Genomic DNA, 57671 nt, shown 5'->3' on the forward strand with positions numbered 1-57671 from the left:
GGCGGGGAGGGGCGTTGTGCCACACGGATCCCGGGAAACTGACGCAGGACGCTAGGTAGCGACGGTCACCTCCTTCCACAGGCCCTGCGGGTGCGTCCGCACCCCCTCGAACGCCGCCTCGTCGAGCGACGAGACCACCGTCCGCGGCGCCTTCAGCAGGGAGTCGACCAGTTCCTTCTTGGGAATGTGCGCCCAGCGCTCGATCAGCCGCACCGACAGCAGCGACGTGACCCCGCGGAACACGTCGCTCGCCACCTCGACCGGCGTGCCGTTGTGGCTGCCGTGGTGGCTGATCTTGTAGAGGGTGGTGCGCCCGAGCAGCGACCGCACGTCGGCGTCGTCGAGCAGTGGGCGCCAGGCGCCCCACTGGGCGTCACCCGGAAACAGCAGCAGCGCCTCACCGACCTGCAGCAGGAACATCACGCTGGTGTTGTTCACCGCGCGGTCGAGCAGCGACGCGGCGGTCAACGTGTCGACCGGCTCCTCGCGGAACGACTCCAGCAGCTTGTCGTCGACCGCGAGGTGCGGGTGCCGGCGCGCGAAGTCGGTCGCCGGAACGGCGAAGCCGGGAAAAAGGTCGGTTGGCGCGGACACCCCGGCGACGGCCGCGTTCAACCATCGCTGGCCCTTCGGCGGGTCCATCACGGCGAGGTGACGCGGGTCGCGCGGCGGCCCGAGAAAGTAGACGCACCCGCCCCGCACCCCCGGAAGCGGGTGCGCCTTGGCGCCCTGCGCCGACACGTACCGCCGGCGGGGCTGGCCGGCGAAGCCGTTCTGCAGCACCCACATCGCGTCGTCGTTGCTGAGCGAGTTCATCACGAACGCGGCCCGCTCGTCGTCGCCGCCGGCCGCGAAGTGCCCGTGCAGCGTGAGCGCCGCCGCCTGCTGGCGGTTGCGCAGGGCCACCGCGTCGGCGTCCTCCGGATCCTCGACCCAGGGCAGCCACACCTCGCCGACCTCGACGTCGTGCCAGCGCTCGTTGTCGAAGCCGGCGATGTGGTCGCGGTGGCGGTGGGTGGCGACCACGACGTCGAGGCGCGGCCGGTCGTCGGAGTCGGCGGCCACGGTCGCGATGATGTCCTCGACGACCGTGTCGAGGGCATGCACGCTCGCGCCGTGCATGTGCACACCGCAGTCGATCAGCATCCGCCACGGCCGGCCGCGCCGCGGCACGGTCACCAGAAAGGCGTCACCGAAACCGACGTTGTACATCCGCACGGTCGCGACCACGACGGCCCTCCCTCAGAACGCGCTGTCGATACGGGCGAAGTTCAACGACTGCGTGACCCGCGACCCGGCCTCGACCCACGGCACGAGCAGGTCGTGGCCGTCGAACTGGGCGACCCACTGCCGCACCGCGGCCATCCGTGCCACCCCACCGTCGGTGGCACCGGTCGCGTTCGGGTCGGTCGGCACGGGCTTGGTGATGACGTGCCGCACGCGCCCGGTCGCGTCGGCGACGACGGTCGCGCCGCCCCGCAGCGGCACCCCGCCCAGCGCGGCACCGAACTTGCGCTGCACCTCGGCCGGAACCGAGTGCAGGTACCGCACGGCGACGTCGACCCGCAGCTGCCCGTTGGCACCGTGCCGGAACGCCGCGTGGAACCCGTCGACCTTGATGCGCCCCGGCCCGGTGAGCCCCAGCTTTGCCGCGTTCGCCTGCGCGTACTGGTGCAGCTTCGCCGCCGCCCACGCCGGGTCGAACACCGGCTTGGTGGCCTGCGCCTCCCCGCGCCGCTCGCGGAACCCGACGGCCGTGTCGAGCACCAGCGCGTTGATCACGTCGCGGTCGATCGGTGGGAGACCGAGGTCGGCCGCGTCGGGCCACGACAGGGCCTCGTCGGCCAGCGACGACACCGCCGACGGGTAGATGCCGCGGCGCCGGAAGCCCTCGATGAGCGCGGCGCGCAGGCCGTCTTCGTCGCTCGGGTACAGGTCACGGTCGGCGGTGACGATCGACCGCAGGAAGTCGCTGAACGTGACGTCGACCGGCGGCAGGTACTGGAACGACCGGATGCACATCGTGAGGATCCGCTGCGCCGCCCGGCGCGCCTCGGTGGAGACCCGACGCACCAGATCCGGATGCAGAGCGCCCTCGGGCAGCACCCCGGACCCCGCGGTCGCGATGCGCAGCAGGTCGGCGATGCCGGTCTGGTAGGCGGTGAAGAAGCCGTCGAAGATCGCCGCCACCAGGATCGACCCGCGTCGGTGGGGCTCGAACGTCCGGTTGATCAGCGCCGGGTCGGGCGGTTCGCCGATGGCACTGCGCAACGCGCGTCCCATGCCACTGCCCTCACCGAACTGCTCGGCCAGGTCGACCAGCGGGGTGCGGGTGGTGAGGTCGGTGCGGTTCTGCTGGATGTACCGGTCGACGATGTCGGGCAGCGTGAAGTGCTGGAACAGCGCGACCGCGTCGGCGAACCCCTCGTGGAACGCGTACACGTCGAGGTTCGTCGGGTCCTTGTACCGCTCGCGCAACCGGTGCACCAGCGCGTGCGTCGCCTCGTGCACGATGATGTCGTGCGACAGGCAGGTGAACACGGTCTGCCCGGGTAGGTTGCGGCCCGGGTTCTTCTCGTCGGCGCGGAAGTACCCGAACTGCAGCGTGCCGTCCATGTCGGGGTCGAACATCGCGTTGCGGCCGCGGAACGCGTGCGGGAACGCCCGCAGCCGCTTGTCGCCGCGCCACCGGAACCGGCGACCCAGCGCCCGCTCGAAGTTCTCCAGCAGCGCGCTGATCACCGCGTAGACCATCTGCTGGTGGAACCGCGGGTCGCGCTCGCTCGGCGGCAGCCCGTCGAGGAGCAGCACGCGCGGATCGTCGAGGTTGACCGGCTCGTAGTAGCAGCCGGCGACGCTGTCGTAGTCGATGACCTGGATCAGCTCGCCGCTGGGACCGGGACGCAGCGGCTCGTACGGCACCGAGATCGTCGTCGTCTCCTGGCCCGACAGCCGCGCCACCATCGGGTCGAACGCGTACACCTGCAGCGGACGCCGGTCGGGCTCCGGGTAGCGGGCGAGAGCGTCCTCCGCGACCGGGCTCACTTGAGCCCGCTCACCGCACTCTTGATCAGCTCGGTGAGCTTCTCGGAGTTCGGGTTCTCCAGACGCGTCGAGCCGTCCTTGTCGATGAACAGCACGGTGCCGCGTCCCAACGTCTTGTCTTTGGTGATCTTGATCTGCTCCTCGCGGGCGTCGATCACCATGCCCGGCTTCATGTCGTCCAGGAAGCTCTTGACGGCCTTGGCCAGCGCGACCACCGCGACGGCGCCGAGGATGATCGGCACCACCGCGATGCCGTGCGCCGGACCCGCGGGAATGGCCGCGTCGGCACCTTCCTGCTTCAGGCGGTACAGGGCCTCGTCGGCGTCGGGGTCGCTGGGCTCGAAGCCGTCCCAGCGGAATTCAACGGTGGGCTCGTCGACCATGGCCGACAGAGTAGCGACAGGGTGCCGGTCCGTAGGGTCCCGGAACCGACACTCCCGGGCGCTCCTTAGGGTGCTTCCGACGCGACGACCACCGAATCGGGTGGTGCCTCCTTGCGTTTCAGGACCAGGAAGCGCACGGCCGTGTTCAGCACCGCGATGATCGGGACGGCCACCAGCGCGCCCATGATGCCGGCGAGCACGACCCCCGCCGCTATGCCCACGATCACCGCCAGCGGGTGGATCGCCACCGCCCGGCCCATGATCAGCGGCTGCAGCACGTGGCCTTCGAGCTGCTGCACCGCGATCACGATGATCAACGCGATCAGCGCCTGCCACGGTCCGCGCTCCACCAGCGTGACCAGCACCGCGACCGCTCCCGACAGCGTGGCACCGACGATCGGCACGAACGCGAACAGGAACACCAGCGCGGCGAGCGGGAACCACAGGGTCACCTTGAGGAAGTACAGACCGATGCCGATGCCGAGCGCGTCGATGAACGCGACCAGCACCGTCGCCCGCACGTAGGCGCCGAGCGTCGCCCACGCGGCGACGCCCGCGTCGTGCACCTGCTCCTCGGCCCTCCGCGGGAAGATCCGCACCAGGAACCGCCAGATGCGGTCGCCGTCGCGCATGAAGAAGAACGTCGCGAAGAGCACGAGGAAGAACGCGGCCAGCGCCTCGATGGTGGCGGTGGCGGTGGACTGCGCGGTGCTGACGAACCGGCCCTGGTTCTCGGTGAGCCAGTTCTGCGCGGTCTCGATCGCGTTGTCGATCTGCCTGGTCTCGAGCTTCAGGGGACCGTCCTGCAGCCAGTCGCGCACCCGCGTGGCACCGACGGTGGCGTTGCGGGAGAGCACGTCGAACTTGTCGACGATCTGCGTGACCACCAGCGTCAACGTGCCGATCACCGCGGCCAGCCCGGCGACCAGCACCAGCCCGGCCGCCAGCGACGGCGGGAACTTCGCCTTGACCCGCAGGAACCGCACCAGCGGCCCGAGCAGCGCCGACAGCAGCAGCGCGATCGCCAGCGGGATGACGACGTGCGACAGCCGGCCGACCAGGTAAAGCACCCCGGCCAGCGCCACGGCCAGGATGATCAGCCGCCACGCGTAGGCGGCGGCGATGCGCAGCTCCTTGGAGACCTCGGAGTCGTCGCGGCTCGACACCGACGGTGCCGTGGCGATGGGCGGATCGGCACGCACGCCGTTGCCCGACTGCGGACTCTCCACCGCCTGCTTCGCGATGATCTCGGGACCACCGAGGGCCTCGACGCTCGCCTCGCGCTCACGTTCCCGCATGGTGGCCCGGGTCGCCGAGTAGAAGCGCCGGAAGCCCGAACCGACCCGTTGCAACCGGCCCACTTGTCCCCCTTAACCAGCGGCTTCTCGCCGCGTTCACCGTAGCGTGCCCAGGAAAGGCGGCGGTGTACCGTCACTGCCGTGAGTCACCCTGACGATTCCTCCGAGAACGGACTGCCCATCCGTCTCCTCCACGATCGAATCCTGGTCCGCCTCGAAGGTGCCGAGGGTGAGCGCCGCTCCTCGGCGGGAATCGTCATTCCGGCGACGGCGTCGGTGGGCAAGCGGCTGTCGTGGGCCACCGCGGTCGGCGTCGGCCCCAATGTGCGCATGGTCGTCTCGGGCGACCGCGTGCTGTTCGACCCCGACGAGCGCTCGGAGGTCGAACTGCACGGCCGCGACTACATCCTGCTCCGCGAACGCGACGTCCACGCCGTGGCGGCGAGGCGCGTCGAGAACGACGCGACCGGCCTCTACCTGTAGGTTCCGGCCTCTATGGGACCGGCGTGAGCGCCGCACATAGCTGGTTTGTCGCCGGGGGAGGCGACTAGCGGTAGGTCGGGTAGCCGTAGCCGGGCGCCTGTGGCGCCAGCCGCACCGGTACGGGCACCACGGGCTGCTCGGGTGCCGGAACCGCCCGGATGACCCCGTCGGGGAACGCGACCTGGTACTGCCGCCCGTCCCAGAGAGCCTGTGGAGCGGCCGGGTCGCGGCCGGTGAACACCCGCCGGTACGCGCTGATCGAGTCGAGCAGGCGGCGCTCCTCGGCGAGCGTCGACTCGAGGTCGTTCGGCCCGACGTTGAGACCCCGCCACATGCCGTCACGCAGGAGCGCGAGCCGGGTGAGGTCGAACTGGTAGGCGCTCATCGCCTTGGCGCCCTCCGGTCCGGCCACCCGCTTCGCCCACTGCCGGGCCGACAGCCGCCGCCCGATCGTGCCGAGCGCGGCGACCTCCGGCGGCGACAGCCAGCCCGCACGCACGTACTCGGGCAGCACCCGCTCGGCCAGGCGACCCTCGCCGGCCCGCAGCCACAACGAGTAGCCGACCATCCCGAGGAAGATCGGGATCATCACCGCGAAGTAGCCGTACAGGAAGACCAGCGGCTCCTCGGTGACCTGCACCAGCACCGACATGCCGTTCCACGCCCCGTGCAGGATCATCGCCGCCAGCAGTCCGGCGAGCGGCGCCAGGATCCGGATCCCCTTCGACGGAGACCGCACGGCGATGCCGAGCCCGATCGCCGACATCGAGGTGAACAGCGGATGGGCGAACCCGCTCATCAGGATGCGGGCGAAGAACAGCACGACCACGCCCTGCGCACCGGCGACGACCCCGCCCTCCTCGGCCGCGCGGGCGTAGCCGAGCCCACCCAGGTACAGGATGTTCTCGACGAACGCGAAGCCGGTGGCCGACAGGCCGCAGTAGACGATCGAGTCGATGGTTCCGGAGAAGACCCGCGGGCGGCGCAGGAACAGCAGCAGCGGACCGAGGAACTTCATGATCTCCTCGATGACCGGCGCGCACACCACCGTGACGAAGTGCTCCGAGATGTCGTTGCGCTCGAGCAGCCAACCGACCCCGGTGTTCACCAGCAGCGCGACGAACGTGGCGACGCAGGCACCCCACGCGAAGCAGAACGCCAGGTACTTGACCGGCTCGGGCTCGTACCGGTCGAGCCAGAGAAACGCGTAGACCAGCAGCGGCACCGGAATCACCGCGCTGACGATGCCGACCGCGAGCGCCGCCGGTCCGATGTTCACGCCCACGAAGATCAGCAGCGCCAGACCGCACAGCCCGATGAACGCACACAGGCTGATGAGCTGGAGCAGCCGCTTCCACTGCATGGTCTTCGGCGGCTTGGGCGCCGCCGCCCAGGCCTGCGCGGCGGTGTCGAACTCGACGTGCGCGCCGGCGGGCATCAGCCCGGTGCCCTGCGGCGCACCGCCCGGATATGCGGCGGCGGCCGGTGCACCGGGATAAGGCTGAACCGGCGGCGGGGGCGCCGGGTACGGCTGCCCGGAGGCCGGCGCGCCCGGATACGACTGGCCCGAGGCCGGCGCGCCCGGATACGGCTGGCCGGAGGCCGGCGCTCCCGGATAGGCCGGGGTCGGCGCGCCGGAATAGGGCTGGCCTGAAGCCGGCGCACCCGGAGGCGCGGAATCTGGTGACCCGGGTGGTGGCCCAGCGGCCGGCCGCCCCCAGGGGGACTCGGGCGAGGGCGGCTCACTCATGCGGCCAGCCTACCGACGCTCCCCCGCCGCCGCCGTCTCAGCTGCCCACGGTGCCGCGGGCGACCCAGATCGTCAGGACCGCGAGGAACTCGTCGCGGACGCCGGCGTTCTCGATCGCGGCGAACCAGGTGTCGCGGATGGACTCGGGCACCAGGCCGGCCTCGGGCGGAACGGCCGCGTTGAACATCGGCAGCACGAACCCGATCTGTGACGGGTGGGTGAAGTAGCAGACCACCGGGATCGCCGTGACGTCGCGCAGGCCCGCCCGGACCAGCCGGCGGCGCAGGGTGCGGCCCATCCCGGTGTGGTGCGGCTGGCCCTGGTTGGCGAAGTGGGCCCGGACGGCGTCCATGAGGTCGGCGGGCAGCCCGTCGACGGCCAGCGACTCCCAGTCGGTGTCGACCAGGCACATCCGCCCGCCCGGCCGGGTGACCCGGGCCAGCTCGGCGATGGCCCGGTCGGGCTCGGCCAGGTGCTGCAGCACCCGCTCGCAGCGCACGCCGTCGAACGTCGCGTCGGGGAAGTCGAGCCGGGTGACGTCGCCGGTCAGGTACCGGACGGTGCCGCCGTCGTGCCGGTCGGCGGCAGCGGCCACGGTGGCGGCCGAGTAATCCAGTGCCACCACGTCGGCGCCAGCCGCGGCCAGTTCGCGGGCCACCTCGCCGGCGCCGCATCCCGCGTCGAGCAGGTGCCGGCCCGGTGCCGGGCTCAACGCGTCCCACGCGACCCGCCGGACCCGCTGGATCTCGGGGTTCGCGGCCATCGACTCCAACGCGCCGATCAACAGGGACGCCATCGGCGCCGACAGGTCGTCGAGCCGGGAGAACGAGGGCGTGCGGGCAAGAGGCTCGGGAATCACCCGGCCATTCTCAGCCGGTGGGACCCGTACCGGTCCAGTGCTGAGCGTGGTCGTTCTTCCGACAACCGGCTACGTGATCTGTATCCCGTTGCGGATGGGCGTCTCGCGGTTGGATGCTTGTGTCAAGCAAGTAATGACGGTGAGGGAGATCCGAGATGACCGGCGACGAGCTCGACGAGTACGCGGCGATCAGCCGCGAGCTCGGTCAGTTCATGCGCCGCATGACGCGGATGCAGAGCCGGCGGGCCGATCCCGACGGTCCCGCGCTCGACCGGGCCGCCTTCCAGCTCCTCCACCGGCTCGTGGCCGACGGCCCGGCCCGGCTGTCCACCCTGGCTGGCGACATGGTGGTCGACCTGTCCGTGGTGAGCCGGCAGGTCGCCGCACTGGAGGCCGAGGGCCTGGTGGTTCGCACGCCGGATCCGGCCGATCGCCGGGCGAGCCTCATCGCCGCGTCGGATGCTGGAACTGACCTCTTCAACCGTAAGCGTGCGCGCTTCCAGCAGTGGTTACGCACGATGCTGTCCGACTGGACCGAGCGGGAGCGGGCCGACTTCGCCCTGCTGATGCGGCGGTTCAACGCGGCCATGGCAGCCCACGACGAGGGGAAGTAGAAACATGGTGACCACGACGTTGAGCCGTCGGCAGCTCTGGCTGCTGATGGCGGGCCTGATGACGGGCATGCTGCTCGCGGCGCTCGATCAGACCATCGTGGGAACGGCTCTCCCGACGATCGTCGGTGAGCTCGGCGGCATCGAGCACTACTCGTGGGTCGTCACCGCCTACCTGCTCGCGTCGACCGCGTCGACGCCGCTGTACGGCAAGATCAGCGACCTCTACGGCCGGCGACCGGTGCAGCTGTTCGCGCTCGCCATGTTCCTCATCGGCTCGGCGCTCGCCGGGTTCTCGCAGGACATGACCCAGCTGATCATCTTCCGCGGCATCCAGGGTCTCGGCGCCGGCGGCCTGATGACGATGGCGTTCACGATCATCTCCGACGCCGTGCCACCCCGGGAGCGGGGCCGCTACCAGGGGCTCTTCGGTGCCGTGTTCGGCCTCTCCTCGGTGGTCGGCCCGCTGGCCGGCGGTTACTTCGCCGAGCACGACTGGCGCTGGATCTTCTTCATCAACCTGCCGCTCGGCGTCGTAGCGATCGCGCTGTGCGCGGTGGTGCTGAAGGCGCTGCCGGTCCACCGCCGCGAGCACAGGATCGACTGGTGGGGCGCGCTGCTGCTGGTGAGCGGCGTGAGCTCGCTGCTGCTGGCGCTGTCGTGGGGTGGCACCGAGTACGCCTGGGGCTCGGCGACGATCATCGCGTTGTTCGCGGCCGCCGCCGTGCTGCTGGCCGGTTTCCTGGCGGTCGAGACGCGGGCGAGCGAGCCGATCCTGCCGCTGCGGCTGTTCAAGGGGAGGTCGTTCTCGCTGGCCACCGCCGCCACGATGGTGCTCGGGTTCGCGATGTTCGGCTCGATCATCTTCGTGCCGCTGTACCTGCAGATCGTCAAGGGCGCGACGCCGACCGAGTCGGGGCTGCTGATGCTGCCGATGATGATGGGCATCATCGGTGCGTCGATCGTCGCCGGACGGGTCATCAGCGCGATCGGCCGGTACAAGTGGTTCCCGGTCGCCGGCACGGCACTTATGGCGTCGGGACTGGCGCTGTTCGTCGGGCTGCATGTCGACACGCCGCTCTGGCGGGCGTTCATCTACATGGCCGTGATGGGCGCGGGGCTGGGCATGGCCATGCAGCCGCTGGTCCTGGCGGTGCAGAGCGGATTGGACCCGCGTGACATGGGCGCCGGCACGTCGACCGCGACGTTCGCCCGGTCACTGGGCGGTGCCCTCGGCGTGGCCGTGCTCGGCGCGCTGATGAACAACCGGCTGTCGGCCGAGCTGCCTTCGGGCGGAAGCGGCGGCCCGATCTCGATCAACGAGCCGTCGAAGATCCTCGCGCTGCCCGACCAGGTGCGGGAGCTGATCCAGGAGGGCTTCGTCGCCGCGCTGCACCCGGTGTTCCTCACCGCCGCGGTGGTCACCGTGCTGGCGGTGGTCCTGAGCCTGCTCCTGCCCAACCACGAGCTGGCGGGCGGTCGTCCGGCCGCGCCGGGCAGCGACGACGACGCGGACGCCGAGGCCGAACGGGCGGCGGCGAAGGCCGAGGCCTCGGCGGTCGTTTAGGGGGTTTGCCGGGCGTCGAACGAGATCGCCTATTGTCGTTGGGGTGTCCGGCGCGCTCTTCCCACCCGGCTCCGCCCGCCGAACGAAGCGGGCGGTGCTGCTGACCGTCGCCGTCCTGCTGCTGGCGACGGTCATCTGCGGTGGTGGCGCCGTACTCGCGGCGAACATGCTCGGCCTCACCGGCTGCGAGCCGAAGCCCCCGTACGTCAGCGCCGTCCAAAACGACGCGCGCCGGGTCGCGTCGCTGCTACCGGCGCTCGCGAGCGGTAACCCGACCGGCACGCCCGCCGGAAGCGCGGCGCCGTCCGGTAGCGCGGCGCCGTCGGGAAGCGCGGGACCGTCGGGCAGCGGCGGCCCGTCCGGGAGCGCGGGCAACGGCAGCGCCGACGCTGGGCCGGGCGGCATCGCCACGGTCCACTACCACTTCCGTGACTCGGCGCCGCACACCTGCCCGCAGATCGGCGTGATCGGCACCGTCCACGAGGGCTTCGCCCAGCTCACGCCGGAGCGTGCCGAGGCCCTCCGCGGGCTGCGGTGGACGCCGGCCGACGCTCCCGCGGTCCCGACCGATCTTCAGCAGTTCGCCCCGGCGAACGCGGCCTGGCAGACGAACGCCGACCTCGACAAGGCGACCGGCGCCACGATCCTGTACGACCCGGCCTCCCGCACGGTCTACTTCCGCATCCGCACCGACTAGCAGCCCCTTGCCGAGCCCGCCCGCCGGGCCCGCCCGCCGATCTTGCAGTTGTGGCCGCACCTATGTGGTGACATGTCGTGCTTTAGATGGGGCCACAACTGCAAGTATCGGCGCCGCGTCGGCGATCACCGCGGCGCGGCGGAGCTCATCCCGCGGCCGAACGAGGCTAAGTGACCGATTCGTCCGGGGTGCGTTCGTGACGGCGGTCGAGGCGCTGCATGACCGGGGTCGCCGACACGCCGTGGACCACCACCGACACGATCACCACGAAACCCACCAGCGACCACAGCGCCTCGGCCTCCGTGAACGTGGCCGCCGCGGTGGCGTACGCCAGGTAGTAGAACGAGCCGATCCCGCGGATGCCGAAGAACGCGATCACCGCATGCTCGCCCTTCGAACCCGGTGACCCGCGCAGCGACAACCAGGCCGCCAGCGGCCGGAGCACGAACAGCAGCACCAACCCCACCGCCACCAGCTGCCAGGTGAGCGCCGACAACAGGCCGTTGACCACCGCGCCACCGAACAGGAGCAGCAGCAGGACGGTGAGCAGCCGCTCGACCTGCTCGGCGAAGTCGTGCAGCACCTGGTGGTAGTGGTGGGTCCGCTCCGACGAACGGATCATCACCGCGCAGATGAACACGGCCAGGAACCCGTACCCGCCGGCCAGTTCCGTGACCCCGTACGCCAGGAACGTCACCGCCAGCGCGACGAAACCCTCCGCGTGCTTGGCCAGCCGCACGGCGTCCTGCGAGGCGCGGAAGAACAGCCGACCGAGCAGCCACCCGATGCCCAGCCCGACGAGCAAGCCGACGGCCAGCTTGTAGAAGACGTCGACCGCCACCCACTTGACCAGGCTCTCGTTCAGCGCGAGCGTGATCGCGGCGTACACGAACGGGAACGCGAGCGCGTCGTTCAGCCCCGCCTCCGACGTCAGGGCGAACCTGACCTCGTCTTCGGAGTCCTCGTCCTCGGTGGGCTCGCCGACCTGCACGTCGGAGGCGAGCACCGGGTCGGTCGGAGCCAGCGCCGAGCCGAGGAGCAGCGCCGCCGCCGGGGTCAGGCCCGCCCACCACCAGCCGAAGACCGCCGTACCTGCGATCGTGACCGGCATCGCGATCGCGAGCAGCCGCCAGGTCGACGACCAGCGATGCCAACCCAGTGGACGGTCGAGCTTGAGCCCGGCGCCCATCAGCGCGACGATCACGCACACCTCGGTCAGGTGCTCGGCGACCACCTTGTGCTCGAGCGGATCGGGCACGGGCAGGTCGAGCGGCAGCGCGAAGATGAGCATGCCCAGCCCGAGAAACGCCACCGGCAGCGACAGCGGTCGCCCTTCCACCAGGCGCGGCAGCAGCCCGGCGAGCAACGCCGCTATGCCCGCGATCGCAAAGGCGAGATCCACGGGTAACTAGGTCCCCATTCAACCGTCGACGAAACGGCCGATCGCCTCGATGTACTGCTGCGGGCTCGGGGTGGAGTAGATGTGGGTCGCGCCGACCGGCACCATCTTCGGACATTTCATGATCTCGCCCGAGATATGCGCCTCGTGGATGAGCCGGCCGGTGCGCGCCTCGTACAGGCGCACGGCGAACTCGCCCCGGTACATCGGCAGGTTCGTCGGCTCGGGCCGCGACCGGTCGTTGTACGGGCACTCCTTGATCGCGCCCTCCGGCTCGCCTTCGAGGTCGACACAGGCCACCGCCTGGATCTCGCCCGGGTTGGCCGACGTCCAGGCGCCCGAGAACCCGTTCCTCGCGTCGTAGATCTCCGGGACCGTGCTCCACTTGCCGCTGAGCTGCACGTTGTAGTCGGTGTCGAACACGACCGTCGGGTGCGGCCCACTGCCCTTGTACGCCGGCGCGTCGGGAAAGACCGTGCCCTCGCAGGCGGGCGCGAACCCGGCGGCGCTGAACGGCAGGTCACTGCTTTCGGGACCGAGCGAGCGGACCACGAGCCAGGCGACGAGCGCCACGGCCACCGCGCCGGCACCCGCGACCAGGATCAGCCGGCGCGGACTCCGCCCGGCCGGCGCACCCTCGTGGGCGCTGACCCGGGCGAAGACCTGTGCGGCCAGCGGGTCGAGCCGGTCGGGCCCGACGCCCTCCGCCACCGGCTCCAGGTCGGGCGGCAGCGGGCGGCCTTCGATGAGCGCCTGGTCGATCGCCTCGGCCCAGCCGACGGCGGCGGTGACCAGGTTCTCGCGCAGCCGGTTTCCGCTGAGGATCGTCCGCCGGGTGGCGGCGAGCTGGGCCGGGTCGAGCTGGGTGAAGACAGCGACGCCCTCGGCGAGACGGTTGTCGGCGCTGCCGTCGCCCGGCACCGCGCCCCGCGCGAGTGCTTCGACGAGCCGGCAGGCGATCGTTGCGGATCGTGCCAACCGTACTGCCGGCTCCATTTCATGACTCCTGAGGCGTGCTGGGATCAACGCCCCAAACATATCCGCGATCTTGGACCGTTCGGCAGCCGTCAGCCGCGAACTTCCCGTGAGTTCACGCAGACTTCCGTGCCCTGGTCGTTTTCTTCGCCGGCTTGGCCTCGTCTGCCTTGGCGGTGGTGGCCTTCTTCGCCGGGGCCGCCTTCTTCGCGGGAGCGGCCTTCTTGGCCGGTGCCGCCTTCTGCGCCGATTTCTGGGCGGACTTCGCGGCGCTGATCGGCGTCGTGCCGTCGTCACCCCCGCTCTCACCGCGCGCGGTGCGCGCGCGTTCGACGGACGCCCGCAGCGCGGCCATCAGATCGACCGCGGCCGACGGCGGCGCCTCGGCCTCCTCCGGCTGCACGACCTCGCGCCCGGCCGCCTTGGCGTCGATGACCTCCTGCAACGCCTCACGGTAGTTGTCGGAGTACGAGTCGGGCTCGAAGTCGGCCGCCATCGACTCGATCAGCGAACCCGCCATCGCCAGCTCGGCCGGCCGGGCCTCGATGTCGTCGCCGAGGAACTCGAAGGTGGGTTTGCGCACCTCGTCGGGCCACAGCATGGTGTTGAGGACCATCACGCCGTCGCGCACGCGCAGCGTCGCCAGCTGCTCACGCTGACGCAGGGCGACCTTGACCACCGCCACCCGGTCAGTGCGCTCCAGCGCGTCGCGGAGCAGCACGTACGGCTTCGCCGCCGACTTGTCGGGCTCCAGGAAGTACGACTTGTTGTAGTAGATCGGGTCGACCTGCTCGGCCGGCACGAACTCCAGCACGTCGATCGCGCGGCTCGTGGTGAGCGGCAGGTCGGCGAAGTCCTCGTCGGTGAGCACGATGATCTCGCCGCCACCCAGGTCGTAGCCCTTGGCAATGTCGTCGTACGACACCTCCTCGCCGCAGACCTGGCAGGTGCGCTTGTACCGGATGCGGCCGCCGTCGGTGCGGTGCACCTGATGGAAGCGGATGTCCTTCTCCTCCGTGGCCGAGTACAGCTTGACGGAGATCGACACGAGCCCGAAGGAGACCGCGCCCTTCCAGATCGCCCGCACCCCGAACTCCCCTCACCAGCCGGTTCCCCGACCCAGAATCCCATCCGTTTCCCCAGGATGCGAGGCCTATGGGCGATCTATCGTGAACAGCGTGCCCGGCACGCCGTACCCACCGATGCTCGCCACGGCCGGTCAGTTGCCGGTCGGCGGCGCCTGGGCGTATGAGTTCAAATGGGACGGCGTGCGCGCGATCGCGCAGGTGTCGGGCGGCTCGGTGCGGCTGTTCGCCCGCAAGGGCCCGGAGATCACCGTCGCCTACCCGGAACTGGCCGGGCTCGGGGCTGCCCTCGGACACGACGCCGTCCTCGACGGCGAGGTCGCGGTGCTCGACGAGAACGGCCGGCCCTCGTTCCGGGCGCTCGCCGAACGCTTCCACGTGCGTGACGCGGCCCGCGCGGCGCGATTGTCGCGCTCACTCCCGGTCACCTACATGATCTTCGATCTCCTGGAGCTCGACGGCGTCGAGCTCTGCGGCGAGCCCTACACCCGACGGCGCGCACGCCTCGACGACCTCGGCCTCGCCTCCGAGCGGTGGCTCGTGCCGCCGTCGTTCGACGACGGCGAGGCCATGTACGCCGCCGCCCAGGAGAACCGGCTGGAGGGCGTGGTCGCGAAGCGGCGCACGTCGGTCTACCGGCCCGGGCTGCGCAGCCCCGACTGGATCAAGGTGAAGGTCGAACGCACCGGCGAGTTCGTGGTCGGCGGGTACCGGCCCGGCGCGCGGGCGCTGGGCGCGCTGCTCGTGGGCGTCCCCGGCGCCGACGGCCTGGAGTTCCGCGGCCGGGTGGGCGGCGGCATCTCGGCGGCGTCCGAGCGGGAGCTGCTGTCGGTGCTCGGGCCGCTGATCGCGCCGTCGCCGCCGTTCGCCACCGCGATCCCCCGCGAGGATTCGCGCGGTGCGGTGTGGGTACGGCCGGAGGTCGTGGTGGAGCTGAAGTTCGCCGAGCGCACGGCCGACCGGCGGTTGCGCTTTCCGCGCTTCCTGCGGCTGCGTTCGGACAAGGACCCCGGCGAGGTGATCGATGAATGACCGGATGCGGGTGCGGGTCGGCGACGTCGAGCTGGTGCTGTCGAACCTCCAGAAAGTGCTGTACCCGGCGGCCGGGTTCACCAAGGGCGAGGTGATCGACTACTACACCCGGATCTCGCCGTACCTGCTGCCGCACCTGAGCGACCGCGCGCTGACCCGCATCCGGTTCCCCAACGGCGTCGACGGCGTGAACTTCTTCGAGAAGAACCGCCCCCAGGGCACCCCCGACTGGGTGCGGCTGTCGACGTTGCCGGTGCCCGGCTCGACGAAGGTCGACCGGGAGACCATCGACTTCGTCGTCTGCGACGACCTGCCGACGCTGGTGTGGCTGGCCAACCTCGCCTCGCTGGAGCTGCACACTCCACAGTGGAAGGTCGGGGCCACCGGTCCGGACCTGCTGGTCGTCGACCTCGACCCCGGGCCGCCGGCCGGCCTGGCCGAGTGCTGCGAGGTCGCCTGCCTGATGCGCGACCGCCTGGCGCTCGACGGCATCGACGCCTACCCGAAGACGTCGGGGAAGAAGGGCATGCAGCTGTGCTGCCCGGTGGCCGGCACGCAGACGTCGGAGGAGGTCTCCGGCTACGCGAAGCGGGTGGCCGAGGAGCTGGCGCGATCCCACCCTCGACTGATCACCGCCCGCATGACGAAGAGCCTGCGCCCGGGCAAGGTCTTCATCGACTGGAGCCAGAACGCGGCCGCCAAGACCACGGTGACGCCCTATTCGCTGAGAGCCCAACCGAGCCCGACGGTGAGTGCGCCGCTGACCTGGGACGAGGTCGAGGCCGGTCAGGTGGCGGCCACCGAACTGACGGCGCCGGTGGTGCTGGAACGGGCCGAAGAGTGGGGCGACCTGCTGGAACCGCTCCTGGAGCCCGGCACCGAGGTGCCCGCGTAGCCGCGGCGCCGAGACTCAGCGGTTGACCACGGCCGGGTCGACGCCGCGCGGGAGCCTGCGCAGCGGGTTTCCCTTCAGCCCCAGGTACCGCAGCTTCCGGAGCCGGGACACCGAGTTCGGAAGGTACGTCAGCCGGTTGTTCATCAGGTCCAGCATGGTGAGGTCGGTCAGCCGCCCGACCGACTGCGGCACGGCCGTCAGACGGTTCTCCGCCACCTTGAGATACGTCAGGTGCGACAGGCGGCCGATCGTCTCGGGTAGGTCACCGAGGCGGTTGAACGCCAGGATCAGGTCCACGAGGCCGGTCAGGCTGTCGATCGCGTCGGGCACGGCGGTGAGCCGGTTGAAAGCGAGGTTGATCGTCTCCAGCGACGTCAGCCGCAGGACGACGTCGGGCACGGCGACCAGGTTGTTCTCACTCAGGTCAAGGTGCGTCAGGCGGTCGAGGTCGCCGATCCGGTCGGGAACCACGCTCAGACCCATCCCGGACAGGTCGAGCGACGTGCCACCGGTGGCCAACGCCTCCGCGATCCGACCATCGACGTTGGCGGGCCTCATGTGGGCCTCGTGTATACGAGCCTCCTGACGGAATCGAACCGTCGACCTACGCATTACGAGTGCGTCGCTCTGACCGACTGAGCTAAGGAGGCAACGGCTACACAGTCTACGCGACCCCTCCAGCGGTCGGTCGAGGGGTTTACCGCATCGGTGGCGGTAGGTTCTCAAGCGTGACTTCCCCGGTCCCGGACGATCCTGATAGCACCGACGACGCGGAACCGCTACGAACGGGCCCGCTCACGGCGGGCGCCGACCAGAGCCTCGGCGGAGCCGCGACCGGGGGCGGCCACGCGCCGGCGCCCGACGCCGGTGACCGGCCCGGCCGGCCGAAGAACCTGACCTCCGACGAGCTCGGCTACACCCGCCACGGACCGGTGCCCTGGCTCAGCCCCGGCCTGCTCGCCGGCACGGCGGTGCGCGTGGTGCTGGCCGAACTGTTCGGCGCGTACCTCGACAAGCGCGAACTGCAGAGTGGACTGCCGGCGAAGCTGTACGAGGAAGGCGACGGCGACCTGTGGTTCGACTACGTGGCCGACCTCGGCGACGGGTTCGACGCCACCTACACGATCGCCTACCTGCTCGGGCAGCCCGAGCTGACGGTCGACGGGGAGACACTGCCGCGCGCGGACGTGCTGGTGATGGGCGGCGACCAGGTGTACCCGACCGCGAGCGGGCGCCAGTACCAGGACCGGTTCGAGGGGCCGTACCGGTCGGCGTCCCCGGAGGTGCCGCCCGGGCGGGCCGAGCCGTCCCTGTACGCGCTGCCCGGCAACCACGACTGGTACGACGGGCTCACCGCGTTCCTGCGGCTGTTCGCCCGCGCCGAGGCCAGCCACGTCGGCGCCTGGCACACCCGGCAGCAGCGGTCGTACTTCGCGCTGCGACTGCCGCAGCGGTGGTGGCTGATCGCGATCGACGTGCAGTTCGGGGCGTACCTCGACGAGCCGCAGCTGACCTACTTCCGCACCGTGGCCGAGCAGATCCAGCCCGGCGACCGGGTGATCCTGTGCCCACCGAAGCCCGACTGGGTCGAGGGCGGGCACGCGCCGACGGCGTACGACACCATCGACTACTTCGTCCGCAAGATCCTGACGCCGCGCGGGGCCGACATCCGGATGATGATCGCCGGCGACATGCACCACTACGCGCGCTACTCGTCCGGCGACCGGGAACTGATCACCTGCGGAGGTGGCGGGGCCTACCTCTACCCGACCCACCGCCTGCCGGACACGCTGACCGTGCCACCGGCCCGAAGCCGGGTGCGCAACGCCAGTCCCAAAAAGATCTTCGACCGGAAGGAGACGTTTCCGTCGGCGGCCACGTCGCGACGGTTCGCGTGGGGGATCTTCGGCCGGCTGCAGCGGCGCAACTTCGGGTTCGTCACGATGATCGGCCTCGTGCACCTGCTGCTGATGCTGGCGTACAGCAACGCGATGCAGCGGGTCGACAGCGGCGTGACGCGCAGCCTCGTGACGATCCCGCTGGTCGTGATGATCGTGGTGGTGCTCGGAGCGACCGTCGCGTTCGCCATGCCGTCCAACGGTGAGGAACGCGGGCTGAAACACTGGCTGCTCGGCAGCGGACACGGCCTCGCCCACCTGGCCCTCGGCTACGGCGGCGCGCGGCTGTGGCTCGCACTACCGCTGCACGACTGGACGTTTCCGCTGCCGCTGCTGGGCGCGCTGGTGACCTACCTGCCACCGGCGATGCTGGCGTCGAGCCTGCTCGTCGGCCTCTACCTGCTGGTGGCGAGCAGCGCCGACGTCAACGTCAACGAGCTGTTCGCGGCGCAGGGGATCGTCGACGCCAAGTCGTTCCTCCGGATGCACATCGCCCGCGACGGGACCCTGACGATCTACCCGATCGGGATCGACCGCGTCGGCCGGAAGTGGCGCGCCAACCCGGACGCGGCACCGCACGAGCCGTGGATCGAGCCCGCGTCGCCGATCGGATACCGCCTGATGGACGGTCCGATCCGGATCGGCTAGTTGTACTTCTCGTCGTGGGCCTTGCGCGGGCCGCACACCGACGCGCGGCTGCAGGCGCAGCGGGAACCGTCGGCGTCCATGCGGACGATCACGGCGTCACGCGGAACCGAGTGACCGACGACGCGCCCGTCGCCCTCCGGCGTGGACACGCGGGTGCCGACCGCCGGCGCGGCCGCCTGGAAGCTCTGGTACAGCGGGTGCTCGTACTTCAGGCAGCACATGAGCCGCCCGCACGCGCCCGAGATGCGCAGCGGGTTCAGCGGCAGGTCCTGGTCCTTCGCCATGCGGATCGTCACCGGCTCGAAGTCGGTGAGGAACGTGGCGCAGCACAGGTCGCGGCCGCACGAGCCGATGCCGCCCTGCACGCGGGCGGAGTCGCGGGCGCTGAGCTGGCGCAGCTCCACGCGGCAGTGCAGGGTCGCGCCGAGGTCGCGCACCAGCGACCGGAAGTCGACCCGGTGCGGCGCGGTGAAGTAGATCGTGGTGCGTGGACCCTGGCCGGCGCCGGTGTCGAGCACGTGGTCGATCGCGACGACCTTCATCGGCAGGTCGTGCTCGCGGATCAGCTTCTTCGCCGCGACCTTCGCCTCGGCCTTGCGCTTGCGCAGCAGCTCGTCGCGCTTGAGGTCCTCGTCGGCGGCGATGCCGAGCAGGCGCGGCGGGTCACCCGCGTCGTCGACCCACTGCGGTGCCCACACGCACTCGGCGACCTCGGGACCGTCGTCGGTCGGCACCAGCACCTTGTCGCCGACGTTGGGGCGGAACTCGCCCGGATCGAAGTAGTACAGGCGGCCGTACCGGTTGAAGCTCACCGCGCAGAGCATCGCCATCGGCACACTGTAGCTCCGCTTTGATCGGCGCCCAAGAGGGGCGAAATCGGGCGTATCCGTTTTTTTAGGTGGATCGTTGTTCATGCGGGGACCTCTGCGTAACTCCCCTCCGCCACTCGTCGTTGGTGCCCTCGAACCGCTGCCGTCAACGGACGAGGAGCTTCTGCATGAGCAACGCGCTGTCCCGAAGGATTCGATCGGCCTCCGTCGCGGTCGCGGCGCTGGCGGCGGCGGTCGCGCCCGGCCTGGCCGTCGCGCCCGCGGCGGCCGCGCCAGCCGCGCCGCAGAGTGGCTGTGCCGGCTTCAGCGCCGCGGCCGCCGGTGACCTCGTGACGCTGCGCCTGCTCGACCTGCGCCCGCTCGGCCTCGCCCTCCCCCCGACGGTGGACCTCACGCTGGCCAGCAGCCGGGCCGGGTTCTCCGGCAGCGCCGGCCAGGCCGCCGCGCAGGGCCGCTACGCGGAGGGCAGGGTGCTCGGGTTCGCCCCGCCGCTCGGTCCGCTCGACGCGACCGCCCACCGCATAGCGCCGCCCGCCGCCGAGCCGCTCGCGGTCAACCCGGGCCGCCTCGCCCTGGGTCCGGCCCGGGCCGGCACCGGCAACCTCACCGCGCGGTCGGCGTACGGCACGCCCGGTCGGTGCGACACCGCCGCCGGCGTCGACTCCGAGTCGACCGCGGCGCTGACCGATGCGGCGGTGCTGCCCGGCCGCCGTCCGCTGGTCCAGGCCGCGGACAACTTCACCACCGGGACCCGCACCGGCTTCGTCCGCCACCGCGGTGGAACCGGCGCCGAGGCGGTCAGCAGCGGCGGCCTCACCAACCTGGCGATCTTCGAGGCGCTCCGGGTGCGCGTGTTCAACCCGGTCTCGCTGCGGGTGGTGGCGAGCGGGTCGGCCGCGTCGTCGGTGGTCGACTACCAGTCCCCGATCATCGCGCTCGACCTGCCCGACGGCCGCGAGGTGAAGCTCGACCAGGCCAACCGCTCCTTCGACATCGCCCTTCCGGGACCGGCGGGCACGCAGCCGATGCCGGGCATGCCGATGCTGCCGAACAACACCCTTCCCGACCTGCTGAACGCCGTGCCCGGGGGCGCCGCGGCGGTGCCGGTGCTGGGCAAGGTACTGGAGAGCATCCAGAGCGGCGGGCAGACCGGTGTGCCGGAGAGTGCCGGGTCGGCCAAGGCGCCCAACGTGCCCGGGTTGCCGGAGATGGCCGGCGTGCCGGCGGTCGGCGGCCTGCTCGGCGGCACCGGCCGGCTGGCCACCACGCCGACGCAGACCTCGCTCGTCCTGCGCCTGACCGGCGGAGAGCTCGCCAAGGAGGTCACCGACTCGGGGGTGCACGCGAAGGCGATCTCCCTGCGGGTGAAGCTGCTCGTGGTGCGCGGCGAGGGCATCACCACGCTGGTCGACCTGGCGATCGGCGTCCTGGAGGCGGCCGCGACCGCTCCGTCGGCCGCGCCCGTCGAGGGCCGCGACAACGGCAACGGCAACGGCAACGGACCGACCCGCGGCAACGCCGGCTACGGCGGCGGCGAGGAGCCCGACGCACCGCCGAGCGCGTCGGCCAGTGCCCCCGCGCCGGGTGGCGACGCGCCGAGCGGAGGCGGCAGCCGCCTCCCGGTGACCGGCACCGCGCTGAGCGCCGCCGTCGGCGCCGGGGTGGTGCTGCTCCTGGCGGGCCGGTTCCTGCTGCTGCTCACCCGTCGCCGGACCGACCCGCCGCTCGCCTGACGGTCTCCCCCGACGGTCTCCCCCGACGATCTCGCCTGAGCATGACGGCACACGGCGCCGCTGTGCCCGCCGCCACGGTGAGCCAGCCGTGAGCCGGCGGCGGGCCGGCGGTGCATGCGGCGCTCCCCCGCGCCGCGAACGTTCCCAGTCGCCCGTAGCCGCTGTGGTCAGACGGCGGCGCGGGTGGCGGTGCCGGTGCGGCCGATGGGGTCGGTGGCAGGACGGAACGGCAGGTCGGTCAGGCGACCCGCCCACCGTTCCAGCACCTCCTCGGCTGCGCCGGCCTGCCGGTCGGCGACCGCCAGGACGACCGCGCCGATCGTGGCGGCGGCCGGCCCGGCCCGGCCGGGCTGGTCCGGGCCGCCCGGCGAAGGCGTGAGGACCCGCACGGCCTCCATCGACCCGAGCGCCGTGGCCACCTCGTGCGCGAGATCGCGCCGGGCCGACCGCATCCAGCCGGCGACGTCGTCGAGGTAGGACGCCGTGGCTGCCAACCGGCCGGCGAGCCCCGGCGCGTCGGCCGCCACCTCGCCGCCGAGGTGCCCGCCGAGTGCCGCCCATCGCTGGCCGAACGCGGCGGCCGCGTCGCCCTCCCAGGTGGTCGCCGCAACCGCGGCGCCCAGATCGGCCCGCTCCTCCACGTAGGCCTCGGCCCTCCCCCGCACCGCGGCACCCGCGGCCACGACCCGCTCGGGTGCCAGCGCGCAGAACGCGTCGAGCACGTCGCCGGGCAGCGCGCCCACCCGCCGCAGGAGCGGCCAGACCGGGTGGTCGGCCGGCGCGCCGCCGGCGGACAGCACCGTGTCGACCCGGCTCAGCAGGTCGCGCCCGGGTCCGGCCACGCGATCGAGGACGTCCATCACGGTCCCTCGATCTCGTTCCGGGACCGGGCCGCGGCGTCGGCTTGCCCGTACCGGGCGGCCGCCGTGCGCAGCAGGTCGGCCGCGTCGACCAGGCGGGCGCCGTGTGCGGCGGCCTCGCGCTCGCGCCCGCCGAGGGCCGCGCTGCAGCCCTGGTGCAGCATCCGCCCCACCGCGCCGAGCCGGCCGGGCTGGTCGGCGCCGAAGGCCGCGGCGCCCGGATCGGTGTCGGCCAGCGCTCCGGCCCCGGCCGCGAGCCGGTTGCCAGCGCCTTCCAGCCTGTCTGCCAACTGACCGATGCGCACGCCACCCTCCCCTACGCCAGCGGCTGATACTCGCCGAACGTCTCCGCCTGCAGCTTCTTCCGGGCCCACGCCGCCGCGTCGGCGGCGGCCGTGACCGCCTCCCGCACCGACCGCGACACGTCGGAGCTCGTGCGACCCGCCAGCGAGCCGACCCGGACGTCCCTGATCGTGCCGTCGGCGGTCACCACGACCTCGACCAGACCATCGGGCGAGTGCACGGTGACGTCGATCGACCGGGCCGCCCGCTCGAACTCGTCCGCCCGTTCCTCGATGCGGCGGTACCGCTCGATCGCCTCCTCGATCCACGCTTCGTCGATCTCGCGACCCATGCGTTCGCCTCCAGAAGGTCCCGGTGCGAAACCGTACGGCACCGGAGGGTGACCGCGAAACCCCGAGTTCGAACCTGTGGACAACGCCGGCGACGCTTGTGGACAAACTCCGGTCAGCCGCGCCAGAGAGTGAGCATCATCGATTCAACGGCGATCCTGGGCTTGACGTTCTCGTCGATCGCCGTGCGGCACGCCAGCACCGCTTCCAGCCGCTTCAACGCCGAGTCGGGCGTCCACGCCTTCGCTGCCGCGGCGCTCTGTTCGGCGAGGTCGACGTGCACCGCCGACACCGGGGAATCCATCGTGCGGACGAGCACGTCGCGGTAGAAGCCGGCCAGGTCGACCAGGGCCCGGTCGAGCGCGTCGCGCTGGGCCCGGGTGGCGCGCGTCTTCTGGCGGCGTTCGAGGTCGTTCAACTGGCCCTTGGAGCCGCGGGCCGCGCCGGCCGCGCCCTTCCCGGTCCCGCCGGCGCCCAACGCCGTCTCGAGCGCGGCCTTCTCGCGGGCATCGAGCTCGACGGTGGCGTTCGCGGCCTCGGCCTCGGCGGCCGCGATCAGCGCCGACGCGGCGTCGAAGCAGGCGCCGATGCCGGTGAGCTTGCGCGGGATCGCGAGCACCGCGTCGCGTCGCTGCCGCGCCTGCGGGTCGTTCGCGAGCCGCCGCGCGCGCCCGACGTGACCCTGCGCGGCCGACGCCGCCCACGTCGCGCGGTCGGCGGGGATCCCGTCGCGCGACCGCAGCACCGACGCGACCGCCTCCGCCGGCGGCTGCCGCAGCGTGACCACCCGGCACCGCGACCGGATGGTCACCGAGATGTCGTCGGGATGGGTCGACGGCGTGCACAGCAGGAACACCGTGCGGGCCGGCGGCTCCTCGACGGCCTTGAGCAGCGCGTTGCCGGCCTGCTCGGTGAGCCGGTCGGCGTCCTCCACCAGCAGCACCTGCCAGCGGCCCTGCGTGGGCGCGCTGGCCGCCCGCAGCACCAGCGCCCGCATCTCGTTGACGCCGATCGACAGCCCTTCGGGTACGACGAACCGCACGTCGGCGTGGGTGCCGCCCAGGGTCGTGTGGCAGGCGGCGCACTCGCCGCATCCGCCGCGGGGGCACTGCAGGGCCGCGGCGAACGCCCGCGCCGCCACCGACCGGCCCGACCCGGGCGGACCGGTGAACAGCCAGGCATGGGTCATCGCGCCGGACTCGACGGGCTCGCCGGCGACGACCGCGGCGGCCGCCGCCGCGGCCCGGCTGAGAATGGCGACGGCGGGCTCCTGCCCGACCAGATCGGCGAACACCGGCGCACTCATGCGATCGCTCCGCTGCGCTCCGCGATGCATTCGCGAGCACTGAGTTGATGATTCGCTTGCTGACGCTCGCTCATACCCTGTTCTCCTCGGGTACGGGGAGCAGGGACCTGATGCGGTCGAGCACCACGTCGGCGACCCGCTCCGGATCGCGTTCGGCGTCGACCACCAGGTACCGCGCCGAGTCGGCCGCCGCCAGGTCGAGGAACGCGAAGCGCACGCGTTCGTGGAACGCCAGCGACTCGCTTTCGAGCCGGTCGGCGCCGCGCCCGCGCGACTCGGCCCGCACGAGGCCCACCGACGGGTCGAGGTCGAGCAGCACGGTGAGGTCGGGCTTGAGCCCGCCGGTCGCCCAGGCCGACAGCCAGGCCACCTCGCCGACCGGCAGGGTGCGCCCGGCGCCCTGGTAGGCCAGCGACGAGTCGACGTACCGGTCGCTCACCACGATGGCGCCCCTGGCCAGTGCCGGCCGCACGACCGTGGCGACGTGGTGCGCCCGGTCGGCCGCGTACAGCAGCGCCTCCGCCCGCGGGGCCAGCGCGTCGCCGTCGAGCAGCATCCGCCGGATCTGGGCGCCGGCCTCGGTGGCGCCGGGTTCGCGGGTCACCACCACGTCGCGCCCGGACCCGCGCAGAGCCTCGGCGAGCAGGCGCACCTGCGTCGACTTGCCGGCGCCCTCGCCGCCCTCGAACACTACGAACAGTCCGCGTGTCGCGTGCGGTTCGCCGGCGCTGAGCGGCCGGCCGCGCAGTGACCCCCAGAGGTCGGCGAGCACCGGAACACCCGGCTTGTCGTCCATCTGGCGCAGCGCCGCGATGCCGGCGATCACCCCGAGGACACCCGCGACCAGCAGCAGGATCCGGGTGGTCGACAGGTGCAGCGTGACGAACCCGAGGTCGATCGTCGGCCGTCCACCGGCGCCGACGAGCGTGCTCGACAGCGCGATGGTGAGCATGAGCACCACCCGCACGCCGGTCTGCACCACCGCGATGGCCCGGCCGCGCATCTCGTCGTCGACCTCCCCGCCGAGCAGCGTGGTGCCGCTCAGGAACGCCATCCCGGCACCGACGCCCACGAACAGCGTGAAGACGACCGCGAGCACCAGGTGCCAGGCGAGTCCGAGGAACACGACCGCGCCGGCGGCGAGCACGATCGACATCCCGAACCAGCGCCGGCGCGACAGGGCGCCGATCAGGCGCGGCCCGCCGACGATGCCCGACGCGAGACCGATGAACAGCATCGCGAACAGGATGAAGAACGTGGAGTCGCCGCCGTACAGCTCGCGCGCGTAGAACTGCGCGGTGCCGATGACGACGCCGCCGCCGGCGAACGCGCCGAAGATGCCGAGCACGAGACCGCGCACGAGCGGGGTGCGCCCGATGAAGCGCCAGCCGTCGACGAACTCCTTCAGCAGGCCGGGCCGGCGTTCGCGGTGCTGCGCCGACGGGCCGCCGCTGATCTCCTTGATGCCGAAGTACACGGTGCAGGCGGTGGCGAGGAACGTCAGGGCGTTGAAGTACAGGGCGATGTTCGTGGGCGCGGCCCACCCGGGGGTGTCGACCCGGCCGAGGGCCGTGGTGAGCAGCGCGAGCAGCAGGGCCGCGGCCACGGGGGTCAGGCCGTACGTGGTGGCCAGGCTGATCTGGTTCGCCGTCTCCAGGCGGGCCCGCGGGATCAGGTTGGGTACGGCGGCCTCCTTGGCCGGCGTCCACATCATCGAGACCGACTCGATCGCGAACGTCGCGATCGCCGCCCAGCCGACGATCAGCGCCGAGTTGTCGGTGACCAGCGTCGACAGCGGGATGGTGAGGAAGAACGCGAAGCGCAGGAGGTCGCAGACGGCCATCGTGAGGCGGCGGTCGAACCGGTCGGCGAACACGCCGGCGATCGCGCCGAACACGAGGGCCGGCAGCAGCCGCACCGCGATCACCGAGCCGAACGCGGCGCCCTTGGCGAGCGAGTCGTCGACCTGGTCGGCGGCGAACGTGGCGGTGGCGAGCAGGCCCAACCAGTCACCGAGGGCGGAAAGCCCCAGCACCACCCAGAGCCGGCGGAAGGCGCGGATGCGCAGGATCGTCTTGAGCTCGGCGATGCCGTTCAGGTGGTCCTGGTCGTCGGCCTGGCGGATCCGGCGGGTGGTCGCCTCGCTGTCGGGATCGTCCCGGATCTCAGGCTGGATCTCGGGCTGGATCTCGGGCGGCTCACCGGGCGCGAGGTGCGGCCAGTCACGACCGGTGCCTTCACCGGCCGGCTCGTCGTCGGTCCGTCCGGCGATGGCGGAACCTCCCCCCGGGGCTCGTCGCTGCATACTAGCGCCGGCGCCGGATACGGTGCTCGCATGCCGTCCCCCGCCCTGACGCGCGACCGGTTCGACCGGGCGACCGCCGACCTGCCCGGTCCGGTCGCGATCGTCGATCTCGAGGCGTTCGACGCGAACGCCGACGCGCTGGCGGCGCTGGCCGCTCCCGCCGGAAAGCCGCTGCGCCTGGCGAGCAAGTCGGTCCGCTGCCGCGCGGCGCTGGAGCGGGTGCTGTCCCGCCCCGGCTGGGAGGGCGTCCTCGCCTTCACCCTTCCGGAGGCGTTGTGGCTGGTCAGCGACGGCGTCACCGATGACGCGGTGGTCGGCTACCCCACGGTCGACCGCGTCGCGCTCGAGGCGCTCGCGGCCGATGAGGCCGCCTGCGCCAAGGTCACGATCATGGTGGACCACGAGGAGCAGCTCGATCTCGTCGACTCCGTCGTGCCGCCGGGTGCCCGTCCCCCGATCCGGGTGTGCCTGGACCTCGACGCCTCCTGGAAGCCGGCCGGCCTGCACATCGGGGTGCGCCGGTCGCCCGTGCACGCCGCCACCGCCGCCGGCGACCTGGCTGCCGCCGTCGCCAAGCGGGAGGGTTTCACGCTCGTCGGCCTGATGTCCTACGAGGCGCAGATCGCCGGTCTGGGTGACCGGCCGGCCGGGCAGCCGCTACGCGCGGTGGCGATCCGGGCGGTCCAGCGCCGGTCGTGGGCCGAGCTGGTCGAGCGCCGGGGCGCCGCCGTGGCCGCGGTCCGCGCGCATGCGGACCTCGAGTTCGTCAACGGCGGCGGGACCGGCAGCGTCGCGGCCTCCGCGGCCGACCCGGCGCTGACGGAGGTGGCCGCCGGGTCCGGTCTCTACGGTCCGACCCTGTTCGACGCCTACCGCGCGTGGCGGCCGCGACCGGCGGCCTTCTTCGGGCTCGACGTGGTGCGCAAGCCCACGCCCGACCTCGCGACCGTGCTCGGCGGCGGCTGGGTCGCCTCCGGACAGGCCGGTCCGACCCGGCTGCCCCGGCCGGTGCTGCCGCCCGGGTTGCGGCTGATCGGCCAGGAGGGTGCGGGCGAGGTGCAGACCCCGCTGGTCGGGCCGGGTGCCCGCTCGTTGAGGGTCGGTGACCGGGTCTGGTTCCGGCACGCGAAGGCCGGCGAACTTTGCGAACACGTAAATGCTCTTCACGCGGTCTCCGGCGCCGACGTGGTGGACCGGTGGCCCACGTACCGCGGCGAGGGCCGGGCGTTTCTGTGAGGAGTGGTTGCCGGTGCGCTGGGGTGCGGCCATGGAGAAGGCCCTGTACGGGGAGGACGGCTTCTTCACCCGTCCGGGTCCGGGTCCGGCGGGGCACTTCCGCACGAGCGTGCACGCGTCGCCGTTGTTCGCGGGCGCGCTCGCGCGGCTGATCGTCCGGCTCGACGAGGCGTTGGGCCGCCCCGCGACGTTCGACGTGGTCGACGTGGGTGCGGGCCGGGCGGAGCTCCTCACCGCCCTGCCCGCGCTCCTACCGTCGGACCTGCGGGAGCGGCTGCGGCGGACGGCCGTGGAGGTCGGGCCGCGCCCGGTGGGTCTCGACCCGGAGATCTCGTGGGTCGCGTCCGCCCCGTCCGGCGCCGTCGGGCTGCTGGTCGCCACCGAGTGGCTCGACAACGTGCCGGTCGACGTCGCGGTCGGCGAGGCTCCGCGGTACCTGCACGTCAGCGGCCGGCCCGGCATGCCGGTGTCGCGCGCCGACGAGCGCTGGTTGCGGGAGTGGTGGCCGCATCCGGGGGTGGCCGGCGCCCGCGCCGAGATCGGGCGGCTGCGCGACGAGGCGTGGGCGGGTGCGGTCGGGTCCGTCTCCCGTGGGCTCGCCGTGGCCGTCGACTACGGGCATCTGCGCGATGCGCGTCCCGTATTCGGTTCGCTCGCCGGATACCGCGACGGGCGCCGGGTCGACCCGGTGCCCGACGGCTCCTGCGACGTCAGCGCCTACGTGGCGATGGACGCGGTCGCCGCCGCGGGCGCGGTGGTCGCGGGAGTCACGCCCGCGGTCGTCTCTCAGCGGACCGCGTTGCGCGCGCTCGGCGTCCATGGGCGGCGACCGCCGCACAGCCAGGCCCACGACGACCCGGTGGGGTACGTGCACGCGCTCGCCCTGTCCTCGGCGGCGGCCGAGCTGACCGATCCGGAGGGGTTGGGCGGGCACTGGTGGGTCCTTCAGCCACGCGATCTGGATCCGTTGGTATGCCAGTCGGTCATACCTGCGGTATTCTCATCGACATGACCGCCAAGGTGACCATCTCGTTCACCGACCAGACCATCACCGATGCCCGCACGCTGGCCGAGCGCGACGGCGTTTCGCTGTCGGCATGGATCGACCGCGCCGCCCGTGAGCGCGCGCTGCGTGAGATCTTCGCCGCCCACGCCGCGGCGGTGCGACGCGCCGGGCTCGACGACGAGGCGTTGGCGCTGGCCGACGAGGAGGAGTACGCCCGGGTCGGCGTGGAGCTGGGTAGGTGAGGCGGGGCGAGGTCTGGGTCATCCGGGGCGCCCGCGAACGGCTGGGGCTGGTCATCAGCTCCGACATCTTCAACGAGACCGAGGTGCCGGTCGTCATCGTCGCCGAGGTCACCGACCGGGCCGAGCTGCGCGACTCGCCGCTGTCGGTGGGCCTGGGCGACTTCGTGGTGATGCCCGACCGGTTGTCGTCGCCGTTGAAGCGCTGGTTCGTCGAGCGGGTCGAGGTCGCCGACACCGACACGATGCACCGGGTGTCGCGCGCGCTACGCATCCTGCAGGATCTGTGACGTGGAATCTCCCGTCGCCTCGGTCGGCGACAAATCAACGGTCGTCGTCGGCACGGGTGCCGGCCTGGAAACGGCCGACATGGTGCTCAACATCGGTCCGCAGCACCCGTCCACCCACGGGGTCCTCCGCCTGAAGCTGGTGCTCGACGGCGAGCGGGTGAAGAGTTGCGAGCCGGTGGTCGGCTACATGCACCGTGGCGCCGAGAAGCTCTTCGAGGCGCGCGACTACCGCCAGATCATCGTGCTGGCCAACCGCCACGACTGGCTCTCGGCGTTCAACAACGAGCTCGGCGTGGTGCTGGCCGTCGAACGGCTGATGGGCATGGAGGTCCCGGAGCGGGCGGTCTGGTTGCGGACCGCGCTGGCCGAGCTGAACCGGGTGCTCAACCACCTCATGTTCCTGGGCTCGTACCCCCTGGAGATCGGCGCGATCACGCCGGTCTTCTACGCGTTCCGCGAGCGCGAGACCATCCAGGCGGTGCTGGAGGAGGCCTCCGGCGGCCGCATGCACTACATGTACAACCGGGTCGGTGGCCTGAAGGAGGAGGTGCCCGCCGGCTGGACCGGGCGGGCCCGCGCCGCGATCGCCGACGTCCAGCGCAGGCTGCCCGACCTCGACAAGCTGATCCGCCGCAACGAGATCTTCCTCGCCCGCACCGTGGGCGTGGGCGTCCTGTCGGCCGAGGACGCGGCCGCGTTCGGTGCGTCGGGTCCGGTGGGACGCGCGTCCGGTCTCGATCTGGACCTTCGCCGCGACGAGCCTTACCTGGCGTACGGGGAGCTGGACGTGCCCGTGGTGACCCGCACCACCGGCGACTGCCATGCCCGGTTCGAGGTGCTGCTCGACCAGGTCTACGTGTCGCTGGACCTGGCCCTGCAGTGCCTGAACCGGGTCGATCAGCTGACCGGCCCGGTGAACGTGCGGCTGCCGAAGGTGGTGAAGGCCCCCGAGGGCCACACCTACGCCTGGACCGAGAACCCGCTGGGCATCAACGGCTACTACCTGGTCTCCCACGGCGACCGGACGCCGTGGCGGCTGAAGCTGCGCACGGCGTCCTACTCCAACGTGCAGGCCCTGACGAAGCTGATCCCCGGATGCCTGGTGCCCGACCTGATAGCGATCCTCGGCTCGATGTTCTTCGTGGTCGGCGACATCGACAAGTAGGTCACCGCCCGGCGCGGCGCCCGGTGGGCTCCTCGTCGTCGTACCGCTGGTAGCGGTTGGGGTCGAAGCCGCCGTCGTACCGTTCGCGGGTGGGCAGGCGTCCTGTTCCGCTTCCGTTGGCCTGGTCGTACTCCTGGCCGCCGTTGGCCTGGCCGTACTCGGTGCCTTGGCCGTACTCGGTGCCAGCCGCGTTCACCGGACGGCCGTACTCCGCACCGCTGGTGGGCCGGTTGTTCTCCGGTCCCGCCGGACGCCCGTACTCCCCGCCCCGGGGCCGGCCGTACTCGCCACCACCCGCCGGACGCCCGTACTCGGTACCGCCCGCTGGCCTGCCGTACTCGACACCGGGCCGCTCCACGTCGGCGGGCCGCCCGTACTCGACCCCGGCAGCCGGCCGCTCGACCTCCGCCGGCCGCCCGTACTCGGCACCCCCGGGCCGCTCCACCTCGGGAGGCCGCCCGTACTCGGCCCCACCGACCGGACGGCCGTACTCGACGCCGCCCACGGGCCGCCCGTATTCGCCGCCGGCATAATCGCCCCCGGCGGCCGGACGCCCGTACTCGCCACCCGCCGGCCGGCCATACTCCCCGCCCCCAGCGGGCCGCCCATACTCCTCGCCCCCGGCCTGGCGGCCGTACTCCTCGCCACCGGCGGGACGGCCGTACTCCTCGCCACCGGCGGGACGGCCGTACTCGTTGCCCCCGGCCGCCGCCCGGCCGTACTGCGTGCCGCGGTACTCGCCCGGCTGACCCCGCACAACCTGCTCGTCGTCGCCGTGTACCGGCTCGCCCCCGTGCACCGGCTCGGCCACGCGACCGGTGTCAGCCTCGTACCCCGCCTCCGGCCCCGGGGCAGGGTCGTTGCCCCAGCCGTCGTTGCTCGCCCGCGCCTGCTCCGTCTCGGCCCGCAGATCGGACCAGTACTGCGCATCGTCGTCATCGAAGTCGTCACGCCGCCGGCGGCCACTGGGTGAGTCCCCGCCGCCCCGCCTCCCGACGGGCTGCTCCGCGTCGAACCGCCCCCCGGGCCCACCCGGTGCGCCGGGAACGCCGGGCTGCTCGTCGCGGGTCTGCCAGCCGCCCGAGGGCTCCTCCCGCCGCGGGTCGCCGGCCTGCCACGCACCCGCCGGCTCCTCCCGGCGCGGGTCGCCGGCCTGCCAGCCGCCCGTCGGCTCGTCCCGGCGCGGGTCGCCGGCCTGCCAGCCGCCCGTCGGCTCCTCGCGGGGGCCACGGCCGGGCGGGCGCATGTCCGGGCCGGGCTGTCCATGCCTGCCCGTCGGCGCGTCGTCGCCACGGCGCTGGCCGGGAACCGCCGGACCACCCATCGGCGGCGGCCCGCCGTACACCGAGCCGGTGGGCTCGGTGTCCACGTTCGCGTTGCGTCGGTTCGGGGCCGCCGCCGGCTCCCCCCGCCGGTAGACGCCGCCCGCACCGCCCGCCATGCCGGGGCCGCCGGGTACCGGAACTCCTCCGCCCATGCTGGGGCCGCCCGAGACGGGAGCGCCTCCGGCCACGCCAGGTGCGGCAGGGCCGCCCGCCATACCGGGCCCCCCGGGGCCGCCCATGCCAGGCCCACCCATGCCAGGCCCACCCATGCCAGGCCCACCGGGGCCGCCGGGGCCGGCCATGCCGGGACCACCGGGGCCCACCATGCCGGGACCACCCATACCGGGCCCGCCAGGGCCACCCATGCCAGGGCCACCCATGCCGGGGCGAGCCACGTCAGGCCCACCCGCCATGCCAGGACCGCCGGCCATGCCAGGACCGCCGGCCATGCCAGGACCGCCGGCCATGCCGGGACCGCCCGTGCCGGCCATGCCGGGACCGCCCGGTCCGGGTACACCGCCCGCCATGCCGGGTCCACCGGGAACTGGCACTCCGCCCGTCATCCCGGGGGCGCCGGAGACCGGGGCACTCCCGGCCATGCCCGGCCCACCGGGCACCGGCACGCCACCCACCATCCCGGGACCGCCGCCCGGCCCGGCGGGGCCACCCGCCATACCCGGCACCGGAACGGCACCCGTGGCACCGGGGCCACCCGCCATATGGGGACCGGCGCCAGCCGGCACCGACGCGCTGCCGGCCATCCCGCGCCCCGGGCCGCCCGGCCCCCCGGCACCGCCCGCAAGACCAGGGCCGCCCGCGAGACCAGGGCCACCCGCGAGACCAGGGCCACCAGCAAGACCGGGGCCGCCCGCCAGAGCAGGACCGCCCGCAACGCCAGGACCGCCACCCATGCCAGGACCGCCCGCGAGACCAGGGCCAAGACCAGGGCCAGAGCCACCCGCCGCGGCACCCACGCCCGCGGGAGCGGCGAGATGGTTGCGCTCGACGTGGCTGCGCAGCACCTCGATCTGACCCCGTAGCGCCTCGACCGTGTCGGCCAGGCCCCCGATCTGCTCGGCGAGCACCCGGTGGGTCTGCTTCGCCGCGTGGGTGATGTCGCCGCGCACGTCTGAGCGCAGCGCCTCGATCTCGTCGCCGACGTAGGCCTCGACGTTGCCACCGGCGCGGCCGCCGCCACCCGTTCGGGTGAGGGCCTGCGAGACCCCGAAGAGTGCGGCCGCGATCACCACCAGCAGACCACCGACCCGCAGCAGCAGACCACCGCCGCCCGCGAGAATCAGCAGGCCGGCCAGGGCGGCAAGCCCAATGGCCACGAACTGCAGGATCGTTGGTGCCTGCGACGTGCGCCTATACGGATCCTCGGCCGACATAGCCGCATACCCTACCCACCGGGGTCTAGGGCTGCCACGCCCGGCGTGTGGGCGTAACGAACATCTAACGAACGGCGATCGGCCGGGGCGAATGCCCCGGCCGATCGGTCGTGAAGGAGAGTCGTGAAGGAGAATCTCAGCCGGCGGCGAGAGCGCCGTCGGACGAGAACACCAGGCCGATCGTGATGGTCCCGGTGGTCAGCGCGTTCTTCGTCTGCGGGCCACCCGCGTCGAGCGAGGAGAACTTGCCGGCGGTCAGGTTGTACGTGGACTTGAGACCGGGCTCGCAGAACGGACGCTGCGGGCACTCCGGCGGTCCACCGAGAATGGTCGCGGTGCCGGAGCACTTCTCGGCGAACTCGGTGAGAGTCTTCACACCGTTCTTGTCGGCGAACGCCTTGGTGACCGCGAACGCGTTCTGGTCGGCCGCCTTCGACGCCTTGCCGAGCACCAGGCCCGCCTTGTCGGCCAGCGGCTTCAACCCGGTGACGGTCTTCTCGATGTCACCCGACGCGACCGGCGAGGCCGACCCGCCGTTGAACTTCTTGTTGAGGAACTCGGTGAACGTGCCGGCGTACTCGGGGACGACGTTGATCTCGCCCTTCTCGAGCGACGGCTCGTACAGCTCGCGGTTGCCGATCTGCTGGACCGAGGCGTCGTAGCCGGCCGCGTCGAGCGCGATCTCGTACAGGGCGCCGAGCGTCTGGTTCTCACTGAAGTCCGCGGCACCGATGACGATCTTGCCGCCGGCCCCCTTGGCCAAGCCGTCGGTGATCTTCTCGGCGGCGGCGAAGTCGGTCGCGGCGACCTTCGGCGTCTTGCGGTCGACGTCGACGGCCTTGTTGAGCGCGATCAGCTTCGGCGTGTCGAGGGCGTCGGCCACCTTGTCGAGCGCGGCGATCAGGGCCGCGTCGCCGCCCTTGGCCTTGTTGACCACGGCGATGATGTTGTCGGAGGTCTGCAGCTTCTTGTCGTCGTCGAGGACCACGAGCTGGTTGCCCGCGACCGGCGCACAACCGGCACCGGACGTGGTGTCGGGCGCCTCGGTGCCCGACGAGCCCGACTCGCCACAGGCGGCGAGGCCGATGGTCGCGAAGGCCAACGCTAAAGCGGCAGTTGTTCGAATTGTCCGGGTTCGCATGGCAATACTCACCATCGCCCGCCTTCCGTGTCCCGGCTCGCCCCCGTCAGGGGAGGCCGCGTGTCCGACGGGCGACGATGAGACGCCCGCACAGACCTAGACAAGCGCGCCGAGGGAGACGCGGCAACCGGAAAGGCATTACAAGTCGGCTACGTCACGTAGTTACGCACGCCTCGCCTTGCGCAGCTGACGCGGGGTCACCACGCGTTGCAGGATCGCGCCCAGCGCGTCCACCAGAAGAGCGAGCGCGACGACGAGCAGCCCGCCCGCGAGGATCTGGCCCCCGGCGGCGGCCATTCCGAGCCCGAACCCGGCCGCGATGATCGTCCCCAGCCCACCGCCGTTGACGAACGACGCGAGCGCGGCCGTCGCGGCGACCTGCACCGCGGCGGTGCGGAACCCGGCGGCCAGGTACGGCACCGCGAGCGGCAGTTCCACCCGCCACAGCTGCTGCCAGTTGGACAGGCCCATACCGCGGGCCGCGTCACGGATCTCGGGGTCGATCTCACGCATCGCGGTGAAGGACGTCGCCAGCAGCACCGGAACGGCGAACACCGCCAGCGCGACGATCACCGACGGCTTCCCGAACCCGAGCGCCGTGAGCGGTAGCACGGTGAGCAGCGCGAGCACCGGCACGGCCTGGGTGATGTTCGACAGCAGCACCACGACATTGCCGCCGACGCGGGTACGGCCGAGCGCGATCCCGATCGGCCAGGCGAACGCCAGCGCGAGCGGCAGCGTGCCGGCCATGATGAGCAGGTGCTCCTGGAGCCGGTCGATGATCCCGTCCGGGTTGGTCCAGTTCAGCGGGTCGTTCAACCACCGGACCATGTCCTCGAAGGCACTCATGCGATCGCCTCGCTCCGCGTGGCGAGGCATTCGCGGCGCACTGAGTTGATGATTCGCTCGCAAAGCTCGCTCATGAGGCTCTCCTGGCCCGCCACGGCGTGAGAACCCGCCCGATCAGCAGCAGGACAAGATCGAGGACCAGCGCCAGCGCCACACAGAGCAGCGCTGCCGTCATGATCTGTGCCTTGTAGAAGTTGTTCCGGAAGCCCGACATCAGCAGGCTGCCCAACGCACCGTTGCCGACGATCGCGCCGACCGTCACCAGGGCGACCGTCGACACCGTCGCCAGCCGCACGCCCGTGAGCAGACCGGGCAGCGACAACGGCAGCTCCACCCGCCACAACCGGGCGAACCGGCCGTAGCCCATGCCGGCCGCCGCGTCCTTCACCTCGGGTGGCACCTGGAGCAGGGCCGTGAGCGTGCTCCGCACGATCACCAGCAGGGCGTAGATGACCAGAGCGAGCACCACCGCCGAGCGCAGCGTGGGCATCAGGGGTCCCGCGATCGCGAGCAGCCCCAGCGACGGGATCGTGTAGAGGACGCTCGTCGTGCCCAGGATCGGCGTCGCCAAAGGCCGGTACCAGTACGCCAGAACCGCCAGCGCCACACCCAGAACCGTGGCGATGATCATGGCTTCGACCGTGAACCTGACGTGCTCAACCAGCGCGGTCCGAATAGTCTCGGCGTTGTCCTGCACGTACTGCCACGAGAACCAGGGATTGCCCACCTCAGCTTCGGCGAGAAAGGACATACGTGGACGGTACCCGGTCGGCCGCCCCGATCAATCTCGAGAACGTCCGCAAGCAGTATCCGGACGGCACCGTCGCCGTCGAAGGTCTGTCGATGGACCTCGCTGCCGGCGAGACGACCGTCCTCATCGGACCGTCCGGCTGTGGCAAGTCCACGGTGCTCCGCATGATCAACCGGCTGATCGAGCCGAGCGGCGGCACCATCCGCATCGACGGCACCGACGTCGGTCGGCAGGACGCGGCGAAGCTGCGCCGCAGCATCGGCTACGTCATCCAGAACGTGGGACTGTTCCCGCACCAGACCATCCGCGCCAATGTCGGCACGGTGCCGCGGCTGGTCGGCTGGCCCAAGGCCAGGATCAGGGAGCGCACCGACGAGCTGCTGTCGCTGGTGAGCCTCGACCCGGACCGCTACGGCGACCGCTACCCGCACGAGCTGTCCGGGGGCCAGCGCCAGCGGGTGGGCGTCGCCCGCGCGCTCGCGGCCGACCCGGTGGTGCTCCTCATGGACGAGCCGTTCTCGGCGGTCGACCCGATCGTGCGCACCCGGCTGCAGGACGAGTTCCGCCGGCTCCAGGAGACCGTGCGGAAGACCGTCGTGCTGGTCACCCACGACATCGACGAGGCGGTGCGGCTCGGCGACCGCATCGCGGTGCTCAGCGAACACGGCCGGCTGCAGCAGTTCGCGCCGCCGGCGGAGCTGCTCGCGACGCCGGCCAACGACTTCGTCCGCGAGTTCGTCGGCGGCGACCGCGGCATCAAGCTGCTCGCGGTCACCCCGATCCCGCACGACCGGCTGCGGCCCGCCGACGACGGCACGCTCGCACCGTTCGTCGCGGCCGATGCCACGCTCCAGGAGGCACTCGCGGTGATGCTGCGGGAGGGCAGCAACCGGGTCGTCGTCAGCAGCAACGGGGCGCCCTCACGCGTGCTCACGGTCGACGACATCGTGACGGAGCTGGCCGCGTCGCGGCCAGCTCCGTCAGTCGAGAAAGAAGGTTAGGGACGGCGTCCCGCCATCGACGCGAGACCGACGATCCAGCCCACGATCAGGCCGTACGTCGAGCCGCCGGTGGCGATGACCACGGCACCGCCGGGGCCGGGGTCGGTGTAGATCGCCGCGGTGATCAGTGCGGCCAGCGCCGCGGCGAAGATGAAGGCGGCCCAGCCCACCAGGAACGAGGAGACGCCGCCCCGGGCCCGGGACAGCTGCGACCCGGCCATGAGCGTGATGAAGCCGAAGGTGAAGACGATCAGCAGGATCGCCTTGAGGCTGGCGGCCAGGAGGTCGCGCAGCGGTACGTCGCCGTCGATGAACCACGCCGGCCAGGCCAGCGTTTCGAGGAGCAAACCACGGTTCGCGTCGTCGACCCAGTCCCGGTACCAGGGACTGCCGAAAATCAGCACAAGTATGAAAGCGACGAAAGCTCCAACGCTCGCCGCGGTGCGGTAACCCCGACGGGAGAATGCCATGGCCCGGTGATGTCCGCGGCCATCAATTTCTAAACGGGAGCTACTTCTGCAGGTAGTCGATGAATGCGGCGCGCAACAACGGCTCGGACTCGCCGTAACCGTGACCGGTCAATTCGCGCCAAAGCGCCACGGCGTCGTCGACCGTCGCGCCCACGGCGCCCAGTGAGCCGTCGAGCGACTCGGCGTCGTCGGCGTGCGGAAGGTGACGGACCAGCGACCAGAAGAACCCGATGTCGGCATGCTGACGGGCCTTGGCGAACGCCCGCTGGCGCAGTTCCTCGGTGGACAGGGCGTCAAGCTCGGCGACGGATTCGGTCATGAACGGAACTCTACTTGCCGAAATCCCGCACAAGAGCCTGCCGCGGCCCGAACACCTCCGCTGCGCTCCGGTGTTCGTGCCGCGTCAGTACTTGCCGAAGTCCCGCACAAGAGCCACTGACGCGGCCCAAACACCTCCGCTGCGCTCCGGTGTTCGTGCCGCGTCAGTGGCTGGCCCAGCGCTCGTCCCATCGCTCCGCGGGGCGGGGCGCGTCCTCGGGCTCCCAGGGGCGCTGGCCGGCGTAGGTGACGTCGGGCGGAATCTCCAACGGCGGTGGCTCGTACTCGACTTCGGCGGCCGGGACCGGCGCCGGCGCGGGCGCCTCCTTCGGCCGGCCCAGCGCCTCCACCATCCGCGAGACCAGCAGGCCGACGCCAATGGCGATGGCGGCCAGCGCGAACACGCTGATCCCGCGCTTCTCGGCGGCCAGGTAGTGGGAGAGGAGCACCAGACCGGAGACGGCCAACGCCGTGCCGAACAGCCCGCCACGGCGTCCAAAAATGGAGGTACCACCGAGCAGCGCCGCGCCCAGCGCGAGCACCGTGAGCCCGATGCCGTTCTCCGTGGGCGCGACCTCGCGGTTGTTGAGCGCGAGCAGCACCCCGGCGGCGGCCGCGAACACCGACGACGCGATGAGCGCCAGCGCCGCCGGCACCGCGCCGCCACCGCCGCGCAGGGACGGGTCGCCGGTCGGCCGGTACCGCCCGGTCGCCCGGCGGAGCCCACCGATCAGCCCGAGAACGCCGCCGAGCACCGACAGGGCGACGAAGCCGCCGAAGAAGTAGACGGCGTGGTCACGCGGGTCGTAGGCGCCGCTGACCACGGCCTCGGCGGTGCGGTGGTCCTGGATCCACACGATCAGGCCGAGCCCCGCGCCGAGGCTCGCCGCCCACGACGGCACGTGGAAGGCGGTCACGACGATCGCGATCGCCACGCCGGCCGCGGCCGCCAGCAGCGCCGTCACCCCGGCCGTGACCAGCACGCCACGCCCGGAGTTCTCGGCGAAGAACATGGCGGCCGCGAACACGATCGGCCCGAGGGCCAGGTTCGGCACCGCCGCGCGCAGGCTCAGCCCCATGCCGACGGCGACCGCGCCCACGATCGCCGCCTGGATGTACAGGGCTTCGAGGGACCGGCCGCGCAGCACGTCGCTGTCGGCGCGCCAGAGCAGGAAGCCGACCGCGCCGGCGGCCAGCAGCAGCACCAGTTCCCAGCCGAAGTGGACGCCGAGCCGGTCGCGGGCCGGCCGGGCCGGCGCGACGGGCGCCGGTTCCTGCGACGGTGCCGGCGGGAGCGTCTCGTACTCCTGCTCGCGCAGGCCGAGGGTGGTCTCGGTGCCGTATCCGTTCGACGGGTACCCGCTGACGGGGTAGCTGCCCGGCAGGAACGACCGCTGCGTGGTCTCGTCCTCGTCGGAGTGCTTCCCCACGGTCTCGCGGTAGGCGACGCTGTCGCGGAAGGCGGGACTGTCACGGTAACCGTCGTCGTAGGTCACGCCCGCCTCCGCCCGCTGCCATTTGGACGCACGGTACTCGCGGATCGGGTCCCCGGTCACCCCCGTCCGCGATTCGTGCGATGCGTCCGCTACGGAAGGTTAGGACACGATTAAAGAACGATTAGGCTCCGGCCTCTTCCTGCGCGTCGGGCTCCGCACCCTGACCCTGCTTCGAGTCCCCCGACGGCGGCGCCGGCACCCGGCAGGCCCGCTCCAGGAACAGTGCGGCCGCCACCAGCGTCAGCCCGCCGACCGTGCCGACCACCGCGGGCACGAGGTCGTTCTGCGCCTCGGCGAGCCGGCCCTGCTCGGTGAGCAGCCACACCGAGATCCCGGCGTAGAGACCGGTGAACAGCGCCGCCGCGAGCGACGACGCCTTGGCGAGCACGAGGTAGCGGGCCACCAGCAGCGGGTCGACGGGTTCGGTGCCGGGCCTGCGGTCGAGCCGGTTCTTGGTGTTCACACCCGCGGCGAGTTCGAGACCGGCCAGGGCCAGCAGGGTGATGCCGGGTAGCCAGGGGATGCTCGGAAAGTCGCCGTAGAACCGGCTGATGGCGAGCCAGGACACGGCGGCCATGGCGAGGCCGGCGACAACGAGCGTCGACAGGCTCGTCGGCCGCATCTTCCGATCGTCGGGTGGGGGCATCCGTCAAGTCTCCAGGGAAATGTCGTCACGCGCCCGGAGGCCGGCCAGATCGTCCGCGACCGGCGCGGTGCGGACGAGGTCGAACAGCTTGCCGTGGCCGGGCAGCTCCGCGTACGGCTGGATGTCGAGCCATGGCCGCAGCACGAACGCGCGCAGGTGCGCCCGCGGGTGCGGCAGCGTCAGCCCGGGATCGTCGCTGACGACCGGCGCGCCGTCGTCGGTACGCACGTCGATGACGTCGACGTCGAGCGTGCGGGGGCCGAACCGCCGCTCCAGGTCGCGCTCCCGGCCGGCGCGCGCCTCGAGGTCGCGGGCCACGCGCAGCCAGTGCTCCGCGGGCGCGTCGGGCCGGATCACCAGCGCCACGGCGTTGAGGTAACGCGGCTGGTCGGTGTCGCCCCACGGCTCGGTCTCGTAGACCCCCGACACCGTCAACAGGCTGTCGCCGAGACCGTCGACGGCGTCGCGCAGGTGCGCCACGCGGTCACCGAGGTTGCTGCCCAACGACAGCACGGCCGCGGTCACCGTTCCCGCCTCACGGTGACGGCCACGTCCCGGAACGCGTGCGGTATGGGTGCCTGCGGTTTGTGGACGGTCACCGTCGCCGCGCGCACCCGCTCGTCGGCCAGGCACTCGGCGACGAGCCGCGCGGCGAGCGTCTCGATGAGGTTCACCGGCTCACCGGTGACGACCGCGACCAGCCGGTCGGCCAGCTCTCCATAGTGGACGGTGTCGACGACGTCGTCGCTCGTGGCCGCCGGCGCGAGGTCGAGCTCGAGCATGGCGTCGACGACGAAGTCCTGCCCCTCGGCGCGTTCGAAGTCGTAGACGCCGTGGTTGCCGCGGGCGGTCAGCCCGGTCAGCACGATCCGGTCGGTCATCGGGCGGCCTTCGTCGCCTGCCACACCCGGATCGCGTCGACGTTCGCGCGCACGTCGTGCACCCGCACGCCCCAGGCGCCGGCGTCCACCGCGAGCAGGGTTGTCGCGATGGTCGCGGCCGCGCGTTCGTCGACGGGACGGGGACCGCGTGTGTCTGCCAGGAGGCTGCCCAGGTACGACTTGCGGCTGGCGCCGAACAGCACCGGGAAGCCCAGCGCCACCACCTGGTCGAGCCGCGCCGACAGGCGCCAGTTGTGCTCGGCGGTCTTCGCGAACCCGAGCCCCGGGTCGAGGATGAGCCGGTGGGCGGCCACGCCACCCGCGAGCGCCGCGTCGACCCGCGCACCGAGCTCGGCGCATACCTCTTTGACCACGTCGGTGTAGACGGCCAGGTCCCGCATCCGTTCGGAGTGCCCGCGCCAGTGCATGAGGACCCACGGGCAGCCGGCGTCGGCGACGACGCGCACCATGTCGCGGTCCGCCAGTCCCCCCGACACGTCGTTGACCACGACGGCGCCCGCGCTCAGCGCGGCCGCGGCCACGCTCGCGCGCGTGGTGTCTATGGAGGTGGGGACGCCCGCGGCCGCGAGCTCGGTGATCACCGGGACCACCCGCGCCCGCTCGGTGGCCGCGTCTACCCGCTCGGCTCCGGGCCGGGTCGACTCGCCACCCACGTCGACAAAGTTGGCACCTTCTGTAATCAGTTGAACCCCATGGGTGACTGCTGCGTCTAGTGAGGCATAGCGACCGCCATCGGAGAAGCTGTCAGGAGTCACGTTGAGAACACCGACGACGACGGGTGACGCGGCGGTCAACGGGTCGGTCACGGTACGAACGTTACCCTTCCCGGTCGTGTTGATCATCGGCCGGACCGGGCGGCGGTACGCTGGACAAAACGGTCGTGCCAGGCTGGCGGTGACGATGTCGTCACCTTGTTCGAAAGGACGAGAGCAACGTACGCTCTGTTCGTGACCGTTATTCGGAGGGTGAAACCGGGCATACTCTCTGTGCCTGAAACAGCCCCTGGGTAGCGGTCGGGCCGAGGCGACACAACGAGGGGTTACCACCTCTCGGCGGTCCGATCGGCAAGGCTGTACGCGCAGCGGTCGCAGCCGTTGGCGTACCGGGGAGGTTAAAGGCAGAGATGAGTGTCATGGAGATCGGCCAGGCGCTGTGGGCTATCGCTCCCGCCGTGGACGGCCTCGTTCCTTGGCTCAACAGCCACCTAGCTGATGGCGTTCTTTCCAGCGGCGGCCTCGCAGGTGGACTTGCAGCACCCGACCCCGGGCCGTCCGAAGTAGACACCGATGGAATCCTGTCTTTCTTCGCGAGCAAAATCGCGCCGATTCTGCTCGCGGTACTCGGTGTCATCTTCATCGGCCGGGCGAGCAAGGGCGAGGTGTCGAGGGTTCTCACCAGTTCCGCCATCGCCATCATCGGCCTGGCGTTCATCGCCGGTGCGGCCACGTTGTTCTTCGTCGGAGAGTCACTGATCGAAATCGTCTTCAAGTAGGCACCCGATGCGGCTGCGCACCGACGACGACATCTACCGGGCACGGCTGGTCTACCTCGGGCCGCCGGGGTACACGCTGCCCGTCCAGTTACCGTACGCGCAGTACGGCCTCTTCATGCTGCTGGTTCCGCTCTACGTATTCATCCACTACCTGTTCACATTCAAAGTCGAGCTCTTCCCGGCGTGGGAAATCGCATTGGCGATCGTCTCCACGTCGCTCGTCTTCCGCTATGTCGATCCGGATCGGCCGGCACGAATGGTCATCCGCACGGCGCTCACTGACTGGCGCCGCACCCGGGAACCACGTGCCGAACAGCGCGAGCCACGCCTCGTCGCCAGCCGAATTCGTATTCGGGAGGAGCTTGTATGACCACCCGCTTCGGTGGTGACGACGAGGCGACGCTCTCCGTCGACGTCGATTACGACGGTGGCCTGCAGGCCGCTGCCGACGACGGGCGGGTAGCCGTCTTCCACGGTCCGGAAGGGCGGCCAGCGGCCCCGTCGAACCATCCACCCGAGGTCGACTCCCCGTTCCTCGGCCTGTTCAAACGAGGCGAGACCGGCGGCCCGCCGGCCCGTCCCCGGAACGGCCGCGACGACGGTGGCTGGTGGACGGGCACCGACCCGTCCGGCCTGCCCACCATCGACCCCCTGCAACTCCAGCCCCTGCACGACGACCGGGGCGCACATCCGGCACCGCTGCCCCAGCCCGACGGCCAGTTGCACGACCCGTTCGGAGCCGGGCAGCCCTTCGGTCCCGCCGGGCCGGCGCACGACCAGTTCGTGGGCGGGCCGGCGCACGACCCGTTCGTCGGCGGTCCCGCGTCGGGGCCGGTGGCGCCGGCCGCTCCGCCTCCGGTGCCCGGTCCGGTGCCGTCCGGGCCGGTGCGGCACGGGCCGGGCGCGCAGCCAGTCCCGCCGATGCCGGCCGCTCCTCCCGTGCCGGCCGCTCCCATGCCGGCCGCTCCTCCCGTGCCGCCGGCACCGATGCCGGCCGGTTCCGGTCCCGCCGCTCCGGCCGGTCCCACGGCTCCGGCGGCTCCGCAGGGACCGTTCGGTTCTCCGGTCGCGTTCACCTCGGGTCCGGTGGAGCCGCACCGGGGAACACCGGTCGGTCCGGCCGGCACGCCGTTCTCCGGTACCGCCGTCGGCCCGCACGGAGCGCCGTCGCGGCCGGCCAACGGTCGCAACGGTGCGCACGTGCCGACGGCCCGACCCGAAGCGAACATGTTCGCGGCACCCGCGCCACCGCCGGCACCGCCGGTCGCGCCGCCGACCACCAACGGACCCACCTCGCCGCCGGGGTTCGCCCCGCCGACGTGGGCCGAGGGCGCGCCGCCCGGATCCGCTTTCGCCACACCGGTCGTGCCGTACGGCCCACCGGCTCCGCCGGTCTCGCCGGCTCCCCAGGCGCCGCCGCCGGTGCACCGGAACGGCTCGGCCGCCCCACCGTCCTCTGTAGACGGTGCGCGGTTCGCCGCGCACGCGGGTCCCGTGCTGTTCCCCGGTCCCACCGAACACGCGCGACAGCCGGCACCACCGCAACCACCGGCGGAGGCGTTCCCGACGCACACCGGCTACCCGCCGGTGCAGGTCGGATACGCGCCGGCGCAACCGGTCCAGCCGCTGCCGTTGCCCGAGCCCGACGAAGACGGCTTCATTCACGACGTGCCGCAACCATCGACGGCGCTCATGCCAGCGCCGACGCGCGAGCCCGTGCCGGCGCCGCACCGCGAGCCGGTGCCCGTGCCGCAGCGGGATCCCGTGCCGGCCAAGCGGCCGCGGCGCGAAAGCTCCGCGGAGCCCAAGCGGCCGCGGCGCAGCACGGTCGAGAAGGCGCCGAAGCCGAGGCACAAGGACCGCGATCCCGCGGTGGAACTGGCGATCACGGAGATCGCCGGGCACCTAACGTTCACCCCGAACACGGTGACGGCGTGGTACCGGCTGCCGGAGATCCGCTGGGCGTTCCGGCCGGACGCCGACCGGGAGTCGTTGCTGCTGGCCATTTCCGAGCAGTACTCCGGCCTCGCCGGCTTCCGTGTCCACTTGCGACGGACGACGCGGCCGTTCCCGGCCGACCAGTGGGCCCGCACCATCGACGCGCACACCGCGGCGCCGCTGCCGCAGGTGAACGGGGCGCCGTCGTGGGCCGACCACCTGGTCGCCGCGCAGCAGCACCTGATCGCGTTGAACCACGCGGAGGGCCAGACGTACCTCGGCATCACGTTCGCCCGGCGCACGCTGGGCGCGACGTTCGCCGAACGGGTCGGCAAGCTGTTCAACCGCGGCGTCGGCGACGCCGAGCGGCGCCGGATGTCGCGCACCGTCGAGCAGTTCGACGAGGTGCTCGGCGCGTTCGGCATGCGCGGTCGCCGGGTGACGGCCGACGAGCTGGAGTTCCTACTGTTCCGGTCGGTGGCGCTCGGGATGACGCCGCCGTCGTCGATGTCCAATGTGGAGCATGGATCGTGGGACCGGGGTGACCTGCTCGCGCTGACCGAGCAGATCGAGCGCTACCGGACCCCGTACGGCTCCACCGTGAAGCTGGTGAACCGGATGACCGGCGAGGAGCGGCACGTCGCCGTTCTCGCCGTGGGTCGCATGGAGCCGCTGGAGATTCCGGAGCGGCACGAGCCGTGGCTGCACTTCCACGAGCGGCTGCCGTGGGCGATGGAGCTGTCGTCCAGAGTGGACATTCTCGGGCCGGGCGACTCGTTCAAGAACCTGGAGCACCGGCTGCGGCTGATCCGGTCGCAGCAGCAGGACTACGCCGAGCACGGCATGGACTCGCCGCCCGAGCTGGAGCGGCTCGCCAAGCGGGCACTGACGATCGGCGACGACATGACCACCGGCCTGCCGGTGGACTCGTCGCGGGCGCACGGATGGCACCGCATCGCGGTGAGCGGCCGTACCCGGGAGGAGTGCCTGGAGCGGGCCCGCCGGCTCACCCAGTTGTACAGCCGCGAGATGCGCATCTCGTTGCAGCATCCCAAGAACCAGGACTGGCTGGCGCGGGAGTTCATCCCGGGCGAGCCGCTGGCGAACACGGGATACCTGCGGCGCATGCCCATCAAGCTGTTCGCGGCGGCGCTGCCGCAGGCGGCGTCCACTGTGGGCGATCGGCGCGGTGACCTGATCGGCCGCACGGCCGGCACGTCCCGTAGGCCTGTGTTCCTCGATCTGCATTTCCCGATGGAGGTCCGGGAGCGTTCGGGTCTCGCGGTGTTCGTGGCCGAGCCCGGTGGTGGTAAGTCGACGCTCATCGGTGCCCTGGGTTACCTGGCCGCCCGGCGCGGTGTGCAGGTGACGCTGCTGGACCCGTCGGGGCCGCTGGCGCGGCTGTGCCAGATGCCGGAGCTGAAGCCGTACGCGCACGTGCTGAACCTGACCGGTTCCGAGCAGGGGACGCTGGCCCCGTACGCGCTGATCCCCACGCCCCAACGGATGCACTTCGCACCCGGTGCCGAGGGCGACCGCGAGTTCGAGATCGCGTTGTCGAACGCCCGCGCCGAGCGCCGGATGCTGGTGCAGGACATCTGCATGATGCTGGTGCCGCCGCAGGTGGCCCGCGAGGCGTCGACGGCCACGCTGCTGCGGCACGCGGCCCGTCAGATTCCCGCGGAGGAGACGTCCACATTGGACGATGTGGTCCGCATCCTGCGCGAGATGGGCGACCCCGACGCCGCCGAGCTCGGCAACCTGCTGCTCGACGCGGCCGAGATGCCGCTGGCGATGCTGTTCTTCGGCAAGCCGCCCACCGGTTCGCTGGGTTCGGACGCCGCTCTGACGGTCATCACGATGGCCGGGCTGCGGTTGCCGGACCTGAAGATCGAGCGGGAGTACTGGTCGGCCGAGGAGGCGCTCGCGCTGCCGATGCTGCACACGGCGCACCGGTTGGCTGTGCGCCGCTGCTACGGCGGTGACATGTACCGCCGCAAGCTGGTGGGCCTCGACGAGGCGCACTTCATGGAGGGCTGGCGCTCCGGCCGGTCGTTCCTGGTGCGGCTGGCGCGTGACTCCCGGAAGTGGAACCTGGCGGCGCTGGTCGCGTCGCAGAATCCGCGCGACATCCTGGGGCTGGACGTCCAGAACCTGGTGTCGACCGTCTTCGTCGGCCGGATCGCCGAGGACACCGAGATCGCCGCCGAGGCGCTGCGCCTGCTGCGCGTCCCGACGGGTGTCGGCTACGAGCAGACGCTGGCTTCGCTGTCTCAGGTCGATGCGGCGTCCTCGCAGCGGCTGGGTTTCCGCGAGTTCGTGATGCGAGACGTGGACGCCCGGGTTCAGAAGATCCGCGTGGACGTGTCCTACGTCCCCGAACTCCTCACCTACCTCGACACGACGCCGACGTCGACCGTCGACCCGGTCCTGGTCACCCCGAAGGACCCACTGGCCCTCGGCCCCATGGACCCCGCAACACACAACTCGCGCGATTCCGAAGTGGAGGCGTGACGTGATGGGCGGAACAGGCCGCAGACGAACGGCCGGCAGTGTGCTGGTGGTGTTCGTGCTCGCGATGACAACCTTGTTCGGCGGAGTTCTGCCTGCGGCGGCCGCCCCAGCACCGGGCGACCCGGCAAAGGCCCCGAATCCATGCACGACCGAGCAATGGCGCGATCCGGGAAGATGGGAACAGTGCGTCAAGGACCTTGACCCGCTTACGAGCGACAAGGCGGGGTGTGTCAAGGCACCCACCCCTAGCACCCCGGACTCCGGAATGGCCGGATGGTTCGCGACCATGCCGTCGCAAGACCTTCGCGAAAGCGGGCGAACAGACCGCTACACCAAGTACGGCTATGCCGGATACGACTACACGACCTATGACCTCGAGGGTGGATGCGCCTCAACGGCTCTACATCCGGATTTCAAATTCGAGCACACGGTTGCGAACGGTGAATTTCTCCTCGCGACCTCGGTCATCGGTGCCTCCAACGCCGTTCGAGAGAAGGCATGGGTACCGGATTCGATGTGGGGTTGGGCAGACCCTCTCGTTGAAACGGCCACACGCGCAGTTTACGAGAAGGTCTTCACCGTATTCGGTGGAGTCACCCTGGCTGTTGTCGGTCTTTATCTGCTCTGGCGCTCGCGTCAATCGGACATGAGCGCAACAATGACCACGGTCGGATGGGCAATTCTCATCATGGTTGCCGTGACCGCAGTTGCGAAGTGGCCCACCTCGTCTGCAAACGCGGCCGACAACACACTAATGGCATCACTTGGCGTCATACACCAAGCGCTCGGGCCCCAAGACAAGACAATTTCGGCCGACCAGTGTCGAAACCCGAATGCGTCGGCATGCGAGGACAACCGGTCACCTGCTCTTCGGGCAAGCGACACCGTCACCGAGGGCCTCGTTTACAGAAACTGGCTGCGAGGACTGCTCGGATCTGCGGACAGCGAGACCGCCAAGCGGTACGGCCCCATTTTGTATAACGCCAAGTCTTTCTCGTGGAACGAGGCGGTTGAGGTCCGCAATAATCCCGAACTTCGCCAGAAGATCATTGATCAAAAGGCAGAGCAATGGAACAAGGTCGCCCAACAGATTGAAAAGGAAGACCCAGAAGCGTATGAATACCTTCAGGGCGAACGAGGCATGGACCGGATTGGCTCGGGGTTTATAGCTATCCTCGCCGCCGTTTGCTTCGCACTATTCGACCTTACCGCTTCCCTACTCGTGCTCCTCGGCTTCCTCATCTTCCGTTGGGCGGTGATTGCGCTGCCCGTGCTTGGAACCGTCGGACTCCTTCGGCCCGCGAGCACCGGAATTCGCCGACTCGCGAATGCCGTCGTTGCCGCGGTATTCAACATTCTCATCTTCGGCACCGGCGCCGCCATCTATCTCTTTGCAGTGAGTCTCATCATCGAGACGGACACGCTTCCGGGCTGGCTCCAAGTTGTTCTTATCCTTCTGACGGGGGTCGTCGGTTGGACGCTTCTGCGTCCCTACCGTCGAATCACCCAGCTTGGCGGGAAAGGTTCCACCGGCGCCCTTTCGAGCATTGGGGGCTGGCATCGGTTGTTCTTCCGGGAGGCTCGCAAGGCCCAGGAAGAAGAGCGCGAATCCGCCGCCGGTGGTTCCAAGCAGACGCCCGTTACCGTGCAGTCCGAGATTCGGCCGGAGGCCCGCGGCGAAGATACCGCCGTCGGGCAGCCTACGGCCCGGCCGGAGGATCGTTCGGCGCGCGATCAGTCGCCGGTTTCGGCGCCGGCGCAGGTTCGTCGGTGGGTCGGGTCGGACGATGACGAGCCGACAAGTTATGCCATTTACCGACCGTCGTCCCGTGAGGCGGCGCCCGTCAACCGGCCGGAGTCCGAGCCGGCGCGGCAATGACGGGAGGGCGGCGTGGCACGACAGATTCTTCGCCTTCTCGGCAGTCGGTACGGGTTGGCGTTGATCGGCATTGTGTTGGTCGTGGTCGTTGTGGGAGTGGCGCGGGCGTTTAGCGGACCGCAGGAGAGTGACGCCGTCGGCCCGCCTCCGCCGGTGCAGGTTTCCAGTTCGCCCGAGCAGCTCGGGGACGACAGCGTGGCGACGTCCGAAGGTCCGCCGTCGGCCACCGCGATCTCGGGCGTTCCGGCGCCGGAGAAGGTGGCGCTGGACTTCACCAACGCGTGGCTCCGGAGTACCGGCGTGACGAGCGCCGAGTGGGTCAAGGGCATGGAGCCGTACTCGACCAAGCGACTGCTCGAACAGTTCAAGGACGCCGACCCGACGTCGGTGCCGGCCGAGGCGGTTCGTGGGCCGGTGACGGTGCGTCCGCGGGACAGTCAGCTGGTCGAGGTCGACGTGCCGGTGACTCCGGGGACGCTCAAGCTCCGGCTGCTGGTCACCAACGGTCGCTGGTTGGTCGATGGCGTGTCCTGGGAGCGGTCATGACAGGTGAGGCCACGCTCGAGCCCCGCCGTGGTCGTGTCGCCCTCGCAGCGGCGGTCGTGGCGACGTTCGCACTGCTGTGTTGCGGAGGCAGCGTCTCCGTCTTCTTCCTCGGCGGGCTGTTCGACGAGGAGACCGACGTCTACGGGTACGGGTGCGGCACGGACGCCGCCGTCGTCGATCCGCGCGCCGGCCGTCTCCCCAGGGCCGGTCAGCTCGGCGACGAGCAGATGCGCAATGCCGCGGTCATCGTTCAGGTCGGACAGCAGATGAAGGTTCCTCCGCGGGGATGGGTGATCGCCGTCGCGACCGCGATGCAGGAGTCGCGCCTTATCAATCTGCCCAACCTCGGCAACCGTAACGACCACGACTCGCTGGGCCTTTTCCAGCAGCGGCCCAGTCAGGGCTGGGGCACTCCGGACCAGGTCCGCGATCCCCAGTATTCGTCGCGGAAGTTCTACGAGAAACTGCTCACGGTCCCCAACTGGGAGCGACTGGCATTGACGGATGCTGCTCAGCGGGTCCAAAAAAGCGCTTATCCGGACGCGTATGCGCAGCATGAACCGACGGCTTCTCTGGCCGTGAATGTGCTGACGAACGGCGGGGCCCGGGCGGCGGGCGGTGCGGTCGATCTGCGGTGTGTCGGGGCCGGCGAGATTTCGGCGTCCGGATGGGCCGCGCCACTGAAAGGCAAGATCGTGTCGGGATTCCGGACCGCCAGTCGGCCCACTCACCACGGCGTCGATATCGCGGCGAACAAAGGCACGCCGATTCACGCCTCGGCGGCCGGCACGGTTATCAGAATGCGCTGCGACGCGCGTCTCAACGGGCAGTCCATTTCCTGCGACCGCGACGGTTCTCCTCAAGTCAAAGGCTGTGGCTGGTATGTGGATATCCTGCATGCCGGCGCGGTCATCACCCGGTACTGTCACATGGTGAAGCAGCCGGACGTCCGGCTGGGGCAGTCGGTCGCCGCGGGTCAGCAGATCGGGGTCTCGGGCAGCAGCGGCAACTCGTCCGGTCCGCACCTGCACTTCGAGGTCCACCTCGATGGCGACCGGAGCAGCAACGGCGCCGTCAACCCGGAGGGTTTCATGCGGGAGGTCGGCGCGCCGCTCGGCGAGGGAACGGCCTAGTGCGCGGCGCCATCGAACCGGAGCCGATCGTCGCGACCAGGGCCGTCGACTGGCCCGATGTCCGCGGACATCGGGTCGTCGTAGGCCGTCCGGGGCAGGGCTGGCGGCGCGACCTGCGGGCCGATTCCGTTGTGGTTCAGGACGGACGGACACTGGTCCCGATCCTCACCGAGCACGACTGGTACCGCGCCGAAGCGGAGGACGTCGACGTGTTCGCGCCGCTGGTGCCCATCTCCCGGGTGTGGATCGAGGCGCCCAACGCGGAGGTGCGGGTCGACCACGCGGGTCCGGAAACGCGGTGGCCGGTCCCGGTCGACGAAAAAGCCTCGGTGACCGGGGGGCGAATCGTCTGCTTGGCGCCGGGTCCTACGCCGGGATTCGACCGGGGGCTGCGGGCGGTGAGCGAACTGCGTCAATCGGCGGGTGGGAGGACCACTTTGCTGGTGATGGATGAGCTTGACTGGTATCGGTGGGCCTGGAGCGGACGGATGCCTAAGGCGCTTGAGGTTTCGGCAGACAATGCCTGGGTCGAATAGGCGCTACTCGCGACGAGTTCCGCAAATACGCCACCCATCGTCGTCCTGTAAATCGAAAACCCATCGCTCGCGAGATCTCGAAGGTTCCCCATCGGCCTCAGGAACATCGATGAGCAGGCTTGCGCCGACGATCGCACTTGAGCCACGGATGTCACTTCTGAAGTCAGTCGCAGATACTGTGACAAGAATGTCGAACCGGCGCTCGAGCTCCTCTAAGCTCGTCAAGAGCTCTTGAAGCGGCTTACCTGGATCGCCAGAGTCGCATTCGAACAGTCTGGCGTGGTCGAGATCACGCTCATCAAAAACTGCGTTGACATACTGAAAGACCACAACAACCGGCGTGCTTCGATCGGTTCTGCTAGCGCGGTCGTACAGGACGTAACCCGCCACGCCGAGTACGACAAGCATCACCAGAGCAATAGCCCCCAACCCCAGAAGCCATCGCCGGCGGCGCCCCCTCCGATACTCGGCCTCCTCGTTCGCCGCCATCTCGTCGTACGGCGACCACTGCCGTTCCGCCTCTAGGCCATGCTCCCGCTGGGGATCGGGTTCCACGCATCCACCGTAACGACTCGCCACCCGCCGCCGGCAATCACCGTGCCAAGGGCCACAGGCAATCACCGTGCCAAGGGCCGCAGGCAATCACCGTGCCAAGGGCCGCAGGCAATCACCGTGCCATGGGGCGGGCTGCGGGCGCGCCGGCCGGGGCGCGCCCGCGCCATCCTCACCCCACCGTGAGGTCTCGCGGGACCCGTCGACCCCGACCGAAGAAGCTTCGCGGTCCTCAAGACCCATTTATCGGACAGCATGTGCGACCGACTTATCCACACCCGCTTAGCCGGTATTGTCCGAAGTTATCCACAGCAATGGACTGCCCCTTGTCCGACGCATCCCCAGAACCGTTCGATGTAAGAGCCCAACCTGGGGAGGACGACATGGGCTTCTCTGTTGACGCCGCCGCACTGGCCGGACTGCCACGCCAACTCGACCGGCTGGAGGAGGATGCGACGACCGCCCGCACCTACCTGCAGCGGTACACGCAGCTCAACGCCGGTGAAGGCATCATCAACCTGATCCTCGGCGGCCACCGCGAGGCGACCAGGAAGGTCAGCGAGTTCTACTGGCTGGTGAACGCGGTCGCCGACGGCCAGTCCCGGGCGGTCTCGTCGTCGGTGGCCCATTACCGCCAGACCGACGTGGCCGCAGCCGCGGCCTTCGACGCGAAACTGCCGACGGTCGCGTCTCCGCCGCAGCTCGACCCGGCTCTCAGTAGCGCCGGCTTCGTCGATCGCGGCGAGCCGCAGAGCGACCTGACCACGCCGAAGGACTACTCGACCGAGTACAGGTTCGAGATGAAGTGGCACTCCTACCTGAGCCCGACCAGCTACGTCCGCAACGTGATCTGGAAGGCGACGGTGCTGGCGGCCAGGTTCGGCATCATGGACAAGCCCATCGACATCTTCCTCGAGTGGCTGAAGCCCTTCCTCGGAGACTGGGACGCGTTCCGCGCCTGCGCCGACGTCCACGAGAACCTTGCCGACGCCACGGTCACGATGGGTACGAACATGCGCAGCGGCGCCAACGACTCCCAGTACGTCTGGACCGGCAACGCGGCCAACGCATGCCGACGCGACCTCGGCGGCATCGCGGACGCGCTGAACCTCGCCAACAGGAAGCTGACCGAGCTGTCAGCCGAGTACCGCAGCGTCGCCGAGTCGACCCGCAAGCTGGCCGAAGCGGTCGCGGCGCTGGTGGTGGTGGCCGCCGACCTGGCCGCGATGGCCCTGCTCTCCCTGACCGCCGCGGCTCGTGGTGGACCCGGCCCCACCCTGGCCGTCAACGTGGCCGTCGGCGCGAGGTCGATCTGGCAGGTCATCGAGATCGGCATGAAGATCCTCGACTCCATCAAGATCGCCGAGTCGGGCGCCAAGGCGTTCACGTCCGGCATGGACGGCTTCAACGTCATCGATCCGAAGGGACCCATGCCCGCCCTGGCCGGCGGCGCGACGCCCGCCTACACCCCGCCCGTCCACGGCGGCGGAGGCAGGGTCCCCGCGTTCACCTGAACCTCACCCCTTCACCGAGGAGCACTCCGATGAGCGTCCCCTGCGGCTCCGCCGCGCCCTTCCCCGTCCTCGACCGCCGCATCCGCGACGAGCTCACCGCTCACCGCGAGAAGGTCTTCGCCGCGCTCAGCCGGCATTCGGATCCGGCACTCCGCGAGATCGGTCGACTGCTCGCCGCTGGCGCGGCATCGCCGCAGCAACTACGCGAGGACCCGTTGCGCGCCGACCAGCTCCGGCGCATCGCACGAAAGCTCAAGGAGATGGACCCGCAGACGCGCGGACCGGGCACGAACCCCAGCGGCTCGCCGACGCAACCCGACGGACCGAACCGGCCCCCACACGGCTCGGGCGCGCAACTCACTCCCGTGGGTACCCCGTTCATGGGACCGGGTGCGCCACCCGTTCCCGCCGGCGCACCGGTCACCGGGCGGGATACGCAGCCCACCAGAGCGGGCGCACGATCCGAGGGAGCGAGCTCGTCCCACGACCGGGACGAAGCTGGTCACGCGCACCAAGCGGGACCTGCTCGCGAACCGACCACACCGACCCGGACAATAGTGCGGGAGGTGTGCCCGCCATCCGGCGGCGAGCCGACACGACCGGCGGGTTAGGTTACCGTTCCGGGCAAGGACTCGGCAGGGAGGGTCTCGTGGCACGGCTGCGCACTCGGGTCGAGCGGGCTGCTGTGCTGCACAGGCAGGCGGCCGCCGCGATCGCGGCGACGGCGAGCGCGGTTGACGGGTACTCCCCGTCCAGCGCCCCGGCCGAGCAGTACGCCGAGCAGCACGAACTCGCGGCGCGTCTTCGGTCGGCCGCGGCCGACCTGGTTCCCGGTTGGCTGGGATCGGGCCTCGACGCGGTGTCGGCCGCTACGCCGGCCGGTGGCACGGGGGTGCCGGCCTTCCTGCGTCTCGGCATGGCCCACCCTCTCGACGACGCCGCTTTCCCCGCGATCGCACCCCTCTTCGGGACCGGGCATCTCGCAATCGACGCCGACGCCCGCGACCCCCGGGTGGCCGGGCTGCTGCGCAGCGTGCTGCTGAGGTTGGTCGCGGCGGCCATCCCGGGTGCGCTGCACATCAGGGTCATCGACGCGGCCGGCGAGGGTGACACGATCGCCGCCTTCGCCGGTCTGCCGAACCTGCCGCCACCGATCACAGACCACCCGGGCATGCAGTCGGTCCTCATCGAGGCCGACCAATGGATCCGCAACACCCCACCACCGGGCACCGCCGCACCAGGCACCGCCGTATCGGGCACGGGCGTAGCAGGCAACGCCGTACCAGGCGCCACTCCACCGGGCACCGCCGTACCAAGCACCGCCGCACCAATCACGGCCGCACCGGGCAACGCCGCACCAGGCACCAAGAGCCCGGGCCCAACGCCGAACACCGCCATCCCCACGGGCAGCACCCCCTGGGCAGACACCAGACCACCCGCGAACATCCCCGGACGTCCCACCGAGCCGACCACCGAGCCGACCACCGAGGAACAGACCGAAAACGCGACCGTCGACGTCCCGCCGCCGGACCGGTACTTCGTCCTCGTCATCGCGTCACTTCCCGAGCTGACCGACGGGAACGACCTCGCCCGCATCGCCCACCTCGCCCGGACCGGGGTCGCCCACCGGCTGCACCTGATCGTGGCCGGCTGGCCGCCGCCACCGCTCACCGCCGAGACCACCCAGGCGCCGCTGCCGCACAGCACCCAGGTGTCGTTGCGCAACCCGTACGTCTGGGTGGGTGACCCGCCCGGGGCCACGTACTCGGGCAGCGGCGTCGGACCGGCGCGGCTCAACGCACCGGTGTACCTCGACCCCGAGCCTCCCGCCGACGTCATCAGGCGCGTCTGCGCCGAACTGGCGGAACAGGAACCCGGAAGTGTGGAGCCGCCGACGTGGGCGCCGTCCGCCCAGCGGTGGGGTGACTACATCCGCGCGGCCCAGCGGCTGGACGCCGCCCGGCGACAGGCGGCGAAGGTGGTCACCGAGCAGACCGCGGCCGTCAAGCGGGTGCGAGCCGAGCTGTCCACGGCCCGGCGGCAGGTCGCCGTGCAGCAGAACCGGATCGGCGACCTGATCCGCGACGGGCAGCCGGTCCCGTTGCGGCCCACGGCGACGGACCTCAGCGCCGCGGACGCCGCCCTCGGCCGCCTGGCCCAGGCCGCGTCCCAACGGGCCGCGGCCGCCCGTTCGGCCCTGACCACACCGACCGGCGGCTACCCCACCGTGACGGGCGGCATCCCCACCGGCGGCATGATCAACCCGGGGACCGGCACAGGCGGCTTCCCGGTAGTGACACCACGTCCGGGACCCGCACCGCACCCCCAGGCCACGTCCGGTTGGGCCCAGCCGGCCGCGTACGGGCGGACCGGCCAGGGACCGGTACAGGTCACCAGCCCGCCAAGGCCAGGCAGCCCTGCCCAACACCCAGCAAGACCAGCCGCCCCGGGCCAACACCCACCCAGGCCGGGCAACTCCGGCCAGCACCCGCCATCAGGCCAGCACCCACTGTCAGGCCAAGGCCAGCACCCGCCATCAGGCCAGCACCCACTGTCAGGCCAAGGCCAGCACCCACAGGCAGGCAGACCCAGCCCCGGTCCCACAGGAAGGCCACCCACCCCGGGCGGCTACGCGCCGGTGTCAGGCCCCGGCTATCCCCCGGTGTCAGGACCGGGAAGCCGCCCACCCGTATCGGGCCCGGGCGGACACCCACCCGTATCCGGCCCGGGCGGACACCCACCCGTATCCGGCCCGGGCGGACACCCACCCGTATCCGGCGTCCCCAACCCGCTCCACGTCAACACCGGCTCCTTCCCTACGGTGCACAGTGGCGCCTTCCCCGTCGTCAGTGCGCCGCCCGGTACCGGCGTCCATCCGCCGGCCAGTGCGCCGTCGGTGCCGGTGCCGGCCGGGCCGCCATCGGCGAATCCGCGGTTGCCGGAAGCGGCGATGACGATGATCGGGGAGGCACGGGCGACGCTGCAGCGGGCCGACGCCGAACTGTCGGACATCGACGCGCGTATCAAGCGGTCGCCGGGTGCCCGCAACGGCATCATCTACTTCTCGTACGCGGTGCTCTTCGCGCTCGCGCAGGTGCCGCTGCTGTTCATGCTCATCCTCGGCGGCGACGTCACGCCCCTGACGGTGACACCGTGTGCGGTGGTCCTGATCTTCCTGTCGTTCGCCCTCGCCTGGCTGACGATCGGGTTCGCCTACCGGGAACCCAGTGGGCAGCGGCCGCGGCGGACACCCGCGCTCGGGCTCGTGATCAGCCTGATCGCCGCGACACCCGCCTTCGTCAGCACGTTCTGGACCGTGTTCTTCAACTGAGGCAGAAGGAAACGGGTTAGCCGCGGATTATCAGGCTCATCGCCTCGGCCCGGGACTTCGCGTCGTCGCGGAGCATGCCGCGGACGGCCGACGTCACCGTGCGGGAGCCGCCCTTCTGCACGCCGCGCATCGCCATGCACATGTGCTCGCACTCCAGCACCACGATCGCGCCCCTCGGGTTCAGGCGCTCCATCAGCAGGTCGGCGATCTGCGCCGTCAGGCGCTCCTGCACCTGCGGGCGACGGGCGAACGCCTCCACCAGCCGGGCCAGCTTCGACAAACCGGTGATCCGACCGTCAGGGCCGGGCACGTAACCGATGTGCGCCACCCCGTGGAACGGCAACAGGTGGTGCTCGCAGAGGCTCGTCACCTCGATGTCGCGGACCAGCACCAGCTCGTCGTGGTTTGCCTCGAACGTCGTGGTCAGCACGTCGCGCGGATCCACCCGCAGGCCGGCCAGCAGCTCGGCGTACGCGCGCGCCACCCGGGCCGGGGTCTCACGCAGGCCGTCACGGTCGGGATCCTCCCCCACCGCGACCAGGATCTCGCGGACCGCCGCCTCGATGCGGGGCAGATCGACCGCCTTCTCCACCGGGCCACCCGCGTGACGACCGTTGATGATGCGCGCCGCGAGATAGTCCAGCTCGTCGGGGTCGGGCTCCGTGGAGGAGAACGAGACGGAAGAACGGCCGTCCACGCCGCTGAGCGTGGACCGGCCGTCCCGTTCTGAGCTGCTCAGTGTCAGCCGTCCGTACCGTCGGCGGCGGTCTTGGTTCCCACCGACACCGTGCCGGACTCGCCGGCCGGAGGCGGCGGAGGCAGGGCAGCCGCGTCGGAGCCGTTCGCACCGATCGCCGGCCGGCGACGGCGGCCGTTGACGTTGTACGGCGCCATCGGCGGACGCTTCTCGACCCGGGCGCAGATGCGCGCCATGTCGGCCTGGCTGACCGTCTCGCGCTCCATCAGCTCACCGACGAGGTTGTCGAGGATGTCGCGGTACTCGACCAGGATCTCCCAGGCCTCGTCGTGGGCCAGTTCGATGAGCGACCGCACCTCGTTGTCGATCTCGGCGGCGATCTTCTCCGAGTAGTCACGCTCGTGGCCGACCGTGCGGCCGAGGAACGGCTCGCCGTCGGTCTTGCCGTACTTCACGGCGCCCAGCTTGGCGCTCATGCCGTACTCGGTGACCATCGCCCGGGCCAGCCCGGTCGCCTTCTGGATGTCGTCACCCGCACCGGTGGTCGGCTCGTGGAACACCAGTTCCTCGGCGGCCCGTCCGCCCAACGCGTACGCCAGCGTGTCGATCATTTCGGCACGCGTCTGCGTGTACTTGTCCTCGGTCGGCAGGACCAGCGTGTGACCGAGCGAGCGGCCACGCGGCAGGATCGTCACCTTGTGCACCGGAGCCGAGTGCGGCAACGCCCACGCGACAAGCGCGTGACCCGACTCGTGGTACGCGGTGATCTTCTTCTCGTGGTCGCTCATCGCGCGGGTGCGGCGCTCAGGACCGGCGATGACCCGGTCGATCGCCTCTTCGAGCGCGTCGTTCACGATGGCCCGCTTGTTCTCACGCGCGGTGAGCAGCGCCGACTCGTTGATCACGTTGGCCAGGTCGGCACCGGTGAAGCCGGGCGTACGGCGGGCGACCGAGTCGAGGTCGACGTCGGGCGCGAACGGCTTGCCCTTGGCGTGCACCCGCAGGATCGCCTTGCGGCCCTC

53 protein-coding genes and 1 tRNA gene (1 of these 54 running past the window's edge) are annotated in these 57671 nt (G+C 71.2%); 23 read left to right on the top strand and 31 right to left on the bottom strand.

Features of this window, described 5'->3' with window-relative positions; translation table 11 throughout:
• Nucleotides 1–51: 51 nt before the first annotated feature.
• From Voc01_RS47530 to Voc01_RS47545, 4 genes are all read right to left on the bottom strand, one after another.
• Nucleotides 52–1230 carry a ComEC/Rec2 family competence protein gene (locus Voc01_RS47530; protein WP_203934403.1) on the bottom strand — a complete coding sequence of 393 codons (1179 nt, stop codon included), beginning with the start codon at nt 1228–1230 and terminating at the stop codon, nt 52–54.
• Between the two features lie 12 nt (nt 1231–1242).
• Nucleotides 1243–3045, bottom strand: coding sequence for a gluzincin family metallopeptidase (locus Voc01_RS47535; protein ID WP_203934404.1), 1803 nt, complete (start codon nt 3043–3045; stop codon nt 1243–1245).
• Complete coding sequence (locus tag Voc01_RS47540; RefSeq protein ID WP_203934405.1) at nt 3042–3428, bottom strand: hypothetical protein; 387 nt, start codon at nt 3426–3428, stop codon at nt 3042–3044. The genes Voc01_RS47535 and Voc01_RS47540 overlap by 4 nt, the downstream gene beginning before the upstream one ends.
• Before the next feature lie 65 nt (nt 3429–3493).
• Nucleotides 3494–4789, bottom strand: a complete 1296-nt coding sequence (locus Voc01_RS47545; RefSeq protein ID WP_239161019.1) for an AI-2E family transporter — start codon at nt 4787–4789, stop codon at nt 3494–3496.
• Nucleotides 4790–4867: 78 nt separating this feature from the next.
• Here Voc01_RS47545 and Voc01_RS47550 point away from each other — a divergent pair, with 78 nt between their 5' ends.
• Nucleotides 4868–5209: a GroES family chaperonin gene (locus Voc01_RS47550; protein ID WP_203934406.1), complete on the top strand. Its 342-nt coding sequence runs from the start codon at nt 4868–4870 to the stop codon at nt 5207–5209.
• Between the two features lie 64 nt (nt 5210–5273).
• Here Voc01_RS47550 and Voc01_RS47555 read toward each other — a convergent pair whose 3' ends face one another.
• Both Voc01_RS47555 and Voc01_RS47560 read right to left on the bottom strand, forming a co-directional pair.
• Nucleotides 5274–6647 (bottom strand): PrsW family intramembrane metalloprotease, encoded by a 1374-nt coding sequence (locus tag Voc01_RS47555; protein WP_203934407.1) that lies wholly within the window; start codon nt 6645–6647, stop codon nt 5274–5276.
• Between the two features lie 349 nt (nt 6648–6996).
• Nucleotides 6997–7818, bottom strand: a complete 822-nt coding sequence (locus Voc01_RS47560) for a methyltransferase domain-containing protein (RefSeq protein WP_203934408.1) — start codon at nt 7816–7818, stop codon at nt 6997–6999.
• 155 nt (nt 7819–7973) lie between these two features.
• Here Voc01_RS47560 and Voc01_RS47565 point away from each other — a divergent pair, with 155 nt between their 5' ends.
• The 3 genes from Voc01_RS47565 to Voc01_RS47575 are packed head-to-tail and all read left to right on the top strand — an operon-like array spanning nt 7974 to nt 10693.
• The gene (locus Voc01_RS47565) at nt 7974–8432 is read left to right on the top strand and encodes a MarR family winged helix-turn-helix transcriptional regulator (protein ID WP_203934409.1); all 459 of its coding nucleotides are present in this window, start codon (nt 7974–7976) and stop codon (nt 8430–8432) included.
• A 4-nt stretch (nt 8433–8436) separates the two neighbouring features.
• The gene (locus Voc01_RS47570; RefSeq protein WP_203934410.1) at nt 8437–9996 is read left to right on the top strand and encodes an MDR family MFS transporter; all 1560 of its coding nucleotides are present in this window, start codon (nt 8437–8439) and stop codon (nt 9994–9996) included.
• A 43-nt stretch (nt 9997–10039) separates the two neighbouring features.
• The gene (locus Voc01_RS47575) at nt 10040–10693 is read left to right on the top strand and encodes a hypothetical protein (RefSeq protein WP_203934411.1); all 654 of its coding nucleotides are present in this window, start codon (nt 10040–10042) and stop codon (nt 10691–10693) included.
• 166 nt (nt 10694–10859) lie between these two features.
• On the opposite strand, the gene Voc01_RS47580 is transcribed toward Voc01_RS47575, so the two are convergent.
• The 3 genes from Voc01_RS47580 to ku form a co-directional block, all read right to left on the bottom strand.
• Nucleotides 10860–12095: a cation:proton antiporter gene (locus tag Voc01_RS47580; protein ID WP_203934412.1), complete on the bottom strand. Its 1236-nt coding sequence runs from the start codon at nt 12093–12095 to the stop codon at nt 10860–10862.
• Between the two features lie 18 nt (nt 12096–12113).
• Entirely contained in the window at nt 12114–13070 is a 957-nt protein-coding gene (locus Voc01_RS47585; RefSeq protein ID WP_203934413.1) for a hypothetical protein, read from the bottom strand.
• A 112-nt stretch (nt 13071–13182) separates the two neighbouring features.
• Nucleotides 13183–14154 carry a non-homologous end joining protein Ku gene (gene ku, locus Voc01_RS47590; protein ID WP_203934414.1) on the bottom strand — a complete coding sequence of 324 codons (972 nt, stop codon included), beginning with the start codon at nt 14152–14154 and terminating at the stop codon, nt 13183–13185.
• 91 nt (nt 14155–14245) lie between these two features.
• Here ku and ligD (Voc01_RS47595) point away from each other — a divergent pair, with 91 nt between their 5' ends.
• The gene (ligD, locus tag Voc01_RS47595) at nt 14246–15184 is read left to right on the top strand and encodes a non-homologous end-joining DNA ligase (protein WP_203934415.1); all 939 of its coding nucleotides are present in this window, start codon (nt 14246–14248) and stop codon (nt 15182–15184) included.
• A complete protein-coding gene (ligD, locus tag Voc01_RS47600) occupies nt 15177–16079 on the top strand; it encodes a non-homologous end-joining DNA ligase (RefSeq protein ID WP_203934416.1) in 903 nt (300 codons plus the stop codon). The genes ligD (Voc01_RS47595) and ligD (Voc01_RS47600) overlap by 8 nt, the downstream gene beginning before the upstream one ends.
• Before the next feature lie 15 nt (nt 16080–16094).
• Here the strand turns inward: ligD (Voc01_RS47600) and Voc01_RS47605 are convergent, their stop codons facing one another.
• Both Voc01_RS47605 and Voc01_RS47610 read right to left on the bottom strand, forming a co-directional pair.
• Nucleotides 16095–16637: a leucine-rich repeat domain-containing protein gene (locus Voc01_RS47605; RefSeq protein ID WP_203934417.1), complete on the bottom strand. Its 543-nt coding sequence runs from the start codon at nt 16635–16637 to the stop codon at nt 16095–16097.
• A gap of 18 nt (nt 16638–16655) precedes the next feature.
• A tRNA-Thr gene (locus Voc01_RS47610) sits at nt 16656–16729 on the bottom strand.
• A 78-nt stretch (nt 16730–16807) separates the two neighbouring features.
• Between Voc01_RS47610 and Voc01_RS47615 the strand changes: the two genes are divergently transcribed.
• Nucleotides 16808–18625, top strand: coding sequence for a metallophosphoesterase family protein (locus Voc01_RS47615; protein ID WP_239161020.1), 1818 nt, complete (start codon nt 16808–16810; stop codon nt 18623–18625).
• Here the strand turns inward: Voc01_RS47615 and Voc01_RS47620 are convergent.
• Complete coding sequence (locus tag Voc01_RS47620) at nt 18622–19455, bottom strand: PSP1 domain-containing protein (RefSeq protein ID WP_203934418.1); 834 nt, start codon at nt 19453–19455, stop codon at nt 18622–18624. The two genes, Voc01_RS47615 and Voc01_RS47620, sit on opposite strands and share 4 nt — an antisense overlap.
• A 167-nt stretch (nt 19456–19622) precedes the next feature.
• Here Voc01_RS47620 and Voc01_RS47625 point away from each other — a divergent pair, with 167 nt between their 5' ends.
• Nucleotides 19623–21188 (top strand): hypothetical protein, encoded by a 1566-nt coding sequence (locus tag Voc01_RS47625; protein WP_203934419.1) that lies wholly within the window; start codon nt 19623–19625, stop codon nt 21186–21188.
• A gap of 167 nt (nt 21189–21355) precedes the next feature.
• Here the strand turns inward: Voc01_RS47625 and Voc01_RS47630 are convergent, their stop codons facing one another.
• The 5 genes from Voc01_RS47630 to tmk all read right to left on the bottom strand — a co-directional run bounded on the left by Voc01_RS47630 (nt 21356) and on the right by tmk (nt 26291).
• Nucleotides 21356–22048: a hypothetical protein gene (locus tag Voc01_RS47630; RefSeq protein WP_203934420.1), complete on the bottom strand. Its 693-nt coding sequence runs from the start codon at nt 22046–22048 to the stop codon at nt 21356–21358.
• The gene (locus Voc01_RS47635; protein WP_203934421.1) at nt 22048–22353 is read right to left on the bottom strand and encodes a hypothetical protein; all 306 of its coding nucleotides are present in this window, start codon (nt 22351–22353) and stop codon (nt 22048–22050) included. Before Voc01_RS47635 ends, Voc01_RS47630 begins: the two co-directional genes overlap by 1 nt.
• Nucleotides 22354–22364: 11 nt before the next feature.
• Nucleotides 22365–22682 carry a YbaB/EbfC family nucleoid-associated protein gene (locus tag Voc01_RS47640; protein ID WP_203934422.1) on the bottom strand — a complete coding sequence of 106 codons (318 nt, stop codon included), beginning with the start codon at nt 22680–22682 and terminating at the stop codon, nt 22365–22367.
• Nucleotides 22683–22795: 113 nt separating this feature from the next.
• Nucleotides 22796–23986, bottom strand: coding sequence for a DNA polymerase III subunit delta' (locus tag Voc01_RS47645; RefSeq protein WP_203934423.1), 1191 nt, complete (start codon nt 23984–23986; stop codon nt 22796–22798).
• Between the two features lie 70 nt (nt 23987–24056).
• Nucleotides 24057–26291 carry a dTMP kinase gene (gene tmk / locus Voc01_RS47650; RefSeq protein ID WP_203934424.1) on the bottom strand — a complete coding sequence of 745 codons (2235 nt, stop codon included), beginning with the start codon at nt 26289–26291 and terminating at the stop codon, nt 24057–24059.
• Between the two features lie 30 nt (nt 26292–26321).
• On the opposite strand from tmk, the gene Voc01_RS47655 reads away from it, so the two are divergent.
• The 5 genes from Voc01_RS47655 (at nt 26322) to Voc01_RS47675 (ending at nt 30227) form a co-directional block, all read left to right on the top strand.
• Entirely contained in the window at nt 26322–27527 is a 1206-nt protein-coding gene (locus Voc01_RS47655; RefSeq protein WP_203934425.1) for an alanine racemase, read from the top strand.
• A gap of 31 nt (nt 27528–27558) precedes the next feature.
• Nucleotides 27559–28539: an SAM-dependent methyltransferase gene (locus Voc01_RS47660; protein ID WP_373873966.1), complete on the top strand. Its 981-nt coding sequence runs from the start codon at nt 27559–27561 to the stop codon at nt 28537–28539.
• Nucleotides 28536–28775: a hypothetical protein gene (locus Voc01_RS47665; RefSeq protein WP_203934427.1), complete on the top strand. Its 240-nt coding sequence runs from the start codon at nt 28536–28538 to the stop codon at nt 28773–28775. The genes Voc01_RS47660 and Voc01_RS47665 overlap by 4 nt, the downstream gene beginning before the upstream one ends.
• On the top strand, nt 28772–29062 hold the full coding sequence (locus Voc01_RS47670) for a type II toxin-antitoxin system PemK/MazF family toxin (RefSeq protein ID WP_203934428.1): 291 nt from the start codon (nt 28772–28774) through the stop codon (nt 29060–29062). The genes Voc01_RS47665 and Voc01_RS47670 overlap by 4 nt, the downstream gene beginning before the upstream one ends.
• Nucleotides 29063–29141: 79 nt before the next feature.
• Nucleotides 29142–30227: an NADH-quinone oxidoreductase subunit D gene (locus tag Voc01_RS47675; protein ID WP_239161028.1), complete on the top strand. Its 1086-nt coding sequence runs from the start codon at nt 29142–29144 to the stop codon at nt 30225–30227.
• A gap of 1 nt (nt 30228) precedes the next feature.
• Here Voc01_RS47675 and Voc01_RS47680 read toward each other — a convergent pair whose 3' ends face one another.
• The 4 genes from Voc01_RS47680 to Voc01_RS47695 form a co-directional block, all read right to left on the bottom strand.
• Nucleotides 30229–32886, bottom strand: a complete 2658-nt coding sequence (locus Voc01_RS47680) for a hypothetical protein (RefSeq protein WP_203934430.1) — start codon at nt 32884–32886, stop codon at nt 30229–30231.
• A gap of 193 nt (nt 32887–33079) precedes the next feature.
• Complete coding sequence (locus Voc01_RS47685) at nt 33080–34045, bottom strand: glycine betaine ABC transporter substrate-binding protein (protein WP_239161021.1); 966 nt, start codon at nt 34043–34045, stop codon at nt 33080–33082.
• Nucleotides 34046–34246: 201 nt separating this feature from the next.
• On the bottom strand, nt 34247–34963 hold the full coding sequence (locus tag Voc01_RS47690) for an ABC transporter permease (protein WP_373873967.1): 717 nt from the start codon (nt 34961–34963) through the stop codon (nt 34247–34249).
• A 40-nt stretch (nt 34964–35003) separates the two neighbouring features.
• Nucleotides 35004–35684 carry an ABC transporter permease gene (locus Voc01_RS47695; RefSeq protein WP_203934433.1) on the bottom strand — a complete coding sequence of 227 codons (681 nt, stop codon included), beginning with the start codon at nt 35682–35684 and terminating at the stop codon, nt 35004–35006.
• Nucleotides 35685–35686: 2 nt separating this feature from the next.
• Here Voc01_RS47695 and Voc01_RS47700 point away from each other — a divergent pair, with 2 nt between their 5' ends.
• Nucleotides 35687–36685 carry an ABC transporter ATP-binding protein gene (locus Voc01_RS47700; RefSeq protein WP_239161022.1) on the top strand — a complete coding sequence of 333 codons (999 nt, stop codon included), beginning with the start codon at nt 35687–35689 and terminating at the stop codon, nt 36683–36685.
• Here Voc01_RS47700 and Voc01_RS47705 read toward each other — a convergent pair.
• From Voc01_RS47705 to folP, 7 genes are all read right to left on the bottom strand, one after another.
• Nucleotides 36682–37089, bottom strand: coding sequence for a hypothetical protein (locus tag Voc01_RS47705; RefSeq protein WP_239161023.1), 408 nt, complete (start codon nt 37087–37089; stop codon nt 36682–36684). The two genes, Voc01_RS47700 and Voc01_RS47705, sit on opposite strands and share 4 nt — an antisense overlap.
• 106 nt (nt 37090–37195) lie before the next feature.
• Entirely contained in the window at nt 37196–37474 is a 279-nt protein-coding gene (locus Voc01_RS47710; RefSeq protein ID WP_203934435.1) for a hypothetical protein, read from the bottom strand.
• A gap of 163 nt (nt 37475–37637) precedes the next feature.
• Nucleotides 37638–38969: an ABC transporter permease gene (locus tag Voc01_RS47715; RefSeq protein ID WP_203934436.1), complete on the bottom strand. Its 1332-nt coding sequence runs from the start codon at nt 38967–38969 to the stop codon at nt 37638–37640.
• A 121-nt stretch (nt 38970–39090) separates the two neighbouring features.
• Nucleotides 39091–39591 carry a DUF3180 domain-containing protein gene (locus Voc01_RS47720; protein ID WP_203934437.1) on the bottom strand — a complete coding sequence of 167 codons (501 nt, stop codon included), beginning with the start codon at nt 39589–39591 and terminating at the stop codon, nt 39091–39093.
• Nucleotides 39592–39618: 27 nt separating this feature from the next.
• Nucleotides 39619–40140, bottom strand: a complete 522-nt coding sequence (folK, locus tag Voc01_RS47725) for a 2-amino-4-hydroxy-6-hydroxymethyldihydropteridine diphosphokinase (RefSeq protein ID WP_203934438.1) — start codon at nt 40138–40140, stop codon at nt 39619–39621.
• A complete protein-coding gene (gene folB / locus Voc01_RS47730; RefSeq protein ID WP_203934439.1) occupies nt 40137–40496 on the bottom strand; it encodes a dihydroneopterin aldolase in 360 nt (119 codons plus the stop codon). Before folB ends, folK begins: the two co-directional genes overlap by 4 nt.
• On the bottom strand, nt 40493–41323 hold the full coding sequence (gene folP / locus Voc01_RS47735) for a dihydropteroate synthase (protein ID WP_203934440.1): 831 nt from the start codon (nt 41321–41323) through the stop codon (nt 40493–40495). Before folP ends, folB begins: the two co-directional genes overlap by 4 nt.
• A gap of 365 nt (nt 41324–41688) precedes the next feature.
• On the opposite strand from folP, the gene Voc01_RS54920 reads away from it, so the two are divergent.
• The 7 genes from Voc01_RS54920 (at nt 41689) to Voc01_RS47770 (ending at nt 50555) form a co-directional block, all read left to right on the top strand.
• Nucleotides 41689–42009 (top strand): hypothetical protein, encoded by a 321-nt coding sequence (locus Voc01_RS54920; protein ID WP_373873969.1) that lies wholly within the window; start codon nt 41689–41691, stop codon nt 42007–42009.
• Nucleotides 42010–42016: 7 nt separating this feature from the next.
• Nucleotides 42017–42379: a hypothetical protein gene (locus tag Voc01_RS47745; RefSeq protein WP_203934441.1), complete on the top strand. Its 363-nt coding sequence runs from the start codon at nt 42017–42019 to the stop codon at nt 42377–42379.
• Nucleotides 42376–46461 (top strand): ATP-binding protein, encoded by a 4086-nt coding sequence (locus Voc01_RS47750; protein WP_307781621.1) that lies wholly within the window; start codon nt 42376–42378, stop codon nt 46459–46461. Before Voc01_RS47745 ends, Voc01_RS47750 begins: the two co-directional genes overlap by 4 nt.
• 4 nt (nt 46462–46465) lie before the next feature.
• Complete coding sequence (locus Voc01_RS47755) at nt 46466–48340, top strand: DMT family transporter (RefSeq protein ID WP_203934502.1); 1875 nt, start codon at nt 46466–46468, stop codon at nt 48338–48340.
• A gap of 195 nt (nt 48341–48535) precedes the next feature.
• Nucleotides 48536–48886 (top strand): hypothetical protein, encoded by a 351-nt coding sequence (locus Voc01_RS47760; protein WP_203934442.1) that lies wholly within the window; start codon nt 48536–48538, stop codon nt 48884–48886.
• Nucleotides 48883–50019 carry a M23 family metallopeptidase gene (locus Voc01_RS47765; protein WP_203934443.1) on the top strand — a complete coding sequence of 379 codons (1137 nt, stop codon included), beginning with the start codon at nt 48883–48885 and terminating at the stop codon, nt 50017–50019. Before Voc01_RS47760 ends, Voc01_RS47765 begins: the two co-directional genes overlap by 4 nt.
• Nucleotides 50019–50555 (top strand): hypothetical protein, encoded by a 537-nt coding sequence (locus Voc01_RS47770; protein WP_203934444.1) that lies wholly within the window; start codon nt 50019–50021, stop codon nt 50553–50555. The genes Voc01_RS47765 and Voc01_RS47770 overlap by 1 nt, the downstream gene beginning before the upstream one ends.
• A 3-nt stretch (nt 50556–50558) precedes the next feature.
• Here Voc01_RS47770 and Voc01_RS47775 read toward each other — a convergent pair whose 3' ends face one another.
• Complete coding sequence (locus tag Voc01_RS47775) at nt 50559–51110, bottom strand: hypothetical protein (protein ID WP_203934445.1); 552 nt, start codon at nt 51108–51110, stop codon at nt 50559–50561.
• Nucleotides 51111–51490: 380 nt separating this feature from the next.
• Between Voc01_RS47775 and Voc01_RS47780 the strand changes: the two genes are divergently transcribed.
• The gene (locus Voc01_RS47780; protein ID WP_203934446.1) at nt 51491–52621 is read left to right on the top strand and encodes a WXG100-like domain-containing protein; all 1131 of its coding nucleotides are present in this window, start codon (nt 51491–51493) and stop codon (nt 52619–52621) included.
• Between the two features lie 649 nt (nt 52622–53270).
• The gene (locus Voc01_RS47785) at nt 53271–55952 is read left to right on the top strand and encodes a hypothetical protein (protein WP_203934447.1); all 2682 of its coding nucleotides are present in this window, start codon (nt 53271–53273) and stop codon (nt 55950–55952) included.
• Nucleotides 55953–55968: 16 nt separating this feature from the next.
• Here the strand turns inward: Voc01_RS47785 and folE are convergent, their stop codons facing one another.
• Together folE and ftsH are read right to left on the bottom strand one after the other, a co-directional pair.
• Complete coding sequence (folE, locus tag Voc01_RS47790) at nt 55969–56649, bottom strand: GTP cyclohydrolase I FolE (protein WP_203934448.1); 681 nt, start codon at nt 56647–56649, stop codon at nt 55969–55971.
• A gap of 44 nt (nt 56650–56693) precedes the next feature.
• Nucleotides 56694–57671, bottom strand: partial view of an ATP-dependent zinc metalloprotease FtsH gene (gene ftsH, locus Voc01_RS47795; RefSeq protein WP_203934449.1) — the 3' portion only. 1029 nt of this gene lie beyond the right edge of the window; 978 of the gene's 2007 nt are visible here — the last part of the coding sequence; its start codon lies beyond the right edge, outside the window; its stop codon occupies nt 56694–56696.

It is taken from the genome of Virgisporangium ochraceum (assembly GCF_016863655.1).
In the GTDB taxonomy this organism is placed as follows: Bacteria; Actinomycetota; Actinomycetes; order Mycobacteriales; family Micromonosporaceae; genus Virgisporangium; species Virgisporangium ochraceum.

What these genes read in the sequence shown, in the direction of transcription:
- Voc01_RS47540 (WP_203934405.1), bottom strand. Translation starts at nt 3,428, where the DNA reads ATGGTCGACGAGCCCACCGTTGAATTCCGCTGGGACGGCTTCGAGCCC.
- Voc01_RS47555 (WP_203934407.1), bottom strand. Translation starts at nt 6,647, where the DNA reads ATGCCCGCCGGCGCGCACGTCGAGTTCGACACCGCCGCGCAGGCCTGG.
- Voc01_RS47565 (WP_203934409.1), top strand. Translation starts at nt 7,974, where the DNA reads ATGACCGGCGACGAGCTCGACGAGTACGCGGCGATCAGCCGCGAGCTC.
- Voc01_RS47570 (WP_203934410.1), top strand. Translation starts at nt 8,437, where the DNA reads ATGGTGACCACGACGTTGAGCCGTCGGCAGCTCTGGCTGCTGATGGCG.
- ligD (WP_203934416.1), top strand. Translation starts at nt 15,177, where the DNA reads ATGAATGACCGGATGCGGGTGCGGGTCGGCGACGTCGAGCTGGTGCTG.
- Voc01_RS47605 (WP_203934417.1), bottom strand. Translation starts at nt 16,637, where the DNA reads ATGAGGCCCGCCAACGTCGATGGTCGGATCGCGGAGGCGTTGGCCACC.
- Voc01_RS47620 (WP_203934418.1), bottom strand. Translation starts at nt 19,455, where the DNA reads ATGGCGATGCTCTGCGCGGTGAGCTTCAACCGGTACGGCCGCCTGTAC.
- Voc01_RS47625 (WP_203934419.1), top strand. Translation starts at nt 19,623, where the DNA reads ATGAGCAACGCGCTGTCCCGAAGGATTCGATCGGCCTCCGTCGCGGTC.
- Voc01_RS47630 (WP_203934420.1), bottom strand. Translation starts at nt 22,048, where the DNA reads ATGGACGTCCTCGATCGCGTGGCCGGACCCGGGCGCGACCTGCTGAGC.
- Voc01_RS47640 (WP_203934422.1), bottom strand. Translation starts at nt 22,682, where the DNA reads ATGGGTCGCGAGATCGACGAAGCGTGGATCGAGGAGGCGATCGAGCGG.
- Voc01_RS47645 (WP_203934423.1), bottom strand. Translation starts at nt 23,986, where the DNA reads ATGAGTGCGCCGGTGTTCGCCGATCTGGTCGGGCAGGAGCCCGCCGTC.
- tmk (WP_203934424.1), bottom strand. Translation starts at nt 26,291, where the DNA reads ATGCAGCGACGAGCCCCGGGGGGAGGTTCCGCCATCGCCGGACGGACC.
- Voc01_RS47655 (WP_203934425.1), top strand. Translation starts at nt 26,322, where the DNA reads ATGCCGTCCCCCGCCCTGACGCGCGACCGGTTCGACCGGGCGACCGCC.
- Voc01_RS47660 (WP_373873966.1), top strand. Translation starts at nt 27,559, where the DNA reads ATGGAGAAGGCCCTGTACGGGGAGGACGGCTTCTTCACCCGTCCGGGT.
- Voc01_RS47665 (WP_203934427.1), top strand. Translation starts at nt 28,536, where the DNA reads ATGACCGCCAAGGTGACCATCTCGTTCACCGACCAGACCATCACCGAT.
- Voc01_RS47675 (WP_239161028.1), top strand. Translation starts at nt 29,142, where the DNA reads ATGGTGCTCAACATCGGTCCGCAGCACCCGTCCACCCACGGGGTCCTC.
- Voc01_RS47690 (WP_373873967.1), bottom strand. Translation starts at nt 34,963, where the DNA reads ATGCCTCGCCACGCGGAGCGAGGCGATCGCATGAGTGCCTTCGAGGAC.
- Voc01_RS47695 (WP_203934433.1), bottom strand. Translation starts at nt 35,684, where the DNA reads ATGTCCTTTCTCGCCGAAGCTGAGGTGGGCAATCCCTGGTTCTCGTGG.
- Voc01_RS47710 (WP_203934435.1), bottom strand. Translation starts at nt 37,474, where the DNA reads ATGACCGAATCCGTCGCCGAGCTTGACGCCCTGTCCACCGAGGAACTG.
- Voc01_RS47720 (WP_203934437.1), bottom strand. Translation starts at nt 39,591, where the DNA reads ATGCGGCCGACGAGCCTGTCGACGCTCGTTGTCGCCGGCCTCGCCATG.
- folB (WP_203934439.1), bottom strand. Translation starts at nt 40,496, where the DNA reads ATGACCGACCGGATCGTGCTGACCGGGCTGACCGCCCGCGGCAACCAC.
- Voc01_RS47745 (WP_203934441.1), top strand. Translation starts at nt 42,017, where the DNA reads ATGCGGCTGCGCACCGACGACGACATCTACCGGGCACGGCTGGTCTAC.
- Voc01_RS47750 (WP_307781621.1), top strand. Translation starts at nt 42,376, where the DNA reads ATGACCACCCGCTTCGGTGGTGACGACGAGGCGACGCTCTCCGTCGAC.
- Voc01_RS47755 (WP_203934502.1), top strand. Translation starts at nt 46,466, where the DNA reads ATGGGCGGAACAGGCCGCAGACGAACGGCCGGCAGTGTGCTGGTGGTG.
- Voc01_RS47765 (WP_203934443.1), top strand. Translation starts at nt 48,883, where the DNA reads ATGACAGGTGAGGCCACGCTCGAGCCCCGCCGTGGTCGTGTCGCCCTC.
- Voc01_RS47780 (WP_203934446.1), top strand. Translation starts at nt 51,491, where the DNA reads ATGGGCTTCTCTGTTGACGCCGCCGCACTGGCCGGACTGCCACGCCAA.